57 protein-coding genes and 1 pseudogene (1 of these 58 only partly in view) are annotated in these 55,443 nt (G+C 63.6%); 40 read left to right on the top strand and 18 right to left on the bottom strand.

Features of this window, described 5'->3' with window-relative positions; translation table 11 throughout:
- The 6 genes from NKH35_RS20330 to NKH35_RS20305 form a co-directional block, all read right to left on the bottom strand.
- Positions 1-153, bottom strand: partial view of a septation protein A gene (locus tag NKH35_RS20330; protein WP_023687683.1) — the start only. The gene continues 519 nt to the left of window position 1, outside the view; 153 of the gene's 672 nt are visible here — the first part of the coding sequence; it begins with the start codon at positions 151-153; its stop codon lies off the left edge, out of view.
- A 61-nt stretch (positions 154-214) separates the two neighbouring features.
- The gene (gene ftsY, locus NKH35_RS20325; protein ID WP_352911617.1) at positions 215-2,206 is read right to left on the bottom strand and encodes a signal recognition particle-docking protein FtsY; all 1,992 of its coding nucleotides are present in this window, start codon (positions 2,204-2,206) and stop codon (positions 215-217) included.
- A gap of 12 nt (positions 2,207-2,218) precedes the next feature.
- Positions 2,219-3,538: a tRNA (N(6)-L-threonylcarbamoyladenosine(37)-C(2))-methylthiotransferase MtaB gene (mtaB, locus tag NKH35_RS20320; protein WP_023698871.1), complete on the bottom strand. Its 1,320-nt coding sequence runs from the start codon at positions 3,536-3,538 to the stop codon at positions 2,219-2,221.
- Positions 3,538-4,422, bottom strand: a complete 885-nt coding sequence (dapF, locus tag NKH35_RS20315; RefSeq protein ID WP_023694521.1) for a diaminopimelate epimerase — start codon at positions 4,420-4,422, stop codon at positions 3,538-3,540. The genes mtaB and dapF overlap by 1 nt, the downstream gene beginning before the upstream one ends.
- Before the next feature lie 73 nt (positions 4,423-4,495).
- Entirely contained in the window at positions 4,496-4,657 is a 162-nt protein-coding gene (locus tag NKH35_RS20310) for a DUF1328 family protein (protein ID WP_023671746.1), read from the bottom strand.
- A 98-nt stretch (positions 4,658-4,755) separates the two neighbouring features.
- Complete coding sequence (locus NKH35_RS20305) at positions 4,756-5,379, bottom strand: hypothetical protein (protein ID WP_352916055.1); 624 nt, start codon at positions 5,377-5,379, stop codon at positions 4,756-4,758.
- Between the two features lie 377 nt (positions 5,380-5,756).
- On the opposite strand from NKH35_RS20305, the gene NKH35_RS20300 reads away from it, so the two are divergent.
- Positions 5,757-6,296 carry a protease inhibitor Inh/omp19 family protein gene (locus NKH35_RS20300; RefSeq protein WP_023687689.1) on the top strand — a complete coding sequence of 180 codons (540 nt, stop codon included), beginning with the start codon at positions 5,757-5,759 and terminating at the stop codon, positions 6,294-6,296.
- A 30-nt stretch (positions 6,297-6,326) separates the two neighbouring features.
- Positions 6,327-7,511 (top strand): cell division protein ZapE, encoded by a 1,185-nt coding sequence (gene zapE, locus NKH35_RS20295; RefSeq protein WP_352916052.1) that lies wholly within the window; start codon positions 6,327-6,329, stop codon positions 7,509-7,511.
- Positions 7,512-7,712: 201 nt separating this feature from the next.
- Here zapE and NKH35_RS20290 read toward each other — a convergent pair whose 3' ends face one another.
- Entirely contained in the window at positions 7,713-8,141 is a 429-nt protein-coding gene (locus NKH35_RS20290) for a GNAT family N-acetyltransferase (RefSeq protein WP_352916049.1), read from the bottom strand.
- A 234-nt stretch (positions 8,142-8,375) separates the two neighbouring features.
- Here NKH35_RS20290 and mdh point away from each other — a divergent pair, with 234 nt between their 5' ends.
- From mdh to lpdA, 11 genes are all read left to right on the top strand, one after another.
- Positions 8,376-9,344 (top strand): malate dehydrogenase, encoded by a 969-nt coding sequence (gene mdh / locus NKH35_RS20285; RefSeq protein WP_023694518.1) that lies wholly within the window; start codon positions 8,376-8,378, stop codon positions 9,342-9,344.
- A 19-nt stretch (positions 9,345-9,363) separates the two neighbouring features.
- Positions 9,364-10,557 carry an ADP-forming succinate--CoA ligase subunit beta gene (gene sucC / locus NKH35_RS20280; protein WP_023732884.1) on the top strand — a complete coding sequence of 398 codons (1,194 nt, stop codon included), beginning with the start codon at positions 9,364-9,366 and terminating at the stop codon, positions 10,555-10,557.
- A gap of 6 nt (positions 10,558-10,563) precedes the next feature.
- Positions 10,564-10,935 (top strand): cupin domain-containing protein, encoded by a 372-nt coding sequence (locus tag NKH35_RS20275; protein WP_023732885.1) that lies wholly within the window; start codon positions 10,564-10,566, stop codon positions 10,933-10,935.
- Between the two features lie 3 nt (positions 10,936-10,938).
- A complete protein-coding gene (locus NKH35_RS20270; RefSeq protein ID WP_023706739.1) occupies positions 10,939-11,430 on the top strand; it encodes a DUF1579 family protein in 492 nt (163 codons plus the stop codon).
- 12 nt (positions 11,431-11,442) lie between these two features.
- Positions 11,443-12,348, top strand: a complete 906-nt coding sequence (gene sucD, locus NKH35_RS20265) for a succinate--CoA ligase subunit alpha (protein ID WP_023732886.1) — start codon at positions 11,443-11,445, stop codon at positions 12,346-12,348.
- 128 nt (positions 12,349-12,476) lie between these two features.
- Positions 12,477-15,464: a 2-oxoglutarate dehydrogenase E1 component gene (locus NKH35_RS20260; RefSeq protein WP_352759608.1), complete on the top strand. Its 2,988-nt coding sequence runs from the start codon at positions 12,477-12,479 to the stop codon at positions 15,462-15,464.
- 47 nt (positions 15,465-15,511) lie between these two features.
- On the top strand, positions 15,512-16,804 hold the full coding sequence (odhB, locus tag NKH35_RS20255) for a 2-oxoglutarate dehydrogenase complex dihydrolipoyllysine-residue succinyltransferase (RefSeq protein WP_023710224.1): 1,293 nt from the start codon (positions 15,512-15,514) through the stop codon (positions 16,802-16,804).
- Between the two features lie 16 nt (positions 16,805-16,820).
- On the top strand, positions 16,821-17,558 hold the full coding sequence (locus tag NKH35_RS20250; protein ID WP_031195599.1) for a DUF4241 domain-containing protein: 738 nt from the start codon (positions 16,821-16,823) through the stop codon (positions 17,556-17,558).
- Positions 17,555-18,061, top strand: a complete 507-nt coding sequence (locus NKH35_RS20245; protein WP_023732888.1) for a hypothetical protein — start codon at positions 17,555-17,557, stop codon at positions 18,059-18,061. Before NKH35_RS20250 ends, NKH35_RS20245 begins: the two co-directional genes overlap by 4 nt.
- Positions 18,058-18,813: an SDR family oxidoreductase gene (locus tag NKH35_RS20240; protein ID WP_352916043.1), complete on the top strand. Its 756-nt coding sequence runs from the start codon at positions 18,058-18,060 to the stop codon at positions 18,811-18,813. The genes NKH35_RS20245 and NKH35_RS20240 overlap by 4 nt, the downstream gene beginning before the upstream one ends.
- A 23-nt stretch (positions 18,814-18,836) precedes the next feature.
- The gene (gene lpdA / locus NKH35_RS20235) at positions 18,837-20,243 is read left to right on the top strand and encodes a dihydrolipoyl dehydrogenase (protein ID WP_023732889.1); all 1,407 of its coding nucleotides are present in this window, start codon (positions 18,837-18,839) and stop codon (positions 20,241-20,243) included.
- Positions 20,244-21,085: 842 nt separating this feature from the next.
- Here the strand turns inward: lpdA and NKH35_RS20230 are convergent.
- Together NKH35_RS20230 and NKH35_RS20225 are read right to left on the bottom strand one after the other, a co-directional pair.
- Positions 21,086-22,147 (bottom strand): TraB/GumN family protein, encoded by a 1,062-nt coding sequence (locus NKH35_RS20230; protein WP_352916040.1) that lies wholly within the window; start codon positions 22,145-22,147, stop codon positions 21,086-21,088.
- 73 nt (positions 22,148-22,220) lie between these two features.
- A complete protein-coding gene (locus tag NKH35_RS20225; protein WP_352916037.1) occupies positions 22,221-23,159 on the bottom strand; it encodes a tyrosine recombinase XerC in 939 nt (312 codons plus the stop codon).
- Between the two features lie 96 nt (positions 23,160-23,255).
- Here NKH35_RS20225 and rimM point away from each other — a divergent pair, with 96 nt between their 5' ends.
- Both rimM and trmD read left to right on the top strand, forming a co-directional pair.
- Complete coding sequence (gene rimM / locus NKH35_RS20220) at positions 23,256-23,855, top strand: ribosome maturation factor RimM (protein ID WP_023730247.1); 600 nt, start codon at positions 23,256-23,258, stop codon at positions 23,853-23,855.
- Entirely contained in the window at positions 23,852-24,550 is a 699-nt protein-coding gene (trmD, locus tag NKH35_RS20215; RefSeq protein ID WP_023732893.1) for a tRNA (guanosine(37)-N1)-methyltransferase TrmD, read from the top strand. Before rimM ends, trmD begins: the two co-directional genes overlap by 4 nt.
- Here the strand turns inward: trmD and NKH35_RS20210 are convergent.
- Positions 24,532-25,284, bottom strand: a complete 753-nt coding sequence (locus tag NKH35_RS20210) for a sulfite exporter TauE/SafE family protein (RefSeq protein ID WP_352916034.1) — start codon at positions 25,282-25,284, stop codon at positions 24,532-24,534. The two genes, trmD and NKH35_RS20210, sit on opposite strands and share 19 nt — an antisense overlap.
- Before the next feature lie 325 nt (positions 25,285-25,609).
- Here NKH35_RS20210 and rplS point away from each other — a divergent pair, with 325 nt between their 5' ends.
- The 7 genes from rplS (at position 25,610) to leuC (ending at position 31,651) form a co-directional block, all read left to right on the top strand.
- On the top strand, positions 25,610-26,170 hold the full coding sequence (gene rplS, locus NKH35_RS20205) for a 50S ribosomal protein L19 (protein ID WP_023670525.1): 561 nt from the start codon (positions 25,610-25,612) through the stop codon (positions 26,168-26,170).
- Between the two features lie 154 nt (positions 26,171-26,324).
- Positions 26,325-26,753, top strand: a complete 429-nt coding sequence (locus tag NKH35_RS20200; protein ID WP_023694503.1) for an organic hydroperoxide resistance protein — start codon at positions 26,325-26,327, stop codon at positions 26,751-26,753.
- The gene (locus NKH35_RS20195) at positions 26,750-27,247 is read left to right on the top strand and encodes a MarR family winged helix-turn-helix transcriptional regulator (protein WP_352916031.1); all 498 of its coding nucleotides are present in this window, start codon (positions 26,750-26,752) and stop codon (positions 27,245-27,247) included. The genes NKH35_RS20200 and NKH35_RS20195 overlap by 4 nt, the downstream gene beginning before the upstream one ends.
- A 237-nt stretch (positions 27,248-27,484) precedes the next feature.
- Entirely contained in the window at positions 27,485-28,285 is an 801-nt protein-coding gene (locus NKH35_RS20190) for a transporter substrate-binding domain-containing protein (protein ID WP_023834686.1), read from the top strand.
- Between the two features lie 169 nt (positions 28,286-28,454).
- The gene (locus NKH35_RS20185; RefSeq protein WP_023698366.1) at positions 28,455-29,270 is read left to right on the top strand and encodes an amino acid ABC transporter permease; all 816 of its coding nucleotides are present in this window, start codon (positions 28,455-28,457) and stop codon (positions 29,268-29,270) included.
- A gap of 58 nt (positions 29,271-29,328) precedes the next feature.
- On the top strand, positions 29,329-29,964 hold the full coding sequence (locus NKH35_RS20180) for a class I SAM-dependent DNA methyltransferase (RefSeq protein ID WP_352916028.1): 636 nt from the start codon (positions 29,329-29,331) through the stop codon (positions 29,962-29,964).
- A gap of 277 nt (positions 29,965-30,241) precedes the next feature.
- The gene (gene leuC / locus NKH35_RS20175; RefSeq protein ID WP_023683880.1) at positions 30,242-31,651 is read left to right on the top strand and encodes a 3-isopropylmalate dehydratase large subunit; all 1,410 of its coding nucleotides are present in this window, start codon (positions 30,242-30,244) and stop codon (positions 31,649-31,651) included.
- Positions 31,652-31,758: 107 nt separating this feature from the next.
- Here leuC and NKH35_RS20170 read toward each other — a convergent pair whose 3' ends face one another.
- Positions 31,759-32,070 carry a hypothetical protein gene (locus tag NKH35_RS20170; protein WP_023706723.1) on the bottom strand — a complete coding sequence of 104 codons (312 nt, stop codon included), beginning with the start codon at positions 32,068-32,070 and terminating at the stop codon, positions 31,759-31,761.
- A 163-nt stretch (positions 32,071-32,233) separates the two neighbouring features.
- On the opposite strand from NKH35_RS20170, the gene NKH35_RS20165 reads away from it, so the two are divergent.
- Positions 32,234-33,430, top strand: a complete 1,197-nt coding sequence (locus NKH35_RS20165; RefSeq protein WP_023698369.1) for a GGDEF domain-containing protein — start codon at positions 32,234-32,236, stop codon at positions 33,428-33,430.
- A 37-nt stretch (positions 33,431-33,467) separates the two neighbouring features.
- Here NKH35_RS20165 and NKH35_RS20160 read toward each other — a convergent pair whose 3' ends face one another.
- Positions 33,468-33,839, bottom strand: a complete 372-nt coding sequence (locus tag NKH35_RS20160) for a hypothetical protein (RefSeq protein WP_023687709.1) — start codon at positions 33,837-33,839, stop codon at positions 33,468-33,470.
- A 252-nt stretch (positions 33,840-34,091) separates the two neighbouring features.
- On the opposite strand from NKH35_RS20160, the gene NKH35_RS20155 reads away from it, so the two are divergent.
- The 6 genes from NKH35_RS20155 (at position 34,092) to NKH35_RS20130 (ending at position 39,142) form a co-directional block, all read left to right on the top strand.
- A complete protein-coding gene (locus NKH35_RS20155) occupies positions 34,092-34,562 on the top strand; it encodes a hypothetical protein (protein ID WP_023709350.1) in 471 nt (156 codons plus the stop codon).
- 240 nt (positions 34,563-34,802) lie between these two features.
- Positions 34,803-35,222, top strand: coding sequence for a succinate dehydrogenase, cytochrome b556 subunit (sdhC, locus tag NKH35_RS20150; RefSeq protein ID WP_023683884.1), 420 nt, complete (start codon positions 34,803-34,805; stop codon positions 35,220-35,222).
- Positions 35,222-35,620, top strand: coding sequence for a succinate dehydrogenase, hydrophobic membrane anchor protein (sdhD, locus tag NKH35_RS20145; RefSeq protein ID WP_023683885.1), 399 nt, complete (start codon positions 35,222-35,224; stop codon positions 35,618-35,620). Before sdhC ends, sdhD begins: the two co-directional genes overlap by 1 nt.
- A gap of 1 nt (position 35,621) precedes the next feature.
- Positions 35,622-37,451 (top strand): succinate dehydrogenase flavoprotein subunit, encoded by a 1,830-nt coding sequence (gene sdhA / locus NKH35_RS20140; RefSeq protein ID WP_023828726.1) that lies wholly within the window; start codon positions 35,622-35,624, stop codon positions 37,449-37,451.
- A 40-nt stretch (positions 37,452-37,491) separates the two neighbouring features.
- Complete coding sequence (locus NKH35_RS20135) at positions 37,492-38,271, top strand: succinate dehydrogenase iron-sulfur subunit (RefSeq protein ID WP_023670510.1); 780 nt, start codon at positions 37,492-37,494, stop codon at positions 38,269-38,271.
- A gap of 241 nt (positions 38,272-38,512) precedes the next feature.
- Positions 38,513-39,142 (top strand): YceH family protein, encoded by a 630-nt coding sequence (locus tag NKH35_RS20130; protein WP_352916024.1) that lies wholly within the window; start codon positions 38,513-38,515, stop codon positions 39,140-39,142.
- A 93-nt stretch (positions 39,143-39,235) separates the two neighbouring features.
- Here NKH35_RS20130 and NKH35_RS20125 read toward each other — a convergent pair whose 3' ends face one another.
- On the bottom strand, positions 39,236-39,661 hold the full coding sequence (locus NKH35_RS20125; RefSeq protein ID WP_023726055.1) for an OsmC family protein: 426 nt from the start codon (positions 39,659-39,661) through the stop codon (positions 39,236-39,238).
- A 219-nt stretch (positions 39,662-39,880) separates the two neighbouring features.
- Between NKH35_RS20125 and NKH35_RS20120 the strand changes: the two genes are divergently transcribed.
- Positions 39,881-40,096 (top strand): hypothetical protein, encoded by a 216-nt coding sequence (locus NKH35_RS20120; protein ID WP_023687714.1) that lies wholly within the window; start codon positions 39,881-39,883, stop codon positions 40,094-40,096.
- Positions 40,093-40,449, top strand: a complete 357-nt coding sequence (locus tag NKH35_RS20115) for a YciI family protein (protein WP_023670506.1) — start codon at positions 40,093-40,095, stop codon at positions 40,447-40,449. Before NKH35_RS20120 ends, NKH35_RS20115 begins: the two co-directional genes overlap by 4 nt.
- Before the next feature lie 16 nt (positions 40,450-40,465).
- Here the strand turns inward: NKH35_RS20115 and NKH35_RS20110 are convergent, their stop codons facing one another.
- Together NKH35_RS20110 and NKH35_RS20105 are read right to left on the bottom strand one after the other, a co-directional pair.
- A complete protein-coding gene (locus NKH35_RS20110) occupies positions 40,466-42,073 on the bottom strand; it encodes a GMC family oxidoreductase (RefSeq protein WP_023732902.1) in 1,608 nt (535 codons plus the stop codon).
- Positions 42,070-42,660, bottom strand: a pseudogene (locus tag NKH35_RS20105) (FGGY-family carbohydrate kinase); the annotation flags it as partial. The pseudogene NKH35_RS20105 and the gene NKH35_RS20110, both read right to left, overlap by 4 nt.
- 197 nt (positions 42,661-42,857) lie before the next feature.
- Here NKH35_RS20105 and NKH35_RS20100 point away from each other — a divergent pair.
- Together NKH35_RS20100 and plsY are read left to right on the top strand one after the other, a co-directional pair.
- The gene (locus tag NKH35_RS20100) at positions 42,858-43,388 is read left to right on the top strand and encodes a hypothetical protein (RefSeq protein WP_023670503.1); all 531 of its coding nucleotides are present in this window, start codon (positions 42,858-42,860) and stop codon (positions 43,386-43,388) included.
- A 16-nt stretch (positions 43,389-43,404) separates the two neighbouring features.
- Complete coding sequence (gene plsY, locus NKH35_RS20095) at positions 43,405-44,043, top strand: glycerol-3-phosphate 1-O-acyltransferase PlsY (protein WP_031195597.1); 639 nt, start codon at positions 43,405-43,407, stop codon at positions 44,041-44,043.
- A gap of 22 nt (positions 44,044-44,065) precedes the next feature.
- On the opposite strand, the gene NKH35_RS20090 is transcribed toward plsY, so the two are convergent.
- Complete coding sequence (locus NKH35_RS20090; protein WP_352916019.1) at positions 44,066-45,322, bottom strand: ubiquinone biosynthesis hydroxylase; 1,257 nt, start codon at positions 45,320-45,322, stop codon at positions 44,066-44,068.
- 112 nt (positions 45,323-45,434) lie between these two features.
- Between NKH35_RS20090 and tesB the strand changes: the two genes are divergently transcribed.
- The 6 genes from tesB (at position 45,435) to xth (ending at position 53,166) form a co-directional block, all read left to right on the top strand.
- A complete protein-coding gene (gene tesB / locus NKH35_RS20085) occupies positions 45,435-46,310 on the top strand; it encodes an acyl-CoA thioesterase II (protein ID WP_023687727.1) in 876 nt (291 codons plus the stop codon).
- 218 nt (positions 46,311-46,528) lie between these two features.
- Positions 46,529-46,867 carry a P-II family nitrogen regulator gene (locus NKH35_RS20080; RefSeq protein ID WP_023670499.1) on the top strand — a complete coding sequence of 113 codons (339 nt, stop codon included), beginning with the start codon at positions 46,529-46,531 and terminating at the stop codon, positions 46,865-46,867.
- A 31-nt stretch (positions 46,868-46,898) separates the two neighbouring features.
- The gene (locus NKH35_RS20075; protein ID WP_023670498.1) at positions 46,899-48,329 is read left to right on the top strand and encodes an ammonium transporter; all 1,431 of its coding nucleotides are present in this window, start codon (positions 46,899-46,901) and stop codon (positions 48,327-48,329) included.
- Positions 48,330-48,673: 344 nt separating this feature from the next.
- Positions 48,674-51,343 carry a DNA translocase FtsK gene (locus NKH35_RS20070; protein ID WP_352916016.1) on the top strand — a complete coding sequence of 890 codons (2,670 nt, stop codon included), beginning with the start codon at positions 48,674-48,676 and terminating at the stop codon, positions 51,341-51,343.
- Between the two features lie 137 nt (positions 51,344-51,480).
- Entirely contained in the window at positions 51,481-52,161 is a 681-nt protein-coding gene (locus tag NKH35_RS20065; protein WP_023670496.1) for an outer-membrane lipoprotein carrier protein LolA, read from the top strand.
- A 198-nt stretch (positions 52,162-52,359) separates the two neighbouring features.
- Positions 52,360-53,166, top strand: a complete 807-nt coding sequence (gene xth / locus NKH35_RS20060; protein WP_023698380.1) for an exodeoxyribonuclease III — start codon at positions 52,360-52,362, stop codon at positions 53,164-53,166.
- 159 nt (positions 53,167-53,325) lie between these two features.
- Here the strand turns inward: xth and NKH35_RS20055 are convergent, their stop codons facing one another.
- Both NKH35_RS20055 and NKH35_RS20050 read right to left on the bottom strand, forming a co-directional pair.
- A complete protein-coding gene (locus tag NKH35_RS20055) occupies positions 53,326-53,781 on the bottom strand; it encodes a cyclic nucleotide-binding domain-containing protein (protein ID WP_023730228.1) in 456 nt (151 codons plus the stop codon).
- A gap of 177 nt (positions 53,782-53,958) precedes the next feature.
- Positions 53,959-54,642, bottom strand: coding sequence for a response regulator transcription factor (locus tag NKH35_RS20050; RefSeq protein ID WP_352916013.1), 684 nt, complete (start codon positions 54,640-54,642; stop codon positions 53,959-53,961).
- 145 nt (positions 54,643-54,787) lie between these two features.
- On the opposite strand from NKH35_RS20050, the gene NKH35_RS20045 reads away from it, so the two are divergent.
- Positions 54,788-55,324: a L,D-transpeptidase family protein gene (locus NKH35_RS20045; RefSeq protein ID WP_245264527.1), complete on the top strand. Its 537-nt coding sequence runs from the start codon at positions 54,788-54,790 to the stop codon at positions 55,322-55,324.
- Positions 55,325-55,443 lie beyond the last annotated feature (119 nt).

Genomic DNA, 55,443 nt, shown 5'->3' with positions numbered 1-55,443 from the left:
AGGAAATTTCTGCACCAGCCAGGCGCCGCGTGCATTGGCGAAGAAGAACACCATCAGCGGCCCGAGTTCCAGCACCAGCTTGAGCAGCGGATTGACGCTTTCTTTCTTCTTTCGCGGGTCGGACGGGTCGCGTTCGAGGATAGGTGGGTTCATGACTTCCTTCTGACGCATGATCTTGTCCAAAAAGCCGTCAGCTCTTCGGGATCATTGCCTGTTACGCTACGCCGGCGATCGCCCTGGCGAATTCGCCGGCCGAGAATGGTTCGAGGTCGTCGACCTGTTCGCCGACGCCGATGAAATAGACCGGCAGTTTGTGCTTTGCCGCGATCGCGACCAGAATACCGCCGCGCGCCGTGCCGTCCAGCTTGGTCATCACCAGGCCGTTGACGCCGGCGACATTGCGGAAGATCTCGACCTGATTGAGCGCATTCTGGCCGGTGGTGGCGTCGACCGTCTGCAGCACGGTATGCGGCGCTTCCGGATCGAGCTTGCCCAGCACGCGCACGATCTTTTCCAGCTCCGCCATCAGTTCGGTCTTGTTTTGCAGCCGGCCGGCGGTGTCGATGATCAGTACGTCGGAGCCGGCCTCCTTGGCGCGTTCGAAAGCGTCGTAGGCGAGGCCGGCGGCATCCGCGCCTATCTTCGAGGCGATGACCGGCGACTTCGTCCTCTCGCCCCAGATCTTCAGCTGCTCGATGGCCGCAGCGCGAAACGTGTCGCCGGCGGCCAGCATCACCGACAGGCCACCATCGGTAAGTTTGGCGGCGAGCTTGCCGATGGTCGTGGTCTTGCCGGTGCCGTTGACGCCGACCACCAGAATGACATGCGGCTTATGCGACAGGTCGAGCTCCAGCGGCATGGCGACATGGGCCAGCACCTTCTCCACCTCGGCCGCCATGATGGTGCGGACATCCGCGTCGGAGACATCCTTGCCGTAGCGGCTGGCAGCGAGGGCATCGGTGACGCGCAAGGCTGTTTCCATGCCCAGATCGGCACGGATCAGCACGTCCTCCAGATCCTGCAGCGTCTCCTCGTCGAGCTTGCGCTTGGTGAAGACGCCGGCGATGTTGCCGGTGAGTTCTTTCGAGGAGCGGGCAAGCCCGTCGCGCATGCGCTGGAACCAGGAGCGTCGCGGCGCCGGTTCGGGCGCCTTTTGCGGCTCGGCTTTCTGCTCGACCTTTCTGGTGACGGTGACTTTGCCGACTGACGGTGTCGGCTGTGGTGTCGGCGGAAAACCCGGTTCAGGCATGGGCGCAACCCCCGCCGTGGCAGCCCGGACTTCGACCGGCGCGGGTGTGGCTTCGACCGGAGTGCGCTTTACCTCCCCCTCGATGGGGGAGGTCCCAAGCGAAGCTTGGGGGTGGGGGTGATTTGCGCTGGCGTCAGCGCTGTCACCCCACCGCGCCGCTTCGCGTCGACCCTCCCCATCGAGGGGAGGGTGGGTCGCCTCGTCCTTCTCCCCGTGGCTATACGGGGAGAAGGTGCCGGCAGGTGGATGAGGGGCGGCGCTGACCTCTGAGGTAGGCTGTGCGGGAGGCGCGGACGGTTGCGGCACTTCGATCGGGGCGGCCGGTTCTGCGGGAGTCTCGGCAGGCGTCGGCACTTCGACGGGAGCGGGCTCCAGCTGCGGTTCCGGACGCGATGGTTCGATCTCCGGCTCGGCCGGCGCCGGCGGCACTTCTTGGGGCTGCGGCTCGGGAGCCGGCTCCGGAACGGCTGGCGGCGCAGGAACTTCTTCCGGTGCAGGCGGCTCGGGTATCTCCGGCTCAGGCTGCGGTTCTTCTACCGGCGCGGGCTCCGGCAACGGTTCCGGCTCGGATGGGACGACCGGTTCCGGCGCGGGCGGGATGGTCGGCGTGGGTTCGGGCTTCGGTTCTTCTGGCGCCGACTGCGGCGCAGGCTTTACCTCCCCCTCGATGGGGGAGGCCCCAAGCGAAGCTTGGGGGTGGGGGTGAGTGGCGTCGGCGTCGGCGCTCTCACCCCTCCCCGCCACTTCGTGGCGACCCTCCCCATCGAGGCGAGGGTGGGGCGTCGGCGGCTCGGGCTCCTCGCGCTTCAAGAACTCCGGAACGACCTGCTCGGCCGCCGGCTTCAGCGCCTCAAGCGCATCCCATTTGATCGGCGGCAGGGGAGCGGTTTCGTCGATGCGCTCCTCGACGACTTCCTTCTTGCCGAACGAAAATATGTTCTTGAAAAAACCGGCCATGCTTCAATCGTCTCAGGCGGCGCGGGCAGTGAGGGGCGAGGCTATCAGGCGCGCGCCGTCATGGCCGGTGATATCTGCCTCGACGATCTCGCCCGGCGCGCCGGTGCCTAGCGCGGCAAGCGTGAACCCTTCGGTGCGGCCAAGGCCGTCCCGCTCGACCAGGATCGACTGGCGCGTTCCCGGGAGTGACGACAAATGGCGGCGATACGCAGTCTCACCAGCGGCGCGCAGCTGGGCCGCGCGCTGCTTGACCAGTTCGCGGCGGACCTGCGGCATGCGCGCGGCGGGCGTGCCTTCGCGCGGCGAAAACGGGAAGACATGCAGGTGCGTCAGCCCACATTCCTCGACGATCTTTATCGAATTCTGAAACATTTCCTCGGTCTCGGTCGGGAAGCCGGCGATGATGTCGGCGCCGAAGACGATTTCGGGGCGCAGCTTGCGCACATCCTCGCAGAAGCGGATCGACTGGTCGCGCAAATGCCTGCGCTTCATGCGCTTCAGGATCATGTCGTCACCCGATTGCAGCGACAGATGCAGATGCGGCATCAGCCTGGGTTCGGTGGCGATGGCGTCGAGCAGATCATCATCCGCCTCAATCGAATCGATTGAGGACAGCCGCAGCCGCTTCACGTCGGGCACCTGCTTCAGGATGGTCTTCACCAGCTTTCCCAGCTTGGGCGCACCCGGCAGGTCGGCGCCGAAGCTGGTCATGTCGACGCCGGTCAGCACGATCTCGGCATAGCCGTTGCCGGCCAGACGCTTGACCTGCTCGACCACGGCGCCCATCGGCACCGACCGTGAATTGCCGCGCCCATATGGGATGATGCAGAAGGTGCAGCGGTGGTCGCAGCCGTTCTGCACCTGCACGAAAGCGCGCGCCCGGCCCTCGATGGCGTCGACCATATGGCCGGCGGTCTCGCGCACCGAGAAAATGTCGTTGACGCGCGCCTTCTCGCTGTCGTTGACGCCGAAATCCGGCAGCGCGCGGTAGGAGTTGGCCTTCAGCTTCTCTTCGTTGCCAAGCACGAGGTCGACCTCGTCCATGGCGGCAAAATTCTGCGGTTCGGTTTGCGCGGCGCAGCCGGTGACGATGATGCGCGCCGCCGGATTTTCGCGGCGGGCCTTTCTGATCGACTGCCTGGCCTGGCGCACCGCTTCGGCGGTGACGGCGCAGGTGTTGAAGATAATGGCGCCGCCTTTGAGCGCGCCGAGGCCGGCACTTTCGGCCTCGCGGCGCATCACTTGGGATTCATAGGTGTTGAGACGGCAGCCAAAGGTGACGACGTCTATGCCTTGGGAGTTGGGGCCCTTGGTATCGGCAAGTGCAGACATCAGGCCGCGCTTTCGGTGTCGCGGGCCCAGGTGCCGGTCGACGGATCGAAATTGCCGGAAAACTCCCATTCGGCAGCGCCGGTCAGGATGACGTGGTCGTCGTCGCGCCATTCCACATGCAGCGAGCCGCCGCCGGGCGTCATCAGCGTAACGCTGCGGCCGGTGCGCCGGGTGCGGGCAGCGGCGACGACGGAAGCGCAAGCGGCCGAGCCGCAAGCCTTGGTCAGGCCGGCGCCGCGCTCCCAGGTGCGGATGATCATCGTCTCCGGCGACGTTACCTGGGCGATGGTGATGTTGGCGCGCTCGGGGAAGATCGGATGGTTTTCGAGCAGCGGGCCGAAACGCTCGAGTTCGTAGGACCAGACATCGTTGTCGACCCAGAAGATAGCGTGAGGGTTGCCCATCGAGAGAGCCGAAGGCGAATGCAGCACCGGCGCGTCGATGGGGCCGATCTGCAACTCGATCATGCGGGTGTCGCGGAATTCCTCGGCCAGCGGAATGTCCTGCCAGCCAAAGCGCGGAGTGCCCATGTCGACCGAGATGGTGCCGTCGGCATGTTCGACGGCGTTGAGGATGCCGGCGCGGGTCTCGAAGGTGAAAGTCTTCTGGCCGGTTTCGGCGGCCAGCGCCTGGACGACACAGCGCATGCCGTTGCCGCAGGCCTGCGCGCCCGAGCCGTCGGAATTCAAGATGTCGATGTAAAAGGCGGTGCCCGGCGTGCGCGAATCGTGGATCGCCATGATCTGGTCGAACCTGGTCGCCGCATCGGCGTTCAGCGCGACAGCCGACGCCGCCGTGACCCTATCGGCACGGCCACGCATGTCGGCGACGATGATTTCGTTGCCGATGCCGTTCATCTTGGCGAAGGGGGCAGTGCCTGCCATGATCTGAGGTAATTCCTGTACGTTTCGCCGCTATATGGCGGAAACGGGCGGGAATTACCAGTGTGGGCTGCGTCTAGGTTACCGCGAAAACGCCGAGTACGATCAGCAGGAAGATGACGAGAACGATGCCGATCAGCAGGCGCGCGCCGGTGGCGGCGGCACCGGCCAGCGCCGGCATGCCGAGCAGGCTGGCGGCGGCAGCAACGATCAGAAGAATGATGATCCATTTGATCATGGACAATGCCTCGCAAATTGCCTGGCCTGCAGCCGGCTTAAGAACGCATCTGCGGCGCTCTGGTTCCGTTGCCGCGAGGCTCTTTCCGACTGGGCGCGCTATTCGGCAATCTCGAAGTCGGTCGTGAAAGGCGCCGTCTTTGGCGAGTTCTCGTCGTGCATGAGGAAATCCGCGCGGTATTTGCCGGGGGGAACGCCATCCAGGGAGACGTTTAATTTGAAGAACATCTCTCGGTTATGCGAGCGCGAGGCGAGCTGGACCCGACCAAGCTTTTCGACGGTTCCCAGCTTCTCGCCCGACTGGGAAAGCACGGTAAGGTCAACGTAAAGCGCGATCTGGTTGTTGCCGAGCCCATCCGAGCCGTAGCCGTAACCGACCGGCTCCATATAAACCACAATCTCTTCGCCCGGCTTGTAGACATGGTTCGGGCGCTCGGCGTAGGCGCCGAACCCGCTGGCCGACAGGATATGCTTCACATTTTGCACGCCAAGCGGCATCGCTTGCCACAGAGCGTCCTCGGCGCTGCGGAATTTGTCCAGCGCGCCGGCGCCATCACCCGCTTGCAGTGCCTTTTCGGCTTCAGCGGCGCGATCGGAGATTTCGCCCGCGAAAGCGGCCGGCGTCGAAATTACCAGCGCGATCAAAACTGCCAAGATTGATTTCATCTGTTCCCCCTTTTGCGATAGAACATCGGCTAAAACGGCAGTGCCGTAAACGGCCAAATGCAGACTTCAGCCGCGCTCGATCTCGGGAACGTCCCAAAGCTCGCCCGGACGGAAGGCGCGAAACCGCTCACGCGCCAGGCCTTGCGCCTCAAGCGCTTCAGTCAGTTTTGCGCCGGCAGTTGCGCTCGACCGCCGATGCGCCGACCTGCTGCGGGCTCCGGTGCCGCTTTCGCAACCAATGTACCGGTTGGAACCGCGCTAGAGCGAAGACATGCCTTTTGTCCGCCAGCCATTTTGCGACAAATTTACAACAATTCGTGGTGCAAACCCTATTTTAACCATATCGGGTTGAAATTTCGCCACCTTCTCCATCTTGGTGAGGGGGTGAGATTGTGCGGACGGCTTCCCCCCAGCCGGATCCGACGGAGGTTGGAATGATTTTTTCGAGAAGCGGGCTGATGGCCGTATCGCTGGCAGCGCTCGTTGCGAGCGGCTGTTCGACCTCGCGTTTTTCATCGATGGATGACCAGCAGCCCGCCCCGCTGCAGCCCGCGCCCGCCGGCACGGTGAGCGGAAGCCAACTGCCGCCCCCGGCAGCGCCGGGCACCACCGACCCATCGCAATTCCCGACCGCGCCGGCAGGCGCGCAGGTCGCCTCGCTGCCGCCGGACGGATCGGCGCCGGCCGGAGCCTCCGACCTTACCGCTGCGAGCGTTGCCGGCGTTTGGAACGCCAGCGTGTCCGGACAGAGCTGCAAGGTGGCGACGCCGCAGACCAAATTCGGCGCCGGCTTCCGCGCCGGGCCGCTGCATTGCCCGCCGCCCATCGACGGCATCAAATCGTGGAACGTCGCCGGCAAGCAGCTGACGCTCTATGACGAGAATGGCGGCACGCTGGCGCGGCTCTATTCCTCGGGCGGTTCGAAATTCGACGGCCAGACTACCAACGGCTTGCCGATATCGCTTACAAGATAGGCTGCCTATCCCTAGACAGCGACGTGACCGATGCATCTGCGTGACGGCCTCCAGACCCATGCGACCGTCAGGCAGCGCTACGACCATCTGGTCGCAACCGGCGCCATCGAGCGCGATGCGGCGCAGGAGCGCATCGCCGCCGCGCTCGACCGGCTGACCGACGAGATCTCGGTCAAGCGGCTGGCGCACAAGTCGAGCGCGCTCGGCTGGCTGTTTGCCCGCAAGCGCGAGACGCGCGAGGTCGTCAAGGGCCTCTACATTCATGGCGGCGTCGGTCGCGGCAAGACCATGCTGATGGATATGTTCTTCGAGCTGTTGCCGGTCAGGCGCAAGCGCCGCGTTCATTTCAACGACTTCATGGCCGATGTGCAGGACCGCATCCAGAAGCACCGGCAGGCGCGCAAGAACGGCGACGTCAAGGAGGACGACCCGATCCCGCCGGTCGCGCTCCAGCTTGCCGAACAGGCCTGGGTGCTGTGCTTCGACGAGTTTTCGGTCACCGACATTGCCGATGCGATGGTCCTGTCGCGGCTGTTTTCGGCGCTGTTCGCCAATGGCGTGGTTCTGGTCGCCACCTCGAATGTCGCGCCGCAAGACCTTTATCGCGACGGGCTGAACCGCCAACTCTTCCTGCCCTTCATCAGCATTCTCGAGCGCCACGCCCATGTGCTGACGCTCGATGCCGACAAGGACTACCGGCTGGAAAAGCTCGCCCGCACGCCTGTCTATGTCACGCCGGGGGATGCCGAAGCCGATCGTATGCTCGACGAAGCCTGGCAGGCGATGACGCGTGGAGCGCTGACGGCCGAGACCTCGCTGACGCTCAAGGGGCGGCAGGTGAGAATACCGGCTGCTTCCGGCAATGCGGCGCGGTTTTCCTTCGCCGATCTCTGCGAAAAGCCGCTCGGCGCGCGCGATTTCCTGGCGATTGCCGGCCGCTTCTCGACCGTCTTCATCGATCACGTGCCGGTGCTGGGCGAAGGCAAGCGCAACGAGGCCAAACGCTTCATCCTCCTGATAGACACGCTCTACGATCATCACACGCGGCTGGTGGTGAGCGCTGAGGCTCCCCCGCCTGAGCTTTACACGGCCAGGCGCGGCGTCGAGGTGTTCGAATTCGAACGCACCGCCTCGCGGCTGATCGAGATGCAAAGCCGCGACTGGCTGGAGGACTGGGCGGAACGGCAGAAGGACAACGCGGAAGCGCAGGTCTGAGGGTTCCAGAGAGGTCATTATGTAGTGATCCTTCGCGCCCCCCTCTGTCCTGCCGGACATCTCCCCCACACGGGGGGAGATTGGCGGTTTCGGCGCTCCGCTCATTCCTGCGGCCATGGCGAAAGGTCGCGTGACGTCCGATCTCCCCCCTCGTGGGGGAGATGCCTGGCAAGGCAGAGGGGGGCGCTGTCCCGCCGACGCCTAAAGCTCGTACACATACATCACAAACGACTCCGCCGGCCCACGCACCTCCTTGCGCGATTCATAAAGCGCGCGCGCTGGGACATTGTCCGGTTCGGTGCCGACCCAGGCTTCGCCGCATCCCTGCTCGCGGCCGAGCGCGAACATGGCGTCGAGCATCTTTCGCGCGATGCCATGGCGCTGGTGGGCGGGTGAGACGCCGACCTCGTCGATGTAGAGTTCGCTGACCTTGTCCAGGTGGCGGTGGATGACGGCAGCACACTGGCCGACGACGACGCCATCGGCCAGTGCCACAATCATCATATGACCTGAGGAGGCGAGGTAGGCGGACAGTCTGTCGGCCCGTACCGGCTCGTCGAACACGTCCTCGGCGATGCGCTTCACAAGGGCGTCATCGCCTGGATATAGTCTTCTGATTTCCACGCTCATTGTGTAAAATCTCCCAAGCTGGCATACAAACTTTGACGTTTACGTAAGTCCCAATGTTTCTAACCGATTGAAATCATTCACTCGAAAATAATCGATTGAATATATTTTCCACCGGGGCTACTGGATGCGGCGAAATCTAGCTGAGACCATAGCATTCCGGCCTCTTCCTCGACGCCGTCAACAGATCGCCAGGGATTTTGGGCGTCGTCACAGACAAAGGGAAAATTTCCTCACATGGCACGCAACAAGATAGCGCTCATCGGCTCCGGCATGATCGGCGGCACGCTCGCTCACATGATCGGCCTCAAGGACCTCGGCGACGTGGTGCTGTTCGATATTGCCGAGGGCATCCCGCAAGGCAAGGGGCTCGATATCGCGCAGTCTTCGCCGGTCGACGGTTTTGACTCCAGGCTGACCGGCGTCAATGATTATGCCGGGATCGAGGGCGCCGATGTCTGCATCGTCACTGCCGGCGTGCCGCGCAAGCCGGGTATGAGCCGCGACGATCTGCTCGGCATCAACCTCAAGGTCATGGAACAGGTCGGCGCCGGGCTGAAGAAATACGCGCCCAAGGCCTTCGTCATCTGCATCACCAACCCGCTCGACGCCATGGTCTGGGCGCTGCAGAAGTTTTCGGGCCTGCCCAAGACCCATGTCGTCGGCATGGCCGGCGTGCTCGACAGCGCGCGCTTCCGCTATTTCCTGGCCGAGGAATTCAAGGTCTCGGTCGAGGACGTCACCGCCTTCGTGCTGGGTGGCCACGGCGATTCCATGGTGCCGATGATCCGCTATTCCACGGTGTCGGGCATTCCGCTGCCGGACCTCATCAAGATGGGTTGGACCTCGAAGGAAAAGCTCGACCAGATCGTGCAGCGTACCCGCGATGGCGGCGCCGAGATCGTCGGCCTCTTGAAGACCGGCTCGGCCTACTATGCGCCGGCCGCCTCGGCCATCGCGATGGCCGAATCCTATCTCAAGGACAAGAAGCGTGTGCTGCCTTGTGCGGCGCATCTCTCGGGTCAGTATGGCGTCAAGGGCACCTATGTCGGCGTTCCCGTGGTCATCGGCGCCGGCGGCGTCGAGCGCATCATCGAGATCGACCTCAACAAGGCCGAGCAGAAGATGTTCGACGCTTCGGTGGCGACGGTGCAGGGCCTGACCGAGGCTTGCGTCAAGATCGCCCCGCATCTCGCCTCGAAATAATCCTCCGGAGACCATCCAGATGAACATCCATGAATATCAAGGCAAGGCGCTGCTGAAGAGCTTTGGCGCGCCGGTGGCCGAAGGCGTGCCGGTGTTCAAGGCAAGCGAAGCGGAAGCCGCGGCACAAGCGCTTCCCGGTCCGCTCTATGTGGTGAAGAGCCAAATCCATGCCGGCGGCCGCGGCAAGGGGAAGTTCAAGGAACTGTCGCCCGACGCAAAGGGCGGCGTGCGGCTGGCTAAGTCGGTTGCCGACGTCGTTGCCAACGCCAATGAGATGCTCGGCCACACGCTGGTGACCAAGCAGACCGGCCCCGCCGGCAAGCAGGTCAACCGCCTCTATATCGAGGACGGCGCCGACATCGATCGCGAGCTTTATCTGTCGATCCTGGTCGACCGCTCGGTCGGCCGCATCGCTTTCGTCGTCTCGACCGAGGGCGGCATGGACATTGAAGGCGTCGCCCACGACACACCGGAAAAGATCATCACCCGCGCCATCGATCCGCTGGCCGGCGTGACGACCACCGACGTCGACATATTGGTGGAAGCGCTGGGCCTCACTGGCGATGCCGCCAAGGATGCCGGCACGCTGTTCCCGATCCTCTACAAGGCCTTTGTCGAGAAGGACATGAGCCTGCTCGAGGTCAACCCGCTGATCGTGATGAAAAACGGCCGCCTGCGCGTGCTGGACGCCAAGGTGTCGTTCGACAACAACGCGCTGTTTCGCCATCCCGAACTGATGGAGCTGCGCGACACCACCGAAGAGGACGAGAAGGAGATCGAGGCGTCGAAATACGACCTCGCCTATGTCGCGCTCGACGGCAATATCGGCTGCATGGTCAATGGCGCCGGCCTCGCGATGGCGACGATGGACATCATCAAGCTCTACGGCGCCGAGCCCGCCAACTTCCTCGATGTCGGCGGCGGCGCGTCGAAGGAGAAGGTGACGGCGGCGTTCAAGATCATCACCAAGGATCCGGCCGTCAAAGGCATACTAATCAACATCTTCGGCGGCATCATGAAGTGCGACATCATTGCCGAGGGCGTCATTGCCGCGGTCAAGGAAGTCGGCCTGCAAGTGCCGCTGGTGGTGCGCCTTGAAGGTACCAATGCCGAGCTCGGCAAGAAGATCATCAACGACAGCGGCCTCAACGTCGTGTCGGCCGACGATCTCGACGACGCAGCCAAGAAGATCGTGGCGGCGGTGAAGGGCTGAAGGCGAATGCCTCCACGCAAGATAAACCTCGTCGAGGCGGCGGACGCGAAGATCACCAAGGTCTTCGATCCGCACATAGCCGGCGATGTCAATGACAGCCAGGCGAAGGTTGCCAAGTTCGGCGAGTCCTTCGACTGGCATGCGCATGAGCATGAGGACGAGGCCTTCCTGGTGCTGCGCGGACGCATTGCCATCGATTTCCGCGATGGCCCGGTCGAGCTTGGCGAGGGCGATTTCATCGTCGTGCCGCGTGGTGTCGAGCACCGGCCGCGGTCGCTGACCGCCGAGCCGGTGGTGCTGATGTTCGAGCCGGCGACGACGCTCAACACCGGCAACGCCAAGAGCGACCTTACCGTCTCCGATTTGAAGCGGCTCTGACCCATGAACGCGTTCTCCTCTCTCTCGGCCGATCACCAGCGCCTGCAGGCACTGGTCGGCGCTTGGCGCGGCGAGGAAGAGGTGGCGGAAACGCAGTGGGCCGATGGCGGACCGGCGGCGTCGGAAGTGCTGGCAGAGCCACAGTTCGGCGGCCTGTTCGTGGTGCAGCGCTATCGCCAGCGCCGCGACGGCACGGTCTCGTTCGGCTCGCACAGCGTGTTCGGCTTCGACCAGCCAAACAGGCTCTTCACCATGCACCAGTTCGACTCCATGGGTTTTGTGCCGGCCTCGCCGGCCACAGGAACGTGGAACGGCGATGAGCTGGTTCTGGAGCGGTCGTCGCCGCGTGGCTCAGCACGCGTGACGTATATTTTCGACAATGTCGATGCCTACCGGATGCGACTGCATTTCAAACCTGCCGGCAGCGACAGCTGGCAAGACATGGTGAGCGGCGTCTACCGGCGCGTCTCGCCTTCCTCGATCAACGGTTTTTAGAAAAGGGCTCCGATGTCCATTCTCATCGACAAGAACACCAAGGTGCTGGTTCAGGGCCTGACCGGCAAGACCGGCACGTTCCACACCGAGCAGGCCTTGGCCTATCACGGCACCAAGATGGTCGGCGGCATCCATCCCAAGAAGGGCGGCGAGACCTGGACCGGCGCCAAGGGCGAAAACCTGCCGATCTTCGCTTCCGTTGCCGAGGGCAAGGAAAAGACCGGCGCCAATGCCTCGGTTGTCTATGTGCCGCCGGCGGGCGCCGCCGAAGCCATCCTCGAAGCCATCGAAGCCGAGATCCCGCTGATCGTCTGCATCACCGAAGGCATTCCGGTGATGGACATGGTCAGGGTCAAGGCGCGGCTCGACCGCTCGACCTCGCGGCTGATCGGCCCGAACTGCCCCGGCGTGCTCACCCCCGACGAATGCAAGATCGGTATCATGCCCGGCAACATCTTCCGCAAGGGCTCGGTCGGCGTTGTTTCGCGCTCGGGAACGCTTACCTATGAGGCAGTGTTCCAGACCACCAATGTCGGCCTCGGCCAGACCACTGCCGTCGGCATCGGCGGCGACCCCGTCAAAGGCACCGAATTCATCGACATGCTCGAAATGTTCCTCGCCGACGACGAGACCAAGTCGATCATCATGATCGGTGAGATCGGCGGTTCGGCCGAGGAAGACGCCGCGCAGTTCCTCAAGGACGAGGCCAAGCGCGGCCGCAGGAAACCGATGGCGGGCTTCATCGCCGGGCGCACCGCGCCGGCCGGCCGCACCATGGGCCATGCGGGCGCGGTCATCTCCGGCGGCAAGGGCGGCGCGGAAGACAAGATCGCGGCGATGGAATCGGCCGGCATTAAAGTATCGCCATCGCCGGCGCGTCTGGGCACGACGCTGGTCGAGGCGATCAAGGCCAAGTGAGTAGCGAGTAGTGAATAGCGAATAGGGAAAAGAGAGTAACGGCGCGACCCGGGAAAAATCCCTACTCGCTATTCGCTACTCACTATTCGCTTTTGAAAAGGAGACGGAGCCAGGCTCCGAGGACAAAAATGGCAAGACAAGATCAGGCCAACGACCAATTTTCGCTCACCTCTTTCCTCTATGGCGGCAATGCCGACTATATCGACGCGCTGTACGCGTCCTATGAGGATGATCCAGAGTCGGTAAACCCCGAATGGCAGGATTTTTTCGCCGGGCTGAAGGACGACGCCGGCGATGTGCGCAAGAACGCCAAGGGCGCTTCCTGGGCAAAGCCCTCCTGGCCGCTGCAGGCCAATGGCGAACTGGTGTCGGCGCTCGACGGCAATTGGGGCATCGTCGAGAAGCATCTGGAAAAGAAGGTCAAGGACAAGGCGGTCACCAATGGCGTCGTGCTGTCGGATGCCGACGTGCATCAGGCGACGCGCGATTCGGTGCGCGCCATCATGATGATCCGCGCCTTCCGCATGCGCGGCCATCTGCATGCCAATCTCGACCCGCTCGGCATCGCCAAGCCGCTTGAGGACTATAACGAGCTGTCGCCGGAAAATTACGGTTTTACCGCAGCCGACTACGACCGGCCGATCTTCCTCGACAATGTGCTCGGCCTCGAATTCGGCACCATCCGGCAGATGCTGGAGATCCTGACCCGCACCTATTGCTCGACGCTCGGTGTCGAGTTCATGCACATTTCCGATCCCGAAGAGAAGGCCTGGATCCAGGCGCGCATCGAGGGTGCCGACAAGGAGATTTCCTTCACCGCTACGGGAAAAAAAGCGATCCTGCAGAAGCTGGTCGAGGCCGAAGGCTTCGAGCAGTTCATCGATGTCAAGTACAAGGGTACCAAGCGCTTCGGCCTCGATGGCAGCGAAGGCCTGATCCCGGCGCTGGAGCAGATCATCAAGCGCGGCGGCCAGCTCGGCATGAAGGAGATCGTGCTCGGCATGGCGCATCGCGGCCGGCTGAACGTGCTGTCCCAGGTGATGGCCAAACCGCATCGCGCCATCTTCCACGAATTCAAGGGCGGCTCGGCCGCTCCTGACGAGGTCGAGGGCTCGGGCGACGTCAAGTACCATCTCGGCGCCTCGTCGGACCGCGAATTCGACGGCAACAAGGTGCATCTGTCGCTGACCGCCAATCCTTCGCATCTGGAAATCGTCGATCCGGTTGTGATGGGCAAGGCGCGCGCCAAGCAGGACTATCTGTTCGGCCGCAGCCGCGAGGAGATCGTGCCGCTGGAAGAGCGCGCCAAGGTGCTGCCGCTGCTTCTGCATGGCGACGCCGCCTTTGCTGGCCAGGGCGTAATCGCGGAAATTCTCGGCCTGTCGGGCCTGCGCGGCCACCGCGTCGCCGGCACGCTGCATTTCATCATCAACAACCAGATCGGCTTCACCACCAATCCGCGCTTCTCGCGCTCGTCGCCCTATCCGTCCGACGTCGCCAAGATGATCGAGGCGCCGATCTTCCACGTCAATGGCGACGACCCGGAAGCGGTGGTGCATGCGACCAAGGTGGCGATCGAATTTCGCATGAAGTTCCACAAGCCGGTGGTGGTGGACATGTTCTGCTATCGCCGCTTCGGCCACAATGAGGGCGACGAACCGGCCTTCACGCAGCCGATCATGTACGCCAACATCCGCAACCACAAGACGACGGTGCAGATCTATGGCGACCGGCTGATCGCCGAGGGCCATATCAGCCAGGCCGAACTCGACAAGATGAAGGCCGACTGGCGCGCCCATCTGGAGTCCGAATGGGAAGTCGGCCAGCACTACAAGCCCAACAAGGCCGACTGGCTGGACGGCGCCTGGTCTGGTTTGCGCACCGCCGACAACCAGGACGAACAGCGCCGCGGCAAGACCGCCGTGCCGGTCAAGGTGCTGAAGGACATCGGCAAGAAACTGACCGAGGTGCCGAAAGGTTTCGAGGCGCACAAGACCATCATCCGCTTCCTCGAAAACCGCCGCCAGGCGATCGACTCCGGCGAAGGCATCGACTGGTCGACGGCCGAGGCGCTGGCCTTCGGCGCCATCCTGCTCGACGGCAATCCGATCCGGCTCTCCGGCCAGGATTCAGAACGCGGCACCTTCTCGCAGCGCCATTCCGTGCTCTACGACCAGAAGGACGAGACCCGCTACATCCCGCTCAACAATCTGTCGGCGGCACAGGCCGGCTACGAAGTCATCAACTCGATGCTGTCGGAAGAGGCGGTGCTTGGCTTCGAATATGGCTACAGCCTGGCCGAGCCGAAGGCGCTGACGCTCTGGGAAGCGCAGTTCGGCGATTTCGCCAACGGCGCCCAGGTGGTGTTCGACCAGTTCATCTCGTCGGGCGAGCGCAAGTGGCTCAGAATGTCAGGCCTGGTCTGCCTGCTGCCGCATGGCTATGAAGGCCAGGGTCCAGAGCATTCTTCGGCCCGGCTCGAGCGCTTTCTGCAGCTTTGCGCCGAAGACAATATGCAAGTCGCCAACTGCACCACGCCGGCGAACTACTTCCACATATTGCGCCGGCAGTTGAAGCGCGACTTCCGCAAGCCGCTGATCCTGATGACGCCGAAGTCGCTGCTGCGCCACAAGCGGGCGGTATCGACGCTGCCGGAGATTTCGGGCGAAAGCTCATTCCACCGGCTTTTGTGGGACGATGCCCAGCTGCTGCAGAACCAGGCGATCAAGCTCACCAAGGATTCCAAGATCCGCCGCGTCGTGCTGTGCTCGGGCAAGGTCTATTACGACCTCTACGAGGAGCGCGAGAAGCGCGGCATCAACGACATCTACCTGCTGCGCGTCGAACAGCTCTATCCCTTCCCGGCCAAGGCGCTGATCACCGAACTGTCGCGTTTCCGCAATGCGGAGATGGTGTGGTGCCAGGAAGAACCCAAGAACATGGGCGCATGGTCGTTCATCGACCCTTATCTGGAATGGGTGCTGGCGCATATCGACGCCAAGCATCAGCGGGTGCGCTACACCGGCAGGCCGGCGGCGGCATCGCCGGCGACCGGTCTGATGTCGAAGCATTTGGCGCAGCTCGCCGCCCTGCTCGAAGACGCGCTCGGCGAATAGAACAAACCCGGCGAATAGAACAGACAGAGAAGAAACGGACAGGCACAATGGCTACCGAAATCCGCGTTCCCACTCTCGGCGAATCCGTCACCGAGGCGACCATCGGCAAGTGGTTCAAGAAGGTCGGCGATGCCATTGCCGTCGACGAGCCGCTGGTCGAGCTCGAAACCGACAAGGTGACGGTGGAAGTGCCTGCCGCCGCCGCCGGCACGCTGGGCGAGATCACCGCCAAGGAAGGCGAGACCGTCGGCGTCGGTGCGCTGCTCGGTTCGATCTCGGCTGGAGGCGCTGCCGCCGCCCCGGCGTCCAAGCAGGAGACCAAGCCGCAAGCTGTGTCGCAGGCGTCGAGCCCCGACGCGGCACATACGACCAAGCAGGCTGCGGCCGAGACCGCCAAGATTGCCGGCGATGCCGGGCCGGTCGAGCCGCGCGCCATGCCGCCGGCGCCAGCTGCCGCAAAGCTGATCGCCGAGAACAATCTGTCGGTCGACCAGGTTTCTGGCTCGGGAAAGCGCGGCCAGGTGCTGAAGGGCGATGTGCTCGACGCGATTTCCAAGGGCGCGCCGTCGCAGCCGGCCGAAATTCCGAAGGCCGCACCGGCTCCGGTCGCCGTGCGTGCGCCGTCCTCGGGCGACGATGCGTCGCGCGAGGAGCGCGTGCGCATGACCAAGCTGCGCCAGACCATTGCGCGCCGGCTGAAGGAAGCGCAGTCGACCGCCGCCATGCTGACCACCTTCAACGAGGTCGACATGTCGGCGGTGATGGCGCTCAGGACCAAGTACAAGGACATCTTCGAGAAGAAGCACGGCGTGAAGCTCGGCTTCATGGGCTTCTTCACCAAGGCCGTCACCCACGCCTTGAAGGAGATCCCCTCGGTCAATGCCGAGATCGACGGCACCGACATCATCTTCAAGAACTATGCCCATATCGGCGTCGCCGTCGGCACCGAAAAGGGCCTCGTCGTGCCGGTGGTGCGCGACGCCGATCAGATGTCGATTGCCGAAATAGAGAAGGATATCGGCCGGCTGGGCATCGCCGCGCGTGACGGCAAGCTCTCGGTCGCCGATATGCAAGGCGGCACGTTCACGATCTCCAACGGCGGCGTTTACGGCTCGCTGATGTCGACGCCGATCCTCAACGCGCCGCAGTCGGGCATTCTGGGCATGCACAAGATCCAGGACCGGCCCGTCGTGGTCGGCGGCCAGATCGTGATCCGGCCTATGATGTACCTGGCGCTGAGCTACGACCACCGCATCGTCGACGGCAAGGAAGCGGTGACCTTCCTGGTCCGCGTCAAGGACAGCCTGGAAGATCCGGAACGGCTGGTGCTCGATCTGTGATCGGAGCTGATCCGTCATGAGCGGCTGGCTGGCGCGGTTTGGGTTCAAGCTGGGTCGAGTAGCGGGTAGCGTATTGAGGCGTTCCCGGCCGGCGGCTTCCGCCGCCATCTCTCCGCCGGCGACATCGACTGAATGGGATTCGGCGCCAGCGAGCAGCAATCTCGGTGTCTTCGCTCTCAGCGAAGCCGAAATGGCGGAGCGGAAGATCATCGTCACCGCGATCGGTGAGCTTGAGCTACCGACCGGCGAAATCATCGCTTGCGATCCACTGATTACCGGGCTGGAACGGCCTGTGTTTAGCCGTAAGGTCAGGCCGGGATGCTATCCAGTCACGTTGCTTGAGGCGCAAGGCCGTGTTGCTGCAGCGGTATTGCGGTTTGGCACTGGCTTGCCGGTGCGGTGGGAGTTGGCTGCCTTCGTCCGCGACGTCGGCACATCGTCCTGGAAGTCTGGATTTATTGTCGATGATAATGTTGCTTCGTTCATGGACAAGTCGGTTCTGACGCTGATGTCCGACCAGGAGGAACTCGACAGCTATCTTGCTGACGTTGCATGCTCGTTCGACAAGTTCCGCATGGATAATCCGGTTGATGGAAATCCGCTTAATATAGCCATGTTCGACACTGGCTTCGGTGATGGGAACTATTATTCCTTCTGGGGACTGGATGCGGCCGGCGAGCCGCTGGTCTTGATGACCGATTTCGAGGTGCTCGAAAACGCCGACGGCCGCGAGAGCAGCCAGAGCAATTCATGACAAACATCGCTTCGCCAATGATCGGATTTATGGCCGGGCTGGCTGTTCTCGCAGCGGGTTACGAGGCGCATGCCGCCTGCCCGCTGGCGCTTGCTGTCTATGGCGATGCCGAAAGCGAGGCCGGCATTGATTTCCGGCCGACGACGGATGCGGTCACCGTCACCAACTCGTTCAAGATGGTGCTCGACAAGGGCATCGTTCTCGACGGCATTGTGATGTGGACCTCCGGTGTTTCGCGACCGCATGGCTCGCTGATGTACAAATGCCCGACCGGCGACGTCACCGGTGACGAGCTTGCCGCCTGCACGGTCTGGCAGGGCGTGGTCTACAGCGCCGACGACAAGGGCAACATTGCGCTGCTGGCGGCCGAAGGCACGGACGCGCCGCAGAGCCTGATCTTCCCCGATCTTGGTCCATCGTTGCAGATGTCGTCTGCCTTTGGCTCCAATGGTTTTTCGAAACTGCCGTGGGATGTGTTTTTGCTGAAAGGTTGCCAGAAATGAGCGCGGCGAAGAAAGTTCTTCTGGTCACCGGCGGCAGCCGCGGCATTGGTGCGGCCACTTGCCGGCTTGCGGCGAAGGCCGGCTACCGCGTCGCGGTCAACTATGCCGCAAACGAGGCCGCGGCCCAGGCGCTGGTCGCCGAGATCGAGGCCGGTGGCGGTGAAGCGATAGCGGTCAAGGGCGATGTCGGCGTCGAGGCTGACATCGTCGCCGTGTTCGAAGCCGTCGATAGCGCCTATGGCCGGCTCGACGCCCTGGTCAACAATGCCGGAATCGTCGACGTCAAGGCGCGTGTCGACGAGATGAGCCTGGCGCGGCTGGAGCGCATGATGCGCATCAATGTCATCGGCTCGTTTCTGTGCGCCCGCGAAGCGGTGCGGCGCATGTCGAGCAAGCATGGCGGCGAGGGCGGCGCCATCGTCAACATCTCGTCGGCTGCGTCGCTACACGGCTCGCCAGGCGAATATGTCGACTATGCCGCGTCCAAGGCGGCGATCGACACCTTCACGCTCGGACTGGCGCGCGAAGTCGCGACCGAAGGCGTGCGGGTCAATGCGATACGGCCAGGCATCATCGACACCGAGATCCACGCTTCGGGCGGCCAGCCGGACCGGGTCGAGCGGTTCCGCGACATGCTGCCGATGAAACGAGCCGGCACGGCGGATGAAGTCGCGCATGCCGTTCTCTATCTTTTGTCGGATGAAGCGTCCTACACGACGGGCGCAATCCTGAATGTAAGCGGCGGCCGCTGAGCCCCAAGCTAAGGGAAACGAACATGGCTTATGATGTCGTTATCATCGGGTCGGGACCGGGCGGCTATGTCTGTGCCATCAAGGCGGCACAACTCGGGCTCAAGGTCGCGGTGGTCGAGAAGAACGCCACTTTCGGCGGCACCTGCCTGAACATCGGCTGCATCCCATCCAAGGCGCTGCTTTATGCCTCGGAGATGTTCGCCGAGGCCGGCCATTCCTTCGATGCGCTGGGTGTCGAGATACCGGCGCCGAAACTCAATCTGAAGAAGATGATGGCGCACAAGGACGCGACCGTTTCGGCCAACGTCAATGGCGTCGCCTTCCTGTTCAAGAAGAACAAGATCGACTCGTTTCGCGGCACCGGGAAGGTGGTCGCGGCCGGCAAGGTGTCGGTGTCGGCTGAGGATGGCAAGGTCGAGGAGATCGAGACGAAAAACATCGTTATCGCCACGGGCTCCGATGTCGCCGGCATTCCCGGCGTCAAGGTCGACATCGACGAGAAGGTGATCCTGTCGTCGACCGGAGCGCTGTCGCTGGAGAAGGTGCCTGGCCATCTGGTGGTGGTCGGCGGCGGCGTCATCGGGCTGGAGCTTGGCTCGGTATGGGCGCGGCTCGGCGCCAAGGTCACCGTGGTTGAATTCCTCGACACCATCCTGGGCGGCATGGACGGCGAGGTTTCCAAGCAGTTCCAACGCCTGCTTTCGAAGCAGGGTTTCGAGTTCAAGCTCGGCGCCAAGGTGACCGGCGTTGCCAAGGCCAAGAAGGGCGCGACCGTCACCTTCGAACCGGTCAAGGGCGGGGCGGCCGAGACCATCGAGGCCGACGCGGTGCTGATCTCGACCGGACGCCGCGCATATTCGGATAGCCTTGGACTGAAGGAAGCCGGCGTCGAGGTCGACGAGCGCGGCCGGGTCAAGATAGACAGCCATCTCAGGACAAACGTCGCCGGCATCTACGCCATCGGCGATGTCATCGCCGGACCGATGCTGGCGCACAAGGCCGAGGATGAAGGCGTGGCGGTGGCCGAGACCATTGCCGGCCAGGCCGGCCATGTGAATTACGACGTCATTCCGAGCGTCGTCTACACCAGCCCGGAAATCGCTTCGGTCGGCAAGACAGAGGAAGAGCTGAGGAAGGCCGGCATCGACTACAAAAGCGGCAAATTCCCGTTCACCGCCAACGGCCGCGCGCGCGCCATGCTGCACACGGACGGCTTCGTGAAGATCCTCGCCGACAAAGCCAGCGACCGCGTGCTCGGCGTCCACATTGTCGGCTTCGGCGCCGGCGAGATGATTCATGAGGCGGCGGTGCTGATGGAATTCGGCGGCTCATCCGAAGACCTCGCCCGCACCTGCCACGCGCATCCGACAATGTCGGAAGCGGTGAAGGAAGCAGCGCTGGCGACGTTCTTCAAGCCGATCCATATTTAAGGAAACGCTGGAGGGACAGCACCCCCCTGTGGCCTGCCGGCCATCTCCCCCTCAAGCGGGGAGATTGGACTTCACCGCCGCGTCGCGAGCTTTCAAGTTTCTCACGTTTCTAACCTGGCGCTGTTCGTGAACTGCCGATCTCCCCTCTCGAGGGGGAGATGTCCGGCAGGACAGAGGGGGCGGTGAAGAATCGCGACGCTCGCCGATAGGTGCCCCAAACAAAACGGCCCACTTTTCAGCGGGCCGTTCTTGGCTGGAATCAAGATGCCAGATCAGTTGGCCAGATTACGGGCTCGGCGCCGGAGCGGGCGCGGGTGCCGGGGCTGGCGCAGGAGCCGGTGCGGGAGCAGGGGCTGGTGCCGGTTCGGCGGGCTTCATCGGCTCAGCCGGTGCAGGTGCGGGCGCCGGTGTGCTGGCTGCCGGCGGCTCTGCGGGTGCAGGATGTTCGCCGCTTCTGCCGAAAACATAGTACGCGACAATCGCAAGGATGACGACGACCAGCGCAATCAGCCAGCCGCTGCCACCACCCGACCTGGGCGCTGGATCGTTAGGGTTCGCCATAAAAGTGTCCTCCGTGGATGAAAAGCATCAATCAACACCCCTCAACGCGCAACCGTTGAACGGGTTCATACTAGGCCTTCAAATTGACGAACGCAGGAAAATTCTGATTCGCAACCGCTTGTTGGCCTGTATTTCCCCCGCAAAATCAATCACGAACGAGGTAGAACGAGCTTAGCTGGCCTTTTCCGCCAAAAATAGGGCCAACCGCCTCCGCTTTGCGAATCAGTTGCGCACCGCACAGAGCCGGGCTTACGTGATTCGGCATTCAAGACGGGCGCTGCTCAGTCGACGGCGGTGACGGTATAGCCGGCCTTGCGAAAATCCTCGACCAGGCCTTCGGGGCCGGGAAGATGCATGGCGCCGACGGCCATGAAGGCATTGCCCTTGGCCAGGATCGGTGCGGCATGGTCGGCCATGACCTTGTTGCGGCCGGTGATCATCGTCCGGTCGAATTCGGCGTAACCTGCGTCGTCTTCGTCGGGCGAGATCGAACGCAACAGCGGCCAGAAGGTGCCGGTGTCGCCGCGCTGGTAAAGCACGATCATGGTTTCGTTGATGTCGTTTATCTTGTCGCCGAGCTTCAGGGTCTCGACCAGCCCCTTGATGTGGAACGCAAGCGGCAGCGAGGCCATGGCGCGCAGCTGGCTGGCTGCGGTCTCCAACCCTTCCACCGGCTTGCCATTAGCCTTGGCGTCCTGCGCCAGCTTGACGTCGAGAACCGGTGCGCCGCCTGCCTGACGGGCGACCTCACAGACCGGCAGCGCGACCATGGCCGACAGCAGCCACGGCTTCATCTTGGAGACGCTCGCCGGCGGAATGCCGCGCGCATCGAGCCCTTTGTTCACCACCGCCGCATCCTCCGGCGACAACAGCGACGACAACGTCGTGTTGTCGGTGAACATCATCAGCTCGGGTTCCTTGAGCATGGCCTCCATCATCTTCTGCTTGTCGAGCACGTCGGTGGTCTCGATGATGATGGTGCCGGCAGCGCCATAGGCTTTCCTGGCTGCCGGCGGCAGAGTGGTCACGCGCGGGTCGGTCATGTGCATGGTGCCGAACAGGAAGGATGGCTTTTCGCCTGATTTCTCCAGCTTCCACAACAGGCCCTTGCCGTTCAGCGTCGCTGCTGCTTCCGTCTCGATCCTGGAATAGGTGGCGGGGTCTTGCTTCTGCAGGGCCGACAGCAGATCGGCGCCGGCGCAGGCCGGGGCTTCGGCATGCGCCCTGCCCATGGCAAGCAGCAGCACGATGAGGAAAGACAGGAAAAACAGGGCGTTGAGCGCGACGAGCAGCTTCAGCGACACAAGGGCGGCGCGGTCGGCGATGGCAAGGGCGCGTTTCATGGTGCGGTTCTAGGACTGAAAAGCGGCGAAACGGTTAACCGGCGTGGGGAAATTGTCCTGGACTTATACAGTGTCACGCGCGGGGATGGGCAGATTCGTAGATCTCGAGCAGCCTTGCCGTGTCGACGCCGGTATAGACCTGCGTCGTCGACAGGCTGGCGTGGCCGAGCAGTTCCTGGATGGTGCGCAGGTCGCCGCCGCGCCCGAGCAGATGGGTGGCGAAGGAATGGCGCAACGCGTGCGGCGTCGCGGTGTCGGGCAGGTTCAGCGCCGAGCGCAGCCTGGCCATGTCGCGCTGGACGATGGCCGGGTTGAGCGGCCCGCCGCGGGCGCCGCGAAACAGCAGGCCCTTGGGATCGAGATGGTAGGGACACAGTTTTCGGTATTCGGCGATTGCCCTGAGCGCCACCGGCAGCACCGGCACCAGCCGTGTCTTGCCACCCTTGCCGGTGACGCGCAGCACGGTGTCGGCTTCCGATGCCAGGTCGGCGGCGCTGAGGCCCAGCGCTTCGGAAATGCGCAGGCCCGATCCATAAAGCAGCGTCAGCACGGCGGCGTTGCGGGCGGCGATCCAGGGCTCTTCAGCCAGCTGGCCTTCCACCGACACGACATGTTTGGCATCGCTGGCGGTCAGCGGCTTGGGCAGCGATTTCGGCTGGCGCGGCGCGCGCAACGCAGCGGCACCAGCGGCATTGGCGAGACCGCGCCGTTCGAGGAAGCGCAGCAGCGAGCGGATGCCGGCGAGGCCGCGTCCGAGCGTGCGGGCGCCGGCGCCGGCGTTGCGCCGCGCGGCAAGAAAGCCGCGCAGAACGGCCGGGCGCAGAGTGGCGATGTCGGAAAGACCAGGCGAGCCGCCGCAATGCCCTGTGAGGAAATGCAGGAACTGGCGCGTGTCGCGCTCATAGGCTTCGACGGTCGCCGGCGACAGCCGGCGCTCGCGCGCCAGCATCTTCAGCCAGCTTTCGCGCGCTGCCTGGAGGTCGGGTTTTGCCGGGATGAGAAATTCCTGCATGCCGCCATTGTCAGGCAGCCGGGTTAGGAAGCGGTGAAGAACCTGTCATTGAAATGACGCCGGTAGGGCGTTAGAGCAGGGCAAAGGATATCAGCCATGTCGAAGCCCCAGAACCCCGTGCAAATGGCCGTGATCGGCGCCGCCCACGGCATCAAGGGCGAATTGCGGGTGAAGACTTTCACTGGCGAGCCGATGGCGCTGGCCGATTATGGGCCGCTCTATGCCAAGGACGGCCGCGTTTTCCAGATCACCGACATAAGGCCCGCCAACACCGTCGTGGTGGTGCGCTTCAAGGGCATTGCCGATCGCAATGCCGCCGAGGCGCTGGCCGGAACCGAGCTGTTCGTCGACCGCTCGATGCTGCCCGACGATGGCGAGGAGGACGAATTCTACCACGCCGATCTCGTCGGACTTGAAGTCCGCGACGATAAGGGCGCGGTCATCGGCAAGGTGGTGGCGGTGCATAATTTCGGGGGCGGCGACATTCTCGACGTTACCCTCGGCGGGCGCAAAGGCGTGCTGATCCCGTTCACCCAGGCCGCCGTGCCTCAGGTTTCGATCGCCGAAGGTTTTCTCCGCGTCGACCCGGCAGCCGCCGGCCTTGTCGAGGATGAGGATGGCGACGCGCCGCGCGAAGAAGATTTCGACGCGAAGGGCCGACCGCGCGGGCCGCGCGAAGCCGGAGGCAACCGGTGACGTTCAAGGCGTCGGTGCTGACGCTCTATCCCGAGATGTTTCCGGGCGGGCTAGGCCTGTCGCTGGCCGGACGGGCGCTCGAAGTCGGGACATGGTCGCTGGAAGCTATCCAGATCCGCACCTTCGCCAGCGATCGCCATCACACCGTCGACGACACGCCGGCCGGCGGTGGCGCCGGTATGGTGATGCGCGCCGATGTGCTGGCCAAGGCGATCGACCACACGTCGCCGGCGGGCGATCCGCGGCCGCGTTTGCTGATGAGCCCGCGTGGAAAGCCGCTGACGCAGGCGCGCGTGCGCGAACTGGCTGGCGGGCCAGGCGCCGTCATCGTTTGCGGCCGGTTCGAGGGCGTCGACCAGCGGCTGATCGAGGCGCGTGGACTGGAAGAGGTCTCCATCGGCGATTTCATCCTGTCGGGCGGCGAGCCGGCGGCGCTTGTGCTGCTCGACGCCGTTGTGCGGCTGTTGCCCGGCGTCATGGGCAATGCGGTGTCGGGCGAGGAAGAAAGTTTCGAGAACGGCCTGCTCGAACACCCGCATTACACGCGGCCACAGGAGTTCGAGGGCAGGCCGATCCCCGACGTGCTGGTCTCCGGCAACCACAAGAAGATCGCCGCCTGGCGGCGTGCGGAGTCCGAGAAGCTGACCAGGGAGCGCCGGCCGGATTTGCTCGCCGCTCAGCCCTTGGCAAAATAGTAGACGGCGAGAAACAGGCCGACGGCGATGACGAAGCCGCGTACTGCGTTTTGCGGCACGCGCTTGGCGATCCAGACGCCGGCATAGCCGCCGAGCGCGCCGCCGGGGATCATGACGATTGCCTGAGGCCAGGCAACAACGCCGCCGGAAACGAAGACCAGTATGGCAACGGCGGCGATGACCACGGCCAGCATGTTCTTCAGCGCGTTCAGCCGGTGATAGTCGCCGGATTGCGTCAGGCCGAGCGTCGCCAGCATCATGACGCCCATGCCGGCGCCGAAGAAGCCGCCATAGATGGCGGTAGCGAACTGCGCCAGCGAACCGGCCAGAGAGCCGACCGTGGCTTCATGCCCAGGCTTCGGCGTTGGTTTCAGCCACGGCCCGGCGGCGAACAAGGCGGTTGCGGCCAGCAGCAGCCACGGCACGAGGGCGCGGAACGACGGATTTGAGAGCGCCAGCAGGATGAGCGCACCAGCCAGCGCGCCCAAAGCCGAGATCAGGCAAAGCAGCAGCGCGCCGCGCCAGAAATGCTTGATGTCGGTCCAGTAAGCCAGCGTCGAGGTGATGTAACCGGGAAACTGCGTCACCGAGGACGTGGCGTTGGCGACGATCGGCGGCAGGCCGGCCAGCGTCATGGCGCCGAAGGTTATGAAGGTGCCGCCGCCGGCAACCGCGTTGACGGCGCCTGACAGAAAACCCGCGAGGAAGAGCAGGACTGTGTCGAAAACAGACATTGTGAGGCCGCCGGACAAGTGTGCTGCTCCCGGATTAGGAAGCTTGAAGGGCCGGCGCAACCCTGCACTGGACGATTGCGTGGTGGCATGCGACCAAAAAAGACAGGGCCAAGGCGTGACAAGTCAGTGAAATAGCTGTATGTGCCCGCCCGTACTGGCGAGAAAAATCTCCCGGACCCGTCAACAATGACGGTGTAGTCGCCCCTGCCCAATGTTTCGAAGACAAGATGTCTCTGGACAAAAGGCATAGCCGAGCGGTCAATGGAACTGCAAGGCGAGTGTCGGACGCTCTGACTGTCGGAAGAACAAGAAGTGGACTATTGAGATGGATATCATCCGTCAGCTCGAGGCCGAACAGGCCGCCAAGATCGAAGCCAAGCGCAAGCTTCCCGAGTTTCAGCCCGGCGACACCGTGCGCGTCCAGGTCCGCGTGACCGAAGGCACCCGCACCCGCGTCCAGGCCTATGAGGGCGTCGTCATCGCCCGCGCCGGCGCCGGCTTCCAGGAAAATTTCACCGTCCGCAAGATCTCCTACGGCGAAGGCGTCGAGCGCGTTTTCCCGGTCTACTCGCCGATGGTCGAAGGCGTCGAGATCGTGCGCCGCGGCAAGGTGCGCCGCGCCAAGCTCTATTATTTGCGCGACCGTCGCGGCAAGTCGGCCCGTATTTCGGAAAACACCGGCGTGCGCGCCCGCAAGCTGAACGATGAGGAGCGCGACGCGCTGAACGCTGAGAAGGCACGCATCGAGGCCGAGAAGATCGCCGCCGTGCAGGCGCTGGCAGCCGAGAAGGCCGCGCAGGAAGCCGCCGAGAAGAAGGCCGCCGACGAAGCCGCCAAGGCCGCCGACGAGGCTGCAAAGGCCGCGGAAGCGACCCCGGCCGAATAAGATCTCGACCAAGGATTTTGAAAAGGCGGCTTCGGCCGCCTTTTTTCGTTTCACCAGACTGTGAACGATTGCCGGCCGAGAGTTGCGCCACGGCTGTTGACTCGAATTATCTTGTACACTAAATGATCGTATACAAAGCAAATGGAGAACTGACATGGCACTCTACACCACACAGGCTCGCGTCACCGGCGGCCGCGCCGGCCACGGCGAGACCAGCGACGGCCTGCTGAAGGTCGACCTCGCTTTGCCGAAGGAGCTCGGCGGACAGGGTGGCGCCACCAATCCCGAGCAGCTGTTCGCGGTCGGCTATGCCGCCTGCTTCGAAAGCGCCATCCGCTTCGTCGCGCGCAAGCAGAAGCTGCCGCTGGACGATGCGGCGGTGAGCGCCACCGTCAGCCTGCTTCCCAATGGTGAAGGCTTCAAACTTGGTGTCGCACTGGCCGCGGAGACCAAAGGCCTTGATCAGGCGGCGGCGGAAGCGCTTGTATCGGCAGCGCATCAGATTTGCCCCTATTCCAATGCGATCAAAGGCAATATCGAGGTGGCGCTTTCGACCGTGGCGCTTCCGGCAAAGGCAGCATGACGACGAAGACCGAAACCAGGGCCAGCGAAGTCCCGGCGGACACCGGCGGGAGGATCGCCGTTCCGCGCCTCGACCAGCAGCTCTGCTTCGCGCTCTATTCGGCGAGCGGGCTGATGACCAAGCTCTATCGGCCGCTGCTTGACCCGCTCGGCCTGACCTATCCGCAATATTTGGCGATGCTGGCGCTGTGGCAGCATGCGCCGAGCACGGTCGGCGAACTCGGCGAGGCGCTGGGGCTGGATTCGGCGACATTGACGCCTCTGCTCAAGCGGATGGAAGCGGCTGGTCTCGTCACCCGCCGTCGCGATCCGGCCGACGAGCGCCGCGTGCTGGTCGAACCGACTGCCAAGGGCCAGGCGCTGCGCGCCCGCATCAAGGACGTATCCGCAGGCCTTGCCTGCGCCATGCCGCTGGAAGTCGAGGAGCTGAAGTCGCTGCACCGGACCTTGACCGGATTTGTCGCCAAGCTGCGTGAGGCTACGTCACCATCCTGATCCGTCATCTGACGGGTTCCCGTGTCCAGGAGGGGCCTGGTTTGCCGGCGGCGCAATCACGGAATAAATTCCGACCACGGGGCGTTCTAAAACCGCGTTGGTTGAAGGCATTGGAATCCGCTTTCACCGGACGCTGAGCACCGGACCGGCTTGCAAGCCGTCTGCGGACGGCTAAAGTCGCGCCTGGATTTTCATGCGAGCCCGGCTGCAAGCGGGCTTCTCATCCTGGAGCGTGTCATGACCAAATCGAAGCTGCTGCTGGCCGCCCTCGCGGCCTGTTTCCTCGCGCCCGTCGTTGCATGGGCGGCCGATGCACTGCCCGATCTCGGCGGCAAGAAGGTCGTGGTGGTGACGGAAAACGCCTATCCGCCGCTGCAGTTCATCGACGCCAAGACCGGCAAGCAGATCGGCTGGGAGTATGACGCGATGGACGAAATCGCCAAGCGGCTGAACTTCAAGGTGGAGTACCAGAACACCTCCTGGGACGCGATGATCCAGGCGGTTTCCGACAACCAGTACAACATTGGCATGACCGGCATCACCATCAAGGACGACCGAAAGGAGAAGGTCGATTTCTCCGACCCCTATATGCGTTCGGAGCAGTTCATGCTGGTGCGCGCCGATGAAAGCCGCTTCACCGACGCCAAGACCTTCGCCGCCTTCAAGGACGGGTTGATCGGCGCGCAGGCCGGAACGACGCCGTTCTACACCGCCGTCTACAGCGTGCTCGACGGCAATGAGCAGAACCCGCGCATCAAGCAGTTCGAGACCTTCGGCGCTTCGGTGCAGGCACTGAAATCCGGCGACGTCGATGTCGTCCTGACCGACGGCACCGCCGGCAAAGGCTATGTCGATGCCTCCGGCGGCAAGCTCAAGCTGATCGGCGGCCCGCTCGGCACCGAGGATTTTGGCTTCATCTTCCCGAAGGGCTCGGACCTGGTGAAGCCGGTCAACGCGGCGATCGCGGCGCTGAAGGCCGACGGCACGATCGAGGCGCTGAACAAGAAGTGGTTTCTCGACTACAAGATGGGGCAGTGATGTCCGACTCCTTACCCTCCCCCTTGTGGGGAGGGTCGATCCGCGAAGCGGAGCGGGGTGGGGGTGCCAGCGCCGGCGCTTTGTCACGACCCCCACCCCGGCTCACCAGCTTTGCGATGCAAAGCTTGTTCGCCGACCCTCCCCACAAGGGGGAGGGTGAAGCGCCCTGATGGCCACGCCCCCCGCTTCGACTCTCAAATCCGATTTCCCCTGGTGGCTTGCCGCCGCGATCGCGCTCGCCGTCGTCGCTGCGCTCTCCATTGCCGCCAGCGATCTCTACGCCCAGGTTTTTGCCACCGTCGCCAAAGGCATCGGCATCACCATTCTTGTCACCGTGGTCGCCTTCGCGCTGGCTTCCGCCGTCGGGCTCGGCATTGCGCTGATGGGGCTGTCGGGGTCGCGTTGGCTCAAGCAGATCGCTCGTTTCTATGTCGAGATCATCCGCGGCGTGCCGATCCTGGTGCTGTTGTTCTGGATCGCCTTCGCCGGCGCGCCGGCCTTCGTGGCTGCGTGGAATGCGCTGACCGCGCCGCTGCAAAACGCCGGCTATCTCGGCGAGCTTTTGGTGCGCGACGTGTCGCTGTTGTGGCGTGCGATCATGGCGCTGACCATCGGTTATTCCGCCTTCATCTCCGAGGTCTTCCGCGCCGGCATCCAGTCAGTCGAGAAAGGCCAGATCGAGGCTGCCAAGGCGCTCGGGCTGACGCGCACGCAGCGCTTCCGGCTGATCGTGTTCCCACAGGCGATCCGCACCATCCTGCCGCCGCTCGGCAATGACTTCGTCGCCATGGTCAAGGATTCCTCGCTGGTCTCGGTGCTCGGCGTCGCCGACATCACGCAGATGGGCAAGATCTACGCCGCCGGCTCGTTCCGCTTCTTCGAGACCTATTCGATCGTCGCCTATATCTATCTCATCCTCACTGTCAGCCTGTCGCTGGCACTGCGGGGGCTGGAGCAACGACTGCGGCGGGCGCAGCAGGAATAGAAGTCCGACGCGGGCACGGCTACGATGGCGGAGGACAGGATTCCGGAGGATGCAGGCGATGACGATCGACAAGGCCAATGCGGCGCTGGGCACCGTCTATTCGGCCGACACGCCGGAAGGGCTGGCCAAGGCCTATGCGGACTGGGCCGCGACCTATGACAGCGAAACCGCTTCGCTAGGCTATCTGCTGCCGTTCCTGATCACCGCCTGGGTGGCGCGCCATGTGAAGGTGGGTGAAGGACCGCTGCTCGACGCCGGCTGCGGCACCGGCCTGTCGGGCCCGTCATTGAAGGCGCTGGGTTATCACGACATTGCCGGGCTCGACCTCTCCGACGACATGCTGAAGATCGCCGGCAGCCGCAATGCCTATGGCGATCTGAAGCAGGCAATGCTCGGCGGGCCGCTGCCCTGGCCAGACGGGCATTTCCGCGCCTTCTTCTCGACTGGCGTGTTCACCATCAGCCATGCGCCGGCGTCCGGCCTGCACGAGCTTGTCCGCATCACCAGAAAAGGCGGCCACGCCATCTTCACCGTGCGCGACCAGGTGTTTGACAGCGGCGGCTTCCAGGCCGTGTTCGACGGGCTGGAGCGGGCCGGGAAATGGCGGCCGGCCGAGCAAAGCCCATGGTTCCGCTGCTATGCGATCGCCGAGCCGGACGCGCTGGTGAAGACTTTTGTGTTCGAGGTGCTTTGAGCGCCGCCCTCTTCGCCTTCTCACAAGGGGAGAAGCGAAAACACGCCGCAATTGCCGAAAACCGAAAACATTGGTATGAGCCACGCCATGGAAGAGCTTTTTGGCGATCCGGCCTATAAGGGTTTCGTGCTGCAGGACAGAAAACGCCTGCCGTCGCGTTTCTCTTCGCGCATTTCCGGCGCGCTCACCAGCCGACTTAGCTAAGCCGCTTTCGCCGGGCCGAAGGCTTCGGCGCGTCTGCCCCTCCCCTTTTTTGCAAATCGACGGATTTACGCACATGAGCGCACCGCGCACCCTCTACGACAAGATATTCGACGACCACGTCGTCGACCGCCAGGACGATGGCACCTGCCTGCTCTACATCGACCGCCATCTCGTCCATGAAGTGACCAGCCCGCAGGCCTTCGAAGGTCTGCGCATGACCGGCAGAAAAGTCCGGCATCCGGAAAAGACGCTGGCCGTGGTCGATCATAATGTCTCGACCTCGCCGGAGCGCAAATTCGGCATCAAGAACGAGGAAAGCCGCATCCAGGTCGAGGCCTTGGCCAAGAACGCTAGGGATTTCGGCGTCGAATATTACTCCGAAAACGATATCCGCCAGGGCATCGTCCACATCATCGGGCCGGAGCAGGGCTTCACGCTGCCTGGCATGACGATCGTCTGCGGCGACAGCCACACCTCGACGCATGGCGCCTTCGGCGCATTGGCACATGGCATCGGCACCTCCGAGGTCGAGCATGTGCTGGCGACCCAGACGCTGATCCAGCGCAAGGCCAAGAACATGCTGGTGCGCGTCGACGGCGTGCTGCCGGAAGGCGTCACCGCCAAGGACATTATCCTCGCCATCATCGGCGAGATCGGCACTGCCGGCGGCACCGGCTATGTCATCGAATATGCCGGCGAGGCGATCCGCGCGCTGTCGATGGAAGGCCGCATGACGATCTGCAACATGTCGATCGAGGGCGGCGCGCGCGCCGGCCTGATCGCGGCCGACGAAACCACCTTCGCCTATGTCAAAGACAAGCCGCGCGCGCCGAAGGGCGCGTCGTGGGACGCCGCGCTCGAATACTGGAAGACGCTGCAGTCCGACGAGGGCGCGCATTTCGACAAGGTGATCGTGCTCGACGCGGCCAAGCTGCCGCCGATCGTCTCCTGGGGTTCCTCGCCCGAGGACGTCGTTTCGGTGCAGGGCGTCGTTCCCGATCCGGAAGAGATCACGGACGAGAACAAGCGGACGTCAAAGATCCGCGCGCTCGACTATATGGGGCTGACGCCGGGCACGAAGATCACCGACATCACGCTCGACCGCGTCTTCATCGGCTCCTGCACCAATGGCCGCATCGAGGATCTGCGTGCGGTGGCCAAGGTGGTCGAAGGCAAGACGGTGAGTGCGCATGTCGATGCGATGATCGTGCCGGGCTCCGGTCTGGTCAAGGAACAGGCGGAGGCCGAGGGTCTCGACAAGATCTTCATTGCCGCCGGTTTCGACTGGCGCGAGCCGGGCTGCTCGATGTGCCTGGCCATGAACGACGACCGGCTGAAGCCGCATGAGCGCTGCGCCTCGACCTCGAACCGCAATTTCGAAGGCCGGCAGGGCTTCAAGGGCCGCACCCATCTGGTGTCGCCGGCCATGGCGGCGGCGGCGGCGATCGCCGGCCATTTCGTCGACATCCGCGACTGGAAATAGCGCAGACTGGTTCAAGCCTGATCTGAGCGTATGCAAAACCCCGAACGGCAAAACCGTTCGGGGTTTTGTTTACAGCGCGCCGCTCTAAGACCCTTGGGGTATATGCCCTAGCCGGCACGCCGGATGATTTCATGAAATTCCTCCCGGCTGCCGGGTTCGTCGGTCGCGACCACCAGCGCCAGTTCGCGCTCGTCGAAGATCTTGAACCACTCGTCCCATTCGACCAGCTCGTAGCCGCCTGCGTTGACCGGGCGTTCAGGCTGATCCTGGTCCTGATAGGCGTGCTGGCCGAAGACGAGCCTCAGCAACGGCTGCGTTCCGGTTTCGGGCGATACATCGACGATCGCCGGAAATCCGGCGCGCCCTGCGGCCCATGAGCGAATTGCTTCGTGATCGGTCAGCGTGATCGTGTCGGCCATGAACAACTTCTCCTTGATTGCTGTCAGGAAACGCCGGCCTCAGGTCCCGGTTCCGTGCACCAGCTTCATGAGTGGCGACTTGCATATTCGTCCCGGCTTAACCGCTTGTTGGGGCTTGCGCTCTAAGGTCTTCCCTGACGTCAAGCGGGGAAGTCACCGTCCTTTGGACACCGGCCTGTTCATAGCGCTGCTCAATCCGACGATCGCGCTGGCGCTCGGCGCGGCGTTCCTCGTGCTGTGGTTCTATCAGCGCCACCGGCCCTATCTGGCTGTGCTCGGCACGAGCTATTGCGTGTCCGCGCCCGGCTTCCTGCTGCAGTATTTCACGCTGCCCGGCGGCATGGTGCTGACCAAGCTGGTCTCCAACCTCTGCTTCACGCTCGCCGCCTGTTGCCTCGTCGGTGCGATCATCTCACGCTACGGCAGGCGCGTGCCCTATATCGCGATCGGCATTCTGGCGGGTGGCGGGATGGTGGCATTCTGCTGGTTCCTGTTCGTCCAGCCGGACTTGACTTGGCGCATCCTGTCGATCAATTTCGGCTTTGGCGGCCTCAGCCTGCTGGTCGCTGCCGAGCTGCGCGCCGTGCGCAAGAACGGCCCGACGGAAAAAATCCTGTTCGTGTTGTCGCTGCTGTCCGGGCTGAACTTCATCGGCCGCACGCTGCTCGTCGTCATCTCGCACGGGCCGTTCACCAGCTATGACGGGTTTTATGGCTCGTCCTACTGGACGACGGCGCTTTTGACGCACGCGCTGCTGTCGTTGCTGATCGCGCTCTGCCTGTTCTCGGCAGCTGCGCTCGACGTGATGAAGGCGCTGAAGACCGAGACGCACACCGATCCGCTGTCTGGCCTGCTCAACCGCAGGGGTTTCGAGGAGCGCGCCTTGCTGGTGCTGCAGCATTGCGCTGTTACCAAGGTGCCGGTCGCGCTGGTGCTGGCCGATCTCGATCACTTCAAGGCGCTCAACGACAAATACGGACATGCCGCGGGCGACCAGGTGATCGCCGACTTCGCCGCCAAGCTTCGCGCGGCCGCCGGCACGCGTGCGGTTGCCGGCCGCATCGGCGGCGAGGAGTTCGCTGTGCTTCTGTCGCTGAGCGATCTTGCCACGGCGCGGCTGTTTGCCGAAGCCGTGCGCACGCACTATTCGGCCGGCAGTGTCGACGGGTTGCCGCCGGGCACCAGGGTGACCGCGAGCTTCGGCGTCGCAGCGCGCACCGGCGACGAAGGGCTGGAGCCGCTGATGCGGCGCGCCGACGAAGCGCTCTACAAGGCCAAGAAGAACGGCCGCGACAGCGTGCGATTGTCCTATGAGCGGGCGGAAACGGTGTTCATCCCGGATACAGGCAGCGTCGGTTAGCGTCTCGCTTAAACGGCCTCTCGGCCGTGCCGGATCATCAGCGGCAAGGGCTGAGGTTGGGCATTTCGCCATCGGAGAGGCCGTACATATAGGAGCGGCCCTTCACGAACACCGGCGGCTGGTAGCAGCCACGCCTGGAGATGTGATCCGCCTCGTCTTCATAAAGGACTTCCGGTTCCGCTTCCGGCTGCCCGGCGCTGGTGTAGTCGGACAATTTCTTGGCCAGCCTGCCTTGGCCGACAATGATGCGCTTGTAGCCGGCGGCGCTGTCGATGACGAGATTGCCTAGGGAATCGGCATAGACGCGGTCATGATGGCGCGACCAGGCCATTGCCGGGGCGGCGAAGCCGAGACTGGCTGTCGCCAGCACAAGCGCCGCAAGGCGCGCTCTTCCTGAATTCGAAAGCATGGTGTCCTCTCTGCTGTGGACCCGATCGAATCGGAAATTAACCTTTTCTTAACCTTTGTTAAGAGGGCAGGCGCATCCGGCGGCGATCTCTCGCCAAACATGGTTAATATCCGACGGGATGGAAACCCGGGCGTCATCATTCGGCCATGCTTGCCCGCACCATCGGCCGCGACGCACACAACTACGCTGACGTCGGGTGAGCTTGATCTTGGTGGAACATCGCGGCTAGTTAGCCGCGCAGGAGGACAGCATATGGCGTTACGCCGGACGTTTCGGGTGACGCTGTTGTCGATCCCCTTGCTGACTGCCGCAGCCTGCGTGCCGCAGAACGGCGCGCCGACGGCGGTGAATACCGTACCACCCACTGTCGCGCCCGTGCCGGCTCAGCAGTCCGCCGCACCTGTGGCGCCCCCGGCTTCCGCAACGGCTCCGACAGCGCCTGCCGCACCTTCAGCCAAGATCGTCACCGACCTTACCGCGCCGCGGTCTGCTGTCGGCACGGCAACTTACAGATGCGGCAATGGCGGCATGATCACCATCCAGAACCTCGGCACGGCGTTGCGCGTTGTCAGGCCCGATGGCACGACCGAGGAGTTTGCCGCATCACCCGCCAACCAGTCCAGCCGCTACCAGGAAGCTGCGTCGCATGACGCAATCGTGATCGACGCGCGCGAGGCGCTGGTGATGAAGAGGGGCTCGACACCACAGACCTGCAAACGATAGCCTGGCGTCGATTGCAAAGGAAATGCCGCACTGCAGCGAACGGTGCGCTGGCTTTCGACGGTGGCCAAATCGATTGAAGCGAAACAGCAGCCTTTTGTCAGACTAAATGACGTTTTCAAAACGATTTTCCGGCTTTGACGCGGTGCAAAAAGAGCATTAGAAACCGGCTGTCTGAAGTCATATATCGAGGCGGTAAGTGCCGCTTTCCACCGCGGCTCCGGACATCGAACTGGGGCAGCCATGAGCAAATCACCAGCCACCCGAACCGCCAGACGTGAACGGCCGCTCTCGCCGCACCTGACGATTTACCGCCCACCGATCACCATGACGATGTCGATCATTCACCGCATCACTGGCGGGGCGCTGTATTTCGGCACGCTGCTGGTCGCCGCGTGGCTGATGGCGGCGGCGAGTTCGCAAGGCGCTTTCGATTGGATCAACTGGGCCTTCGGCACCTGGCTCGGCCGGCTCATCCTGTTCGGCTACACCTGGGCGCTGATGCACCACATGCTGGGCGGCGTGCGCCATCTCGTCTGGGACACCGGCGCCGGGCTGGAGAAACACACGGCATCGAAGATCGCCTGGGCGACGCTCGCCGGTTCCATCCTGCTCACGCTGCTGATCTGGGTCGCCGGCTACATGGCGCGGGGAACCTTGTGATGAGCGGCACGAACAACAACGATATGCGCACGCCGCTGGCCAAGGTCCGCGGTCTGGGCTCGGCCCGCGAAGGCACCGGGCATTTCTGGCGACAGCGGCTGACGGCCATTGCCAACATCCCGCTGATACTGTTCTTCGTCGGGTTCCTGATCGCGCTCAATGGCGCCGGCTTCGCCGAGGTGCGGGCGGCGCTCGCCAGTCCGTTCGTGGCGCTGGTGTTGGCGCTGGTGCTCGTTTCCGGTCTCACCCATATGCGTGTCGGCATGCAGGTCATTATCGAGGATTACGTGCATGCCGAAGGCATGAAGCTGGCGCTGATCGCACTCAGCACGTTTTTCACCATAGCGGTCGGCGTCGCCTCGATCTTCGCCCTGCTCAAACTGGCATTCGGAGGCTGATTTGTCCAAGGACGCGAAATCGGCCACCGGCTATACCTTTGTCGACCACAAGTTCGACGTGGTGGTCGTCGGCGCCGGCGGCGCCGGCCTGCGCGCCACGCTCGGCATGGCCGAGCAGGGCCTGCGCACGGCCTGCATCACCAAAGTGTTCCCGACCCGCTCGCACACGGTGGCGGCACAAGGCGGCATTGCCGCGTCGCTGTCCAACATGGGTCCGGACTCCTGGCAGTGGCACATGTACGACACCGTCAAGGGTTCGGACTGGCTGGGCGACGTCGACGCCATGGAATATCTGGTGCGCGAGGCACCGGCGGCGGTCTACGAGCTCGAGCATTACGGCGTGCCGTTCTCGCGCACCGAAGAGGGCAAGATCTACCAGCGGCCGTTCGGCGGACACATGATGAATTATGGCGACGGCCCGCCGGTGCAGCGCACCTGTGCTGCCGCCGACCGCACCGGTCACGCCATCCTGCACACGCTCTACGGCCAGTCGCTGAAGAACAATGCACAGTTCTTCATCGAGTATTTTGCGCTCGACCTGATCATGGAACCGGACGGCACCTGCACCGGCGTCGTCGCCTGGAACCTCGACGACGGCACCATCCATCGCTTCTCCGCCAAGATGGTGGTGCTGGCGACCGGCGGATATGGCCGCGCCTATTTCTCGGCGACGTCGGCGCACACCTGTACAGGCGACGGCGGCGGCATGGCGGCACGGGCCGGCTTCCCGCTGCAGGATATGGAGTTCGTGCAGTTTCATCCGACCGGCATCTATGGCGCCGGCTGCCTGATCACCGAAGGCGCGCGCGGCGAGGGCGGCTATCTCGTCAATTCCGAGGGCGAGCGCTTCATGGAACGCTACGCGCCGTCGGCCAAGGACCTGGCCTCGCGCGACGTCGTCTCGCGTTGCATGACGCTGGAGATCCGCGAAGGCCGCGGGGTCGGCAAGAACAAGGACCATATTTTCCTGCATCTCGATCATCTCGATCCGGCCGTGCTGCATGAGCGGCTGCCGGGCATTTCGGAATCGGCCAGGATTTTCGCCGGCGTCGACCTGACCAAGGAGCCGATCCCGGTGCTGCCGACGGTGCACTACAATATGGGCGGCGTGCCGACCAATTACTGGGGCGAGGTGCTGAACCCGACGGTCGAGAATCCTGACCGGGTGTCACCCGGGCTGATGGCGGTCGGCGAGGCCGGCTGTGCCTCCGTGCACGGCGCCAACCGGCTGGGCTCGAACTCGTTGATCGATCTGGTGGTGTTCGGCCGCGCCGCCGCAATCCGCGCCGGCCAGGTCATCGACCGTAATTCGGCGATCCCTTCGCCCAACGAAGCCTCGGTCGAAAAGATCATGGATCGCTTCGACCGGCTGCGCCACGCCAATGGGTCGACGCCAACCGCCGTTCTGCGTGAGAAAATGCAGAAGGCGATGCAGGAAGACGCGGCCGTGTTCCGCACACAGGAGTCACTCGAAAACGGCTGCAAGCGCATTTCGCAGATATGGACCGAGCTCAAGGACCTGAAAGTCTCCGACCGTTCGACGATCTGGAATTCCGATCTGGTCGAGACGCTGGAGCTGGAAAATCTGATGGCCAACGCCATCACCACGGTCTACGGCGCCGAGGCGCGCAAGGAGAGCCGCGGCGCGCATGCGCGCGAAGATTTCTCGGCCCGCGACGACACTATCTGGCGCAAGCATACGCTGGCCCGGCTAAGCGAGGACGGCCAGGTGAGCCTCAGCTATCGTCCGGTGCACACCGAACCGTTGGTGGCGGAAAAGGACGGCGGCATCAGCCTCGCCAAGATCGCGCCCAAGGCCAGGGTGTACTGACCATGGTGCCGAAGCTCGTCATCCGAAAGGACCTGAGGTAATGGTCGAACTCACGCTTCCCAAGAACTCCAAGGTGCAGCCGGGCAAGACCTGGCCGAAGCCGGAGGGCGCCACCAACCTGCGGGAATACCGCATCTACCGCTGGTCGCCCGACGATGACGAGAACCCGCGCATCGACACCTATTTCGTCGACATGGACGATTGTGGGCCGATGGTGCTCGATGCGCTGCTCTGGATCAAGAACAAGATCGATCCGACGCTTGCCTTGCGCCGCTCATGCCGCGAAGGCATTTGCGGCTCCTGCGCCATGAACATCGATGGCTCCAACACGCTGGCCTGCACCAAGGGCTGCGACGACATTTCCGGCGCCGTCAAGGTCTACCCGCTGCCGCATATGCAGGTGGTCAAGGATCTGGTGCCCGACCTCACCAATTTCTACGCCCAGCACGCCTCGATCCAGCCATGGCTGAAGACAGTGTCGCCAGAGCCGGCCAAGGAATGGCTGCAGAGCCATGAGGATCGCGAAAAGCTCGACGGGCTCTACGAGTGCATCCTGTGCGCCTGCTGCTCGACCTCGTGCCCGAGCTATTGGTGGAACGGCGACCGCTATCTCGGCCCGGCGACGTTGCTGCAGGCCTATCGCTGGCTGATCGACAGCCGCGACGAAGCCACGGGCGAACGGCTCGACGATCTCGAAGACCCGTTCCGGCTCTACCGCTGCCACACCATCATGAACTGCGCCCAGACCTGCCCGAAGGGGCTCAACCCGGCCAAGGCGATTGCCGAGATCAAGAAGATGATGGTGGAGCGGCGGGTTTAGTTGAGGCGAGTTCGCTCGCGGCAATCTCGAACGCGGCGATCCTTCGCGCGCCCCTCTGTCCTGCCGGACATCTCCCCCACGGGTGGGGAGACTGGCCGTCATCGCGGCTTTCGCCAATCTCCAAGGTTGAAGGATGGCGCGCTGTCGGCGAAGCTGCCGATCTCCCCCCGCGTGGGGAGATATCCGGTAGGACAGAGAGGTGGGCGCTGTCTCGCCGGCGCTAGAAAGGATACTCAACCCAATGAGCGAAGAGCTTCCAATCCTCAATCCCGTCGAAGCCCGTGTGCTCGGCTGCCTGATCGAGAAGAAGGAGCTGACGCCGGATGTCTATCCGCTGACGCTGAATGCAGCACTTGCAGCCGCCAACCAGAAGACGGCGCGCGAGCCTGTCATGGCGCTCGAGCCGACAGAGGTGCATCGGACGCTGAAGTTGCTCGAGCAGAAGGGGCTGGTGCGGCAGATGTTCGGCTCGCGCGTCGAGCGCTATGAGCATCAGATGGCGCAGCGCTTCTCGCTGACGAGGCCGCAGACCGCGGTGATCGGCCTGCTTTTGCTGCGCGGTCCGCAGACGGTGCATGAGCTGCTGGCGCGAGCTGAGCGCATGGCGCGGGTTTCGTCGATCGAAGACCTGCGCGCTGAACTCGACATGCTGATCGGCCGCCGACCGCCGCTTATCCAGGAAATACCGCGCGGGCCGGGGCAGCGCGAGGACCGTTTTGTGCATCTGCTCGCCGGCCCCGTGGACGTTGCTGCCCTCTCTGCACAACGGAGTTCGCCGGTCCTGCCGGCCTCTGACCTGGAAGCAAGGATTGAATCGCTGGAGCAGGAAGTCGCAGCGCTTCGCGCCCGGCTTGATGCGCTGGGGGCTTAACTATCACCGGAGCGTTGGCGCGACGGATCGCTGGCCTCTGAAAATGCAAACGCCGGCGTTAAGCCGGCGTTTCTCACTTCGAATCCCTTCGTTTCACCCCAGCTTCGCGTCGAGCGATACTTTGATGGCGCCGAGCGCCTTCGAAACCGGGCATTCGGCCTTGGCCTTCTCGGCCAATTCCTTGAACTTCGCCGCATCGATGCCCGGTACCTTGCCGATCAGGGTGATGGCGCTGCCGGTGATGCCGGTGCCGGGGACCAGCGTCACCACCGCCTTGGCGTCGAGTTCAGTGGCGGGCGTGCCGTTCTCGGCCAGGAAATGCGACAGCTGCATGGCGTAGCAGCCGGCGTGTGCCGCCGCGATCAACTCTTCGGGATTGGTGCCGGATTTGCCGCTCTCGTCCTCGAAGCGAGCCTTGAACGAATAGGGCGTGCCCTTCAAGGTGCCGCTCTGGCTGTCGAGCGTGCCCTTGCCTTCCTTCAGATTGCCTTTCCAGACGGCGTTTGCGGTGCGGTCCATAAAATTCTCCTTGATTACAGCGACAGCGCCGGCCACGCGGCGTTCCCTCCAACTATAGCGCGGCGGCAGGGGAAGACCACCGCGCTGTTTCGGCCGGATGCGACGCCGGCGTGCCCTGCAAATTTTTTCTGAAAAATGTGCGTGCAAAAATGTCGACTTGCATCGGCGCCGGCCGTCCTGCGAGCGTCCACGGATTCTCGTGGCGGATGGAGATCCAAGATGAACAATCTGTTTTCTGCCCATTGGAACGACGCCGACAAAAGCGCGCGTCTACACGAGATCGACTGCTCGCGACCTTCCGGCTTCGGCCGGCTGCTTGCTGCGGTCGCTGTGATCGGCATTGCGGTCTGCGTGCTCGACCACGCTGCTGCCGGCAGGGATGCCGCCGGCGCCGTGATCGCATATGCTTCGTCACAGCAAGGGAGCTGGAAATGAAATATGTCTGTCTGGTCTACGGCGAGGAAAAGGACCTCCATGCCATGACGCCGGAGCGTCTGGCCAAGCTCGACGCCGATTCGATGGCCTATGACCGATCATTGGACCAGCAAGGCAAGCTGATCATCGCGCAGGCGCTGCAATCGGTGAAGACGTCGAAGACGGTGCGGCGGCGCCAAGGCAAGCGGCTGATCACTGACGGTCCGTTTGCCGAAACCAAGGAGCAGTTGCTTGGTTTCGTCATGATCGAAGCCGACACTCTCGAACAGGCGCTGGAGATCGCCGGCAAAATTCCGCTGGCCGAAATCGGCACCGTCGAAGTCAGGGCGATCTACGACGTGCCGGGGTCGTAAGGCAGCAGCGGCGAGGTCATGCAGGCCGGCGGATCATATCCGCCGCCTTCTCGGCGATCATCACCACTGGCGAGGCGGTGTTGCCGGAGACGATGCGCGGCATGATCGAGGCGTCGACGACGCGCAGGCCCTCGACACCGGTCACGCGCAGGTCCGGGCTGACGACGGCGCGGCCGTCGACACCCATCCTACAGGTGCCGACCGGGTGGAAGATGGTCGTCGCGATCGAGCCGATCTGGTGCAGCAGGTCCTCGTCCGACTGGTGGGCGAGACCAGGCAGGATTTCTTCCGGATGGAAGCCGGCAAGAGCCTTGGCGGTCATGATGCTGCGCGCCTGGCGCACCGAACGCAGCGCGATCTCGCGGTCGCGCGCCGTAGAGAGGTAGTTCAGCCGGATCTCCGGCTGCACGGCCAGCTCGCGCGTCGTGGTATGCACCGAGCCGACGCTCTCGGGCCGCAGATTGCAGACCGACATGGTGATTGCCGGGAACGGGTGCAGCGGGTCGCCCAGCCGGTCGGTAGACAAGGGCTGGACGTGGTACTCCAGGTCCGGCGTCGCCATCGACGGATCGGATTTCGAGAACATGCCGAACTGGCTCGGCGCCATCGACATCGGTCCCGAGCGGCCAAAGGCATATTGCAGCGCGATCTTCGCCTTGCCGCTCAGGCTGTTGGCTAGCGTGTTGAGCGTCAGCGCCGACGACACTTTGTAGACAGTGCGGATCTGCAGATGGTCCTGAAGGTTCTCGCCGACATCGGGGCTGGCGTGAACCACATCGATGCCGAGCGCGGCGAGGCGATCCGGCTCGCCGACCCCGGAAAGCTCCAGCAGTTTCGGCGTGTTGATCGAGCCGGCGGTCAGCAGCACCTCGCTCCTGGCCTTTGCCTCGATGGTTTGGCCGCCGACGCGATAACAAACGCCGATAGCACGCTTGCCCTCGAACAACACCGTCTCGACATGCGCGTTGACGACCAGCCTGAGGTTCGGCCGTCGCAGCGCCGGGCGCAAGAATGCCTTGGCTGTGTTCCAGCGCACGCCCTTGCTCTGGTTGACTTCGAAGAAGCCGGACCCCTCATTGTCGCCGTCGTTAAAATCCTCGCGCGGCATGATGCCGAATTCCTTGGCCGCCTCCTGCACGATGTTCAGGATCGGCCACGACAGGCGTTGCCGCGCCACTTTCCATTCGCCGCGGGAGCCATGCAGCTCGGTCTTGCCGCCATGATGGTCCTCGGATTTGAGGAAGTAGGGCAGCACATCGTCCCAGCCCCAGCCGACATTGCCCATCTGCCGCCAGCCATCGTAGTCCGCCGCCTGGCCGCGCATGTAGATCATGCCGTTGACCGAGGTGCAGCCGCCCAGCACCTTGCCGCGGGGATAGACCAGCGAGCGGCCGTTCAGGCCGGCTTCGGGGGCAGTCTTCATCATCCAGTCGGTGCGCGGATTGCCGATGCAATAGAGATAGCCGACCGGGATATGCACCCAGTGATAATTGTCGCTGCCGCCGGCCTCGAGCAGCAGCACGCGCGTCGCCGGGTTTTCGCTCAGGCGATTGGCCAGCACGCAGCCGGCGGTGCCTGCGCCGACAATGATGTAGTCGTAGTCGCCATCGAGCCGTTGGGTCATTGCGGTGGTTTACTCGGCGGTGTTCTACTCGGTTCTGCGGCGTGTTCGGCCCAGAACGATCGCAGCGTATCGGCAAGGCCGCAATAGGCGCGATAACGCCTGTTGTAATGGTCCTGCATGGCCGGGTTCGGACGGTAGGCGGCGCTTGACCGGGTCATGGCGTCGACGCCGGCCTCATAGTCGGCGAACAGGCCGGCCGCGACCCCGGCGCCGATTGCCGCGCCAAGCGCGCCGGTCTCGCGCGCCTCAGGCACGGTGATCGGCACCCCAAGCCCGTCGGCGAAGATTTGCGGCCAGTGCTCGCTGCGCGAGCCGCCGCCGGACAGGACCGCCTTGTCGAAGCTGACACCGGCGTCCTTCAGGACATTGATGTGGCGCCTATGCTCGAACATCACGCCCTCGAACAGCGCGCGCAGCATATGGCCTTCCTTGTGCCAGCCGGCAAGGCCGTAGAAGCCGGCGCGGTATTCCGCCCCTTGCCACGACCCGTAGAGAAACGGGTGGAACATCGGATCGTCCCAGGCCGGCGTCACCGCGCCGACAGCCGCATTGCAGTGGCCGAACGGATCGTCATAATGGGCACCGCGCTCGACGCGAAGTCGGCGTTATCGCTAAGCGGTTGCATCATTAGTGCCCGTGACGAGCGACCTGAACCCAGGACGTCCGATCTCGGCGTCTGGATGATTAGGGGGCCAGCTCTGTTTTCTCATCAGATACAATTCTTGCGTGTTGAAGCAACGCCGGAGTTCTCCTATCGTCGCCGCAATTTTCGGGGGAATTCGACATGCCTTTCCTGATTGCTATTCTCGGCGTGCTGGGAGCCGGGGCGTTCTGGTGGTATCGCATGAAGGCCATGAACGAAGCCGCGCGCGAGGTCGCCGACGTCGTCGGCCGCGTCCAGGGCAACATAAGGCGCAAGAAGCTGCGCAAGCAGGCGGCGCTGTCGCCGCTGACGGCGATCGACGATCCGGTGGTGGCGGCGGCAACGCTGATCACCGCACTGGCAGCGGAGCACGGCCCGATCCTGCCGAAGCGCGAAACGGTCATCCGCGAGGTGATCTCGCAGATTGCGGACAACCAGAAGAAGACCGATGAAGCCGTCGTCTACGCCAAATGGGCCGCGGCGCAGATCGACGACACGACGATCGTCATCGACAAGCTGGCGCCCTTCCTGCGCGAGCGCCTCGATCCGCATGAGCGCGAAGATCTGCTGCAGATGCTGGATCGTGTTGCCAAGAGCGGCGAGCAGAGTTTCAAGGTCGCCGACCAACGCATGCTGCGACTGCGGCAGAAGCTGGGGTTTGAGGTCAACTGAGAAACAGCCCGGGCGCATGTCATTCTGGATAGCGAGCGTGGTAGGATCGGCTGCCGCTTACCTTATCGGCTCTACGCCTGCCGGCTATCTGGCGGGGAAACTGCTTAAGGGCATCGATATCCGGGAGCACGGCTCCAAGTCCACCGGTGCGACAAATGTATTGCGCACACTCGGGAAATGGCCAGCATTGGTGGTGCTTCTGGTGGACGTGCTGAAAGGGGCGGCAGCGGTCATCTTTGCCCGTTGGTTTTGTTTCTGGTCCTCCGCAACGCCGCCGTCGGCAATATCTGATATGCCCGTTTGGGCTCCTTGGATTGTATGCCTGGCCGGACTCGCTGTTTTGCTTGGGCATAGCCGTTCGATCTGGCTGAATTTCACCGGCGGCAAATCGGCTGCGACGGGGTTGGGTGTTTTGTTGGCGATGTCCTGGCCTGTGGGCCTAGGCGCGGCGACGGCATTTGCCGTGGTGTTGGCAGTTTCCCGAATTGTGTCCCTGAGTTCGATGCTGGCGGCGCTCACCGCGATCGCCCTCGTCGGCGGCATGGGACAACCATTGCCCTACCGGTTGCTGGTCATCGCCGGCGGCATCTACGTGATCGTGCGCCACCGCGCCAACATTGCGCGGCTGATGTCAGGAGCCGAGCCGCGTCTATGACAAAGCGGCACTCATTCCCGGCCTAAATCGCCTCACCCTTGAGCAGCCGTGGTGTGCCGTTGGACAACCCCGACGCCTGGCGGATGAAGAACTCCTTCAGCCTGGGCATCCGTTCGACAAGGCCGAGGCCTATGTCGCGGAGCTGGCGCAGCGGGCCGATGTCGTTGGAAAACAGCCGGTTCAGCACATCTGTGGTGACGCCCATCTGCACCGTGTCGAAGCGGCGCCATTGCTGGTAGCGCTCGAGCACGTCGAGCGCGCCGATATCCTGTCCCAAGCGATCGGCCTCGACCACCACTTCGGCAAGGGCCGCCACATCCTTGAAGCCGAGATTGAGGCCCTGGCCGGCGATCGGGTGGATGCCGTGCGCGGCGTCGCCGGCAAGTGCTACGCGCGGGGCGACGAAGGCGCGCGCGATGGTCAGGCCGAGCGGCCAGGCGCGCGGCTTGTCGGTGACGCGGATTTCGCCGAGCTTCAGGCCGAAGCGCATTTCAAGCTCCTGCTCGAAGACGAGGTCGTCGCCCGAGACCAGCTTCTCGGCATCCTCGGAACGTTCGACCCAGACCAGCGACGAACGGTTGGTGCCGTCCTCGGTGGGCTTGAGCGGCAGCGTTGCAAACGGGCCGGCCGGCAGAAAATGCTCTTCGGCGCGGCCATTGTGCGGGCGCTCATGCGCCACCGTGCAGACGATGCCGGACTGGCCATATTCCCATTTCACCGTCTTGATGCCGGCCATGTCGCGCAATTTGGAATTGACGCCGTCGGCGGCGACCAGCAGCCGCGCCTTAATCGCCGCGCCGTCGGCCAGATGCACGGTGATGCCGGCGCCATTGCCGTCGAACGATGCGACCGCGACACCTTCGATGATGTCGATGCCGAGCTTTTGCGCGCGGCGGCGCAAGGCGCCGTTCAGGTCCTTGTTGGTGACCATGTGGGCGAACGGTTCGCCCGGCGCGACCTCGCCATCGAAGGTGAGAAACACCGGACGCACCGGATCGGCGGTGCGCGAATCGGTGACGATCATCTCGGTGATCGCCTGCGATTGCCCGACGATTTCCTGCCAGACGCCGAGCTGGTCGAGCATGCGGCAGGCGGCGGCGGCGATCGCCGAGGCGCGGCGGTCCTTCTGCCAGCCGCCGGCGGGGGCAGCCTGAACGCCCGCCACGGCGAGGCCCGGCCGCGCCTGTTTCAGCGACACGGCGGCGGCGAGGCCGACATAGCCGGCGCCAGCGACCAGCACGTCGAGCGGGGTTTTTGCGTCCGTGTTGCGGTTCGCCATGTCAATTCCTTTCGAAGTCTCGACCATCCCCGCCCACTGGGGCATTCCGGCCTTGACTGCCCGCCATTCCTGTCGGAAACCGCCATAGCATCTTACGGCGAGGTCACGAAGCATGACGGCGGCCATGGACGAGCTTCTCAGCATTCTCGACCTCGAGCAGCTGGAACACAATCTGTACCGTGGTCGCAGCCCCAAGCTCGACTGGCAGCGCGTTTTCGGCGGCCAGACCATCGCCCAGGCGCTGGTCGCCGCGCAGCGCACCGTCGAGCCCGAGCGCCACGTGCATTCGCTGCACGGCTATTTCATGCGGCCCGGCGACACCAAGGTGCCGATCGTCTACGAGGTCGACCGCATCCGCGATGGCGGTTCCTTCACCACGCGGCGCGTGGTGGCGATCCAGCACGGCCAGGCGATCTTTTCGCTGGAAGCCTCGTTCCAGCAGGACGAGGTTGGCCTTGAGCATCAGCTGCCGATGCCGCGCGACGTGCCGCCGCCCGACAGCCTGTTGTCGCAGCGCGAATTGCTGGGCAAGTTCGGCGAGGCGGTGCCGGACGGCATCAAGCGCTACTGGGAGCGTGACCGGCCGATCGAGATGAAGCCGGTGATGCTGAAGCATTACACCAGCCGCGAAAAGCTGGAGCCGCAGCAGAACATCTGGATCCGCACCACCGGCCCGGTGCCGGCCGACCGCGGCATCCAGGCGGCGGTGCTTGCCTACCTCTCCGACATGACGCTGCTCGACACCTCGACCTTTGCGCACGGCCGCGCCATTTTCGACCGCGACATCCAGGCGGCGAGCCTCGACCATGCGATGTGGTTCCATCGCAGCCATCCGCTCGATGACTGGATCCTATACACGCAGGACAGCCCGTCGACGCAGGGGTCGCGCGGCTTCACCCGCGGCTCGCTGTTTGCCCGCGACGGCACGCTGATCGCCTCGGTTGCCCAGGAAGGCCTGATCCGGCTGAAACGGCCGCCTGCCGAATAGGCATTTTCGAAAAATTGCCTACTTTTTAATCAGTGACTGTCCGTTGACAGTGCGCACCGTGCCGCCGGGACTCGAGCAATCCGTTTATTTACAATGAGTTAACACCCTGCTTCGGCAACTGGCACGGAGCTTGAATCCTGTTGGGCACTCTCCGGGCTTTTTGGGATCGGTGAAGGTGTGCAAACGCGGGGGACCGCAACAGCAAAGGGTGAAACCTTATGAAAATCGTGATGGCAATCATCAAGCCGTTCAAGCTCGACGAGGTGCGCGAAGCACTCACCGCCGTCGGCATCCAGGGCCTGACCGTCACCGAAGTCAAAGGCTACGGGCGTCAGAAGGGACACACGGAAATCTATCGCGGGGCGGAATACGCGGTCAGTTTCCTGCCGAAAATCAAGATCGAAGTCGCGGTCAGCACAGACCTGGTCGACAAGGCCGTCGAAGCCATCACGGCGGCGGCCAAGACCGGCCAGATCGGCGACGGCAAGATCTTCGTCTTCGGCATCGATCAGGCGGTGCGCATCCGTACCGGCGAAACAGACACCGACGCACTTTGAGCGGCGAACACGTATTCCAATGGAGAGTTCAATGAATATACCTTCCACCTTGAAGTCAGTGGCGCGCTCCGCGCTGCTGGGCTCCTTAGCGCTCGGAGCATTGGGCACGGTTGCTGCCTTCGCGCAGGAGGCGGCTCCCGCCGTCGCGGCGGCAGCGCCAGCAGCGCCGGCTTTTACCGTCGACAAGGGCGACACCACGTGGATGATGATTTCCACCGTGCTGGTGCTGTTGATGACCATTCCCGGCCTTGCGCTTTTCTACGGCGGCCTGGTTCGTACCAAGAACATGCTGTCGGTGCTGATGCAGGTCTTCACCATCACCAGCGTGGTCATGATCATCTGGGTCTTCTACGGCTACAGCCTCGCCTTCACCCCGGGCAACGCCTTCGTCGGCGGCCTTTCGAAGATGTTTCTCTCCGGCGTCAACGTATCGACGCTTTCGGAAACCTTCAGCAAGGGCGTCGCCATTCCTGAACTGGTGTTCGTCGTCTTCCAGATGACCTTCGCCTGCATCACGCCCGCCCTGATCGTCGGCGCATTCGCCGAACGCGTCAAATTCTCCGCCTTGATCCTTTTCGTTATCCTATGGGTGACGTTAATCTACTTCCCGATCGCGCACATGGTCTGGTTCTGGGGCGGCCCGAGCGCCTATGCCGACCCGTCCGGCCTGATCTTCAGCTTCGGCGCCATCGACTTCGCCGGCGGCACGGTCGTTCACATCAATGCGGGCATTGCCGGTCTCGTCGGCGCGCTGATGATCGGCAAGCGCATCGGCTACAAGAAGGACATCATGGCGCCGCACTCGATGACGCTGACCATGGTCGGCGCTTCATTGCTGTGGGTCGGCTGGTTCGGCTTCAACGCCGGTTCGAACCTCGAAGCGAACGCCTATGCGGTGCTGGCGATGATCAACACCTTCGTCGCCACGGCGGCGGCGGCAGTGGCCTGGATCGTGCTTGAATCGCTGCTGCGCGGCAAAGCCTCCATGCTCGGCGCTGTTTCGGGCGCGGTCACCGGCCTCGTCGCGATTACGCCGGCTGCAGGTTTTGCCGGCCCGATGGGCGCTATCGTGCTTGGCATCGTCGCCACCTTCGTCTGCTACTTCTTCGTCTCGGTGGTGAAGAACACGTTCGACTATGATGACAGCCTCGATGTCTTCGGCGTCCACTGCGTCGGTGGCATCATCGGTGCGCTAGGCACTGGCATTCTGGTCAATCCCGCCCTCGGCGGCGCCGGCATCGTCGACTATTCGACGGCCGACTTCGCCGCCGGCTATGCCGGCACGGCCACGCAGCTCCTGGCGCAGGGCAAAGGCGTCCTGGTAACCCTGCTGTGGTCGGGCATCGGCAGCGCAATCCTCTACAAGGTCGTCGACTTGATCATCGGTCTGCGTCCGACAGCCGACGCCGAGCGCGAAGGCCTCGACCTGACTTCGCATGGCGAAGCGGCCTACCACTCGTAAGCCTTGCGGGGCGGCTCGGCCGCCCCGCATTCTCCCATCCCGTCGTGACGCTCCCGAAAGGAGTTCACGCTTTGAGGCCCGGGTCATTCCGGGCCTCTCTTTTTGGCAACCGTGCTGGCAGGCCTCGGTCCCTGCGCAATCACGTTCTAGTGATGGCCGCCGGCGGGGAGACGTAGACCGGATTGGTTCCGAACTGTTGAGACTGCCTACAGTGAGTGAGCAAGATCGTGGCTCTGGGTGCGTATAGTTAATGCGGCCTTAACCTTCCCCCCGATAGTCTGACATCCGAATCTGCCGGAGTGCGTCATGCGCCCGGCCAGTCCATGACAGACGGGGAACGAAGCATGCGTTCAGGGGCTTCAGCACCGCTCGCGCTGACCGATACGGGGCACGGCATCCAGGCATTCGCGCGGCGCCAGGTCGGGCGGCTGGTCGGCGCCGGCCTGTTTGCGCTGGTCGCCTTTGGCGTCGCGGCGCTGGCGACCTGGAACGTCGCCGATCCCAGCTTCTCGCACGCCACCGCCAACATCGTCACCAACGCCATGGGTTATGCGGGCGCGGTATTCTCCGACCTCGCCATGCAGTTCTTCGGCCTTGCCGCGGTCGCCGCCCTGGTGCCGGCGGTGATCTGGGGCTTTCTCCTGTTTTCGGCGCGCGGCGTCGACAGGCTGCCGAAGCGCGGCCTTGCGTGGTTCGGCTTCGCGCTGCTCGCGGCGGCGATGGCCGGCTGCGTGGTGCCGCCCAAGACGTGGCCGTTGCCGACCGGCCTCGGCGGTGTGTTCGGCGACATGGTGCTCAATATTCCGGGCGTGGTCATTGGCGGCTACCCGACCGGCATCGTTGCCAGCATCATTGCCATGGTGCTCATTGCGCCGGCGCTGTGGCTGTTTGCCTATGGCTCGGCGCTGATTGCGCGCAAGAACGGCTTTGCCGTCATGGAGCGCACCGCGGAGCCCGATCCCCGAGAGGACGACCTGCTCTTCGACGAAGACGAGGACGAGGGCGACGAGGGGATACTGGCGCTCGGCGCCGTTACCCACTGGTGGCTGTCTTTCCGCGCCTGGATGCATCGCCGGGCTGTGCGCCGCCAGCAGGAGCGCGACGAGTTCGAGCCGGAGATGGAGCAGCGCTCCACCGCATGGCGCCGCGCCGCCGAACGGGTCGAATCGGCGGAATTCGCCGAAGCGCGGATGAGCCCGGATGGCCGCGCCCGCGTCGAGCCGGAATTCTTCGCCGCCATGGTCAATGACCGCAGCGTTTCCGTCGATCCGGACGATGACGACGTCCTCGATGCCGGTTTCGACAATGGCGACGAGGAGGTCGAACTCGACGACGAGCCGGTCCAGCGCCGTGCCGCGCCGAACGGCAAGGTGCAAAACTTCCGGTCAGATGCGGCGACCCGCGTCGCCGCACCTGCGCCGCGTCCCGCTCCCGGCGCGCGCATCCAGCGCGAGGCGCAGACCTCGCTGATCGGCTCGGAAACATTCGAAATGCCGTCGCTGCATTTCCTGTCGGAGCCGAAGAACGTGGTGCGCGACGCCAGCCTGTCCAAGGACGCGCTGGAGCAGAATGCGCGCCTGCTCGAAGGCGTTCTGGAGGATTTCGGCGTCAAGGGCGAGATTATCGCGGTACGGCCCGGCCCGGTGGTCACGCTCTATGAGTTGGAGCCGGCGCCCGGCATCAAATCGTCGCGCGTCATCGGCCTGTCCGACGACATCGCCCGCTCGATGAGCGCCATTGCCTGCCGGGTCGCCGTGGTGCCCGGCCGCAACGCCATCGGCATCGAATTGCCGAATGCCAAGCGCGAGACCGTCTATCTCCGGGAGATCCTGGCCAGCCGCGATTTCGAGACGACCAAGTCCAAGCTGGCGCTGGCGCTGGGCAAGACCATCAATGGCGAGGCGGTGATCGTCGACATCGCCAAGATGCCGCATGTGCTGGTCGCCGGCACCACCGGCTCCGGCAAGTCCGTCGCCATCAACACCATGATCCTGTCGCTGCTCTACAAGCTGACGCCGCAGGACTGCCGGCTGATCATGATCGACCCGAAGATGCTGGAACTTTCGGTCTATGATGGCATCCCGCACCTTCTGACGCCGGTGGTCACCGACCCGAAGAAGGCGGTGGTGGCGTTGAAATGGACCGTGCGCGAGATGGAGGACCGCTACCGCAAGATGTCCAAGGTCGGCGTGCGCAACATCGACGGCTTCAACGCGCGCGTGCAGTTGGCTGAAAAGAAGGGCGAAAAAATCTCGCGCACCGTGCAGACCGGCTTCGACCGCCAGACCGGCGAGGCGATCTACGAGACCGAGAACCTCGATCTCGAGCCAATGCCCTACATAGTGGTCATCATCGACGAGATGGCCGATTTGATGATGGTCGCCGGCAAGGACATCGAAGGCGCGGTGCAGCGCCTGGCACAAATGGCGCGCGCGGCCGGCATCCATGTCATCATGGCGACGCAGCGTCCGTCGGTCGACGTCATCACCGGCACCATCAAGGCCAATTTCCCGACCCGTATCTCCTTCCAGGTGACGTCGAAGATCGACAGCCGCACCATTCTGGGCGAGCAGGGCGCCGAGCAGCTGCTCGGCATGGGCGACATGCTGTACATGGCCGGCGGCGGCCGCATCCAGCGCGTGCACGGCCCGTTCGTCGCCGACGACGAGGTCGAGAAGATCGTCGCCCATCTGAAGCTGCAGGGCGTGCCCGAATATCTCGACGCCATCACCGAGGATGACGGCGAGGACGATGACGAGCCGTCGGGCAAGGGCGGCGCTGGCGGTGGCGGCAACAGCAATTTCGAGGATTCCGACGATCCCTACGACCAGGCGGTCTCGGTCGTGCTGCGCGACGGCAAGGCGTCGACCAGCTATATCCAGCGCCGGCTCGGCATCGGCTACAACCGCGCCGCCTCGATCATCGAGAAGATGGAGAAGGAAGGCATTGTCGGCCCGGCCAACCATGCCGGCAAACGCGAAATCCTGGTGCCGACCGAGGACGACAAGTTCTGATCAGCCGATACGGCCCGGCGGCAACCTTGAACCTTTTGGCGCGTTACAGCGACTGAGCGCTGTCCGGCCGCCAAACTTAAGTCTAACTGGGGGTCCACGGACTGCAACGAGACACACACCACACGAGAGTGACCGGCATGAAAAACGATCTTTCCGCGATCAGCGATTTCGCTCCAAACCGTCGCCAGTTGCTCGGCCTTGGCCTGATGCTTGCCGGCGCCGCGGCCATCAACGTCGTGCCGGGGTTCCAGCTCTTGGCCTCGGCGCAGGCGGCGGTGCCGCCGACGGCGCAAAAGATCGCCGACCATTTCTCCTCGGTCAAATCGATGAGCGGCGAGTTCGTCCAGTTCGGCCCCAACAACCAGCAGACCGGCGGCAAGTTCTTCCTTGAGCGGCCAGGCAAGATTCGCTTCAACTATGACGGCAAGTCGAATTTCCGGGTGATTTCCGACGGCAAGTCGGTGGTCATCCTCAACAAGCGGCTGAAAACGTCCGATCTCTATCCGTTGTCGAAGACACCGCTGAAGCTGTTGCTCGACACCAAGATCGACCTCTCGGGCGGCCGCGTCAAATCGATCAAGGAAGAGAGCGACCTCACCACCATCCAGCTTGCCGACAAGTCGGTGTTCGGCAATTCGAAGATCACTATGATGTTCGATCCGAAATCCTATGATCTGCGCCAGTGGACCATCACCGACGCGCAGGGCAAGGACACCACGGTGATGATCTACAACACCAAGGAAGGCGTCAGCTTCCCTGCGGACACCTTTGCCATCGACTATGCGGCGAACCGCGAGCTGAACACCAACCAGCGCTAGATGCGGTGAGGCCGGCCTGCCAATGGCGATCTCCTGCGCTTCCGGTGCTCACGTGGTTTAAGTACGCTCCGCTCCGGTTCTCGGAGACCACCATTTTCGACTCGGCCTGACCTGAATCAGGGCCGCCGCCCGCAAAGGCTGGCTTGTGTTTGTGGCGCTCGGCTGGCAGTAGATCGGCGACCTTGTTCGGATCGCCGCATGCCCTTCTCCATCGCCACCTGGAACATCAATTCCGTGCGCCTGCGCATGCCGATCGTCGAGCGGCTGCTGACGGAGCAGGCGCCCGATGTGCTTTGCCTGCAGGAGACGAAGGTTCCCGACGAGCTGTTTCCGGAAAAGGCGTTCCGCAAGGCCGGCTACGAGCACATCGCATTCCATGGCCAGAAGGGCTATCACGGCGTTGCGACGGTGGCGCGGCGGCCGATCGAGATTGTCGAGAAACGGCGCTTCTGCGAGATCGATGACAGCCGGCATCTGTCGGTCAAGGTGCAGGCCGGCGGCAAGGCAATCCTGGTCCACAATTTCTACGTGCCGGCCGGCGGCGACGAGCCCGATCCGGAGATCAACCGCAAGTTCCGCCACAAGCTCGATTTCGTTGCCGAGATGAACGCCATCCACGCCGCGCATGACGAGGTGTCGGCTTCGATCCTGGTCGGCGACCTCAACATCGCGCCGCAGGAGCACGATGTCTGGTCGCACAAGCAATTGCTCAACGTCGTCAGCCACACGCCGGTCGAGACGCAAAATTTCGACGCGATGCGGATCGCCGGCGACTGGGTCGACCTGATGCGGCTCGACGTGCCGCCAGAGCAGAAGCTCTACACCTGGTGGAGCTATCGCGCGCGGGACTGGGAAGCCTCAAACCGCGGCCGCCGGCTCGACCATGTCTGGTCGTCACCGAACCTGGTGCCGAGCTTTGCCGGCTATGAGATCCTGCGAGAGGCGCGTGGCTGGGAGCGGCCCTCGGACCATGTGCCGGTGATTGCGCGGTTCGACCTGGATTAGGCGTGCCGATATTCAGGTGAGGCCGGCCTGCAATGGCCGATACCTGCGCTTCCGGTGCGTACTTTGAGTACGCTCCGCTCCGGTTCTCGGTATCAGCCATTTTCGACTCGGCCTGACCTGAATCTCGACACACCCAAGCGTGAGCGCGGTCGCGGGGACCTACCCGCCAAACCTTGGCGCCAGCTTCTCGATGCGGGCGATCATGGCTTGGAAATCATCGAGGATGCGCTGGTGCAGTTTCACCGCCACCTCGGGATATTCCTCCAGGATGCGGCGAAACATCTTGCGGCTCAACCTTATCACTTCCGAATCGGTCTCGGCCGAGGCGCTGGTCAGCCGTCTTGAGTCGGCGATCAGCGCCAGTTCGCTGAGGATCGTGCCGGGGCCGGCGGTGCCGATCGGGATGCGGTCGCCATCCTGCTCCCGGTAGAGCACGATGCGGCCACTGACCACGATATAGGCTGAGTCGGCTTCGTCATCCTCGCGGTACAGCTTGCGGTCGGCCTGCAGATGGGTGGCTTCGGCGCCGAAGGCGAGCAGGCGCAGCTGTTCCTGCGTGAAACCCTCAAAGAGCTTCACGGCGGACAGGATGCGGATGTCGTCATCCAGCGCCATCTCTAGCTGCGTCCCCGAACGGTCAGTCCAATCCCTCCCTTAGAGCGCCGCGTGTCCAATTGAACGCGCAAAGGACGCTCTAACACTTCAATCTGCGCAACGGGCCGATCCAGGCTCCCCCAGCCGGATCCTCACCGAAACAGTCCCGCCCCGACCGCTTATCGAACAATGAAAAGTTTAAGGAACCAGCTTGTAGCCGCCGCTTTCTGTCACAAGAATTTCAGCATTGGAAGGATCGCGCTCGATCTTCTGGCGCAGCCGGTAGACGTGAGTTTCCAGCGTGTGCGTGGTGACGCCGGAATTGTAGCCCCACACTTCCTCGAGCAGGACGTCGCGCGTCACCACCTTCTGGTCGGCTCGATAGAGATATTTGATGATCGAGGCTTCCTTCTCGGTCAGCCGCACCTTGCCGCCGCGCTGGTCGATCAGAAGCTTCTGGCTGGGCTTGAACGTGTAGGGCCCGACCGAAAAGGTGGCGTCCTCGCTCTGCTCGTGCTGGCGCAGTTGTGCGCGTATGCGGGCGAGCAGCACGGCGAAGCGGAACGGCTTGGTGACATAGTCGTTGGCGCCGGCCTCGAGGCCCAGAATTGTGTCGGAATCGGTATCGTGGCCGGTCAGCATGATGATCGGCGCCTTGTAGCCGCCCTTGCGCAGGATCTTCACCGCCTCGCGGCCATCCATGTCGGGCAGTCCGACATCCATGATGAGCAGGTCGATGAGCCCGCCGCGCGCCGCGGCGACGCCTTTGGCGGCGGTCGCTTCCTGCAAGACGTCGAATTCTTCGTAAAGGGCCAGTTGCTCGACGAGGGTTCCGCGCAGGTCGCCATCATCGTCAACGATCAGAATGGTACGTGATGTCATGGATCAATCCATTGTTTTGAAAAGAATTTTCAGTTGACCGCCTCCCATTTATGCGGAAGCTGACCGGCGCAACAGTCCGATCACAGTGATTTGTTCCGTGACACGATCATACAAGAAAAAACGCGATCGCAATGCAGCCGGCGCAATTTTGCCGAAAAGGCTGCGTGTGCTGGTGGTTCGGGCGAGGCCGGGCAACCCCAGCCAGGGGATATTGCAGGCCGGCAGCAAGGTGTTTGCCTGTGCGCTCGGACGCGGCGGCATCTCGGCCAATAAGCGCGAAGGCGACGGTGCGACGCCGCTTGGCGAGATGCGGATTTTGTCAGGATATTTTCGGGGCGATCATTTCGCGGCCGGCCGCAAAACCCAGCTGGCGATGGCGCCGATCGGCGCCGATCTCGGCTGGTGCGAGGTGCCGGACGACCGCAACTACAACCGGCCGGTGAAAATCCCCTATGGCGCCAGCCATGAGCGAATGCGGCGCGACGACCGCCTCTATGACGCCTGCCTTGTGCTCGACTGGAACATGGCGCCGCGCCGGCGCGGCCGCGGCAGCGCCATCTTCTTCCATCTGGCGCGCCCAGGCTTCACACCGACGCAAGGCTGCGTGGCGGTGACAGCGCGGACAATGGCGCGGCTGTTGCCGCTGGTGTCGGACCGGACGGTGGTGAGGGTGGTGAGGTAGGGAGTAGGGAGTAGGAAGTAGGGAGTAGGGAGTAGGGGGTAGGGAGTAGGGAGTAGGGAGTAGGCAGAAGGGAGTAGGGAGTAGGGAGTAGGGAGTAAGGATGGCTCTTAGAGAGAGCT

Source organism: Mesorhizobium sp. M1143 (assembly GCF_040318435.1).
Lineage (GTDB): Bacteria > Pseudomonadota > Alphaproteobacteria > Rhizobiales > Rhizobiaceae > Mesorhizobium.
This window is presented reverse-complemented; position numbering and strand designations above follow the sequence as displayed.

Coding starts and splice junctions, on each gene's coding strand:
- ftsY (WP_352911617.1), bottom strand. CDS start 2,206: ATGGCCGGTTTTTTCAAGAACATATTTTCGTTCGGCAAGAAGGAAGTC.
- mtaB (WP_023698871.1), bottom strand. CDS start 3,538: ATGTCTGCACTTGCCGATACCAAGGGCCCCAACTCCCAAGGCATAGAC.
- dapF (WP_023694521.1), bottom strand. CDS start 4,422: ATGGCAGGCACTGCCCCCTTCGCCAAGATGAACGGCATCGGCAACGAA.
- NKH35_RS20310 (WP_023671746.1), bottom strand. CDS start 4,657: ATGATCAAATGGATCATCATTCTTCTGATCGTTGCTGCCGCCGCCAGC.
- NKH35_RS20300 (WP_023687689.1), top strand. CDS start 5,757: ATGATTTTTTCGAGAAGCGGGCTGATGGCCGTATCGCTGGCAGCGCTC.
- zapE (WP_352916052.1), top strand. CDS start 6,327: ATGCATCTGCGTGACGGCCTCCAGACCCATGCGACCGTCAGGCAGCGC.
- NKH35_RS20290 (WP_352916049.1), bottom strand. CDS start 8,141: ATGAGCGTGGAAATCAGAAGACTATATCCAGGCGATGACGCCCTTGTG.
- mdh (WP_023694518.1), top strand. CDS start 8,376: ATGGCACGCAACAAGATAGCGCTCATCGGCTCCGGCATGATCGGCGGC.
- sucC (WP_023732884.1), top strand. CDS start 9,364: ATGAACATCCATGAATATCAAGGCAAGGCGCTGCTGAAGAGCTTTGGC.
- NKH35_RS20275 (WP_023732885.1), top strand. CDS start 10,564: ATGCCTCCACGCAAGATAAACCTCGTCGAGGCGGCGGACGCGAAGATC.
- NKH35_RS20270 (WP_023706739.1), top strand. CDS start 10,939: ATGAACGCGTTCTCCTCTCTCTCGGCCGATCACCAGCGCCTGCAGGCA.
- sucD (WP_023732886.1), top strand. CDS start 11,443: ATGTCCATTCTCATCGACAAGAACACCAAGGTGCTGGTTCAGGGCCTG.
- NKH35_RS20260 (WP_352759608.1), top strand. CDS start 12,477: ATGGCAAGACAAGATCAGGCCAACGACCAATTTTCGCTCACCTCTTTC.
- odhB (WP_023710224.1), top strand. CDS start 15,512: ATGGCTACCGAAATCCGCGTTCCCACTCTCGGCGAATCCGTCACCGAG.
- NKH35_RS20250 (WP_031195599.1), top strand. CDS start 16,821: ATGAGCGGCTGGCTGGCGCGGTTTGGGTTCAAGCTGGGTCGAGTAGCG.
- NKH35_RS20245 (WP_023732888.1), top strand. CDS start 17,555: ATGACAAACATCGCTTCGCCAATGATCGGATTTATGGCCGGGCTGGCT.
- NKH35_RS20240 (WP_352916043.1), top strand. CDS start 18,058: ATGAGCGCGGCGAAGAAAGTTCTTCTGGTCACCGGCGGCAGCCGCGGC.
- lpdA (WP_023732889.1), top strand. CDS start 18,837: ATGGCTTATGATGTCGTTATCATCGGGTCGGGACCGGGCGGCTATGTC.
- NKH35_RS20230 (WP_352916040.1), bottom strand. CDS start 22,147: ATGAAACGCGCCCTTGCCATCGCCGACCGCGCCGCCCTTGTGTCGCTG.
- NKH35_RS20225 (WP_352916037.1), bottom strand. CDS start 23,159: ATGCAGGAATTTCTCATCCCGGCAAAACCCGACCTCCAGGCAGCGCGC.
- rimM (WP_023730247.1), top strand. CDS start 23,256: ATGTCGAAGCCCCAGAACCCCGTGCAAATGGCCGTGATCGGCGCCGCC.
- NKH35_RS20210 (WP_352916034.1), bottom strand. CDS start 25,284: ATGTCTGTTTTCGACACAGTCCTGCTCTTCCTCGCGGGTTTTCTGTCA.
- rplS (WP_023670525.1), top strand. CDS start 25,610: ATGGATATCATCCGTCAGCTCGAGGCCGAACAGGCCGCCAAGATCGAA.
- NKH35_RS20200 (WP_023694503.1), top strand. CDS start 26,325: ATGGCACTCTACACCACACAGGCTCGCGTCACCGGCGGCCGCGCCGGC.
- NKH35_RS20195 (WP_352916031.1), top strand. CDS start 26,750: ATGACGACGAAGACCGAAACCAGGGCCAGCGAAGTCCCGGCGGACACC.
- NKH35_RS20190 (WP_023834686.1), top strand. CDS start 27,485: ATGACCAAATCGAAGCTGCTGCTGGCCGCCCTCGCGGCCTGTTTCCTC.
- NKH35_RS20185 (WP_023698366.1), top strand. CDS start 28,455: ATGGCCACGCCCCCCGCTTCGACTCTCAAATCCGATTTCCCCTGGTGG.
- NKH35_RS20180 (WP_352916028.1), top strand. CDS start 29,329: ATGACGATCGACAAGGCCAATGCGGCGCTGGGCACCGTCTATTCGGCC.
- leuC (WP_023683880.1), top strand. CDS start 30,242: ATGAGCGCACCGCGCACCCTCTACGACAAGATATTCGACGACCACGTC.
- NKH35_RS20170 (WP_023706723.1), bottom strand. CDS start 32,070: ATGGCCGACACGATCACGCTGACCGATCACGAAGCAATTCGCTCATGG.
- NKH35_RS20160 (WP_023687709.1), bottom strand. CDS start 33,839: ATGCTTTCGAATTCAGGAAGAGCGCGCCTTGCGGCGCTTGTGCTGGCG.
- NKH35_RS20155 (WP_023709350.1), top strand. CDS start 34,092: ATGGCGTTACGCCGGACGTTTCGGGTGACGCTGTTGTCGATCCCCTTG.
- sdhC (WP_023683884.1), top strand. CDS start 34,803: ATGAGCAAATCACCAGCCACCCGAACCGCCAGACGTGAACGGCCGCTC.
- sdhD (WP_023683885.1), top strand. CDS start 35,222: ATGAGCGGCACGAACAACAACGATATGCGCACGCCGCTGGCCAAGGTC.
- NKH35_RS20135 (WP_023670510.1), top strand. CDS start 37,492: ATGGTCGAACTCACGCTTCCCAAGAACTCCAAGGTGCAGCCGGGCAAG.
- NKH35_RS20130 (WP_352916024.1), top strand. CDS start 38,513: ATGAGCGAAGAGCTTCCAATCCTCAATCCCGTCGAAGCCCGTGTGCTC.
- NKH35_RS20125 (WP_023726055.1), bottom strand. CDS start 39,661: ATGGACCGCACCGCAAACGCCGTCTGGAAAGGCAATCTGAAGGAAGGC.
- NKH35_RS20120 (WP_023687714.1), top strand. CDS start 39,881: ATGAACAATCTGTTTTCTGCCCATTGGAACGACGCCGACAAAAGCGCG.
- NKH35_RS20115 (WP_023670506.1), top strand. CDS start 40,093: ATGAAATATGTCTGTCTGGTCTACGGCGAGGAAAAGGACCTCCATGCC.
- NKH35_RS20110 (WP_023732902.1), bottom strand. CDS start 42,073: ATGACCCAACGGCTCGATGGCGACTACGACTACATCATTGTCGGCGCA.
- NKH35_RS20100 (WP_023670503.1), top strand. CDS start 42,858: ATGCCTTTCCTGATTGCTATTCTCGGCGTGCTGGGAGCCGGGGCGTTC.
- plsY (WP_031195597.1), top strand. CDS start 43,405: ATGTCATTCTGGATAGCGAGCGTGGTAGGATCGGCTGCCGCTTACCTT.
- NKH35_RS20090 (WP_352916019.1), bottom strand. CDS start 45,322: ATGGCGAACCGCAACACGGACGCAAAAACCCCGCTCGACGTGCTGGTC.
- tesB (WP_023687727.1), top strand. CDS start 45,435: ATGACGGCGGCCATGGACGAGCTTCTCAGCATTCTCGACCTCGAGCAG.
- NKH35_RS20080 (WP_023670499.1), top strand. CDS start 46,529: ATGAAAATCGTGATGGCAATCATCAAGCCGTTCAAGCTCGACGAGGTG.
- NKH35_RS20075 (WP_023670498.1), top strand. CDS start 46,899: ATGAATATACCTTCCACCTTGAAGTCAGTGGCGCGCTCCGCGCTGCTG.
- NKH35_RS20070 (WP_352916016.1), top strand. CDS start 48,674: ATGCGTTCAGGGGCTTCAGCACCGCTCGCGCTGACCGATACGGGGCAC.
- NKH35_RS20065 (WP_023670496.1), top strand. CDS start 51,481: ATGAAAAACGATCTTTCCGCGATCAGCGATTTCGCTCCAAACCGTCGC.
- xth (WP_023698380.1), top strand. CDS start 52,360: ATGCCCTTCTCCATCGCCACCTGGAACATCAATTCCGTGCGCCTGCGC.
- NKH35_RS20055 (WP_023730228.1), bottom strand. CDS start 53,781: ATGGCGCTGGATGACGACATCCGCATCCTGTCCGCCGTGAAGCTCTTT.
- NKH35_RS20050 (WP_352916013.1), bottom strand. CDS start 54,642: ATGACATCACGTACCATTCTGATCGTTGACGATGATGGCGACCTGCGC.